Genomic DNA, 57,307 nt, shown 5'->3' on the forward strand with positions numbered 1-57,307 from the left:
TCGCACCCCAGCCGCCAGCGTCAAACAGATCGATAGCCGTTCGCACTGTCGGGTAGCTCAGCCCCGTCATCGTGACGATCTGCATGATCTTGGTGCCTTGTCTGTACAGCCTCACGACCTGTTTGCGTCGTTCGTGAAGTTGCTCCAGTGTCTGACTTCTTGCGCTTTCTTTTTCCATGACACTCTGATCGCGAAAATCAGACAAAGTTCAGACTTTAACGGGCCTTATCTATAGCTTTGGCCAGCCCACGGGCCTATACAGCAAGCGCGTGATTTTGAGTACCTGAAACCAGGTATTCGCTGTGTGGGTGTGCGGTTGTTGGCGGCGGCGTTGCCGCGTCAATACGCCTGCCTTGCAGACTTTTCGCACCCCGTGGGCGCGGCGTGCGCCGGCTCAGGCCGTCACCAGGCCTTCGCGTATGGCGTATTTGGTGAGCGCGGCCAGGTTGTGCAGGTCGAGCTTGCGCATGATGTTGCGCCGGTGGGTTTCGGCGGTGCTGGGTGCAATGTGCAGGGCCACCGCTATTTGCGCCGTGCTGTGGCCTTCTGCCAGCAGGCTCAACACCTCTTTTTCACGCGGGCCCAGGGGGTTCTTGTGCCCCTCGCTGGCGGGCGAGCCTTGCCGCGTCACGGCGTCGGCCAGCACGGTGGCTGCTTCCGCGCACAGGTAGGTTTTGCCTTCCGATGCCTGGTGAATGGCGCGCACCAGCTCGTCGCCTGCGGCCGACTTGGCCACATAGGCGGTGGCGCCGGCGTGCAGCATTTCCAGCACAAAGCGCTTGTACACAAAGGCCGACAAGGCCACCACCCGCAAACGCGGTAGCCGGGCATGCAGACGGCGGGTGGTGTCAATGCCGTTGAGGCCGGGCATGCTCACGTCCATCACCACCACGTCGGGCTGCAGGGTGTCCACCAGCGCTTCCACCTGAGCGCCGTCGCTGGCCTCGCCCACCACTTGCATGCCGGGCGAATGCGCCAGCATGGCCCGCAGCGCTTCACGAAACATGGTGTGGTCGTCCACCAGCAGCACCCGGATCGTCATGGTTGTTCCTTGGTGGGGGCTTCAATGGCCGCCAGGCCTTCTTCAAGCAGTGGCACCGACAGGGTGACCACCGTGCCATTGCCGGGGGTGCTCATCACGCTCATGCTGCCGCCCAGGTAGCCCAGGCGCTCGCGCACACTGAGCAGGCCAAAACCGCCACGGCCGTTGTGGGCGGCCAGTTTGTCCGGGTTGAAGCCGGCGCCGGCGTCGCTCACGCTGATGTTCAGCCGCTCGCCTGTGTCGTGCGCGGTGGTCACGTTCACGGTAATGGTGGCGGTTTGCACCTTGGCGTGTTTGGCCACGTTGATCAGCAGTTCACGCACCGCCCGGAACAACGTGGCGCTGACCGACGGGTCGAGCGGTTTGGCCGCGCCGTCGTCGTGTATGGCCACGCGCAGCTTGTAGATGTGCATGATCTCGTCGGCCAGCCAGTCCAGCGCGGGGATCAGGCCCATGTCGTACAGCATGGGCGGGCTGAGTTGAAAGGTCATGGTCCGCACCCGGCGGTTGGCTTCGTCCACCGCCGCGGTGCACTCGTCCAGCGCCTGGCGCTGTGGTGCGCTGAGCTTGAGCCCGTTCATGGCGGCGGCCTTGAGCTTGATCAGCGCGATGAGCTGGCCCAGGTGGTCGTGCAGGTCTTGCGCCAGGGTGCGGCGCTCGCGCTCTTCGGCCAGCGCCAGCGCGGCCGCCAGGGTGCGCATTTTTTGGGTGCGCTCACGCAGCTCGCGCTGGTGGGTTGCGGCCATGTCGCTGCGCAGGTTGCGCAGGGTTTCTTGTGCCAGCTGGCTTTCGGTGATGTCGGTGTAGGTGACGATGACGCCGCTGACCTGCTCGCCTTCCCCCCGGTAAGGCAGCACCCGGCGCAGAAACCAATGCCCCTGTTCGTTTTGAAATTCCAGGTGAACGGGCTTGAGCTTGGCCAGCACCTGCTTGGCCGCTTCCACCAGGCCACCGCCGCCGAGCTCGGGCGAAAAGTCGCGTATGGGGCGGCCCACGTCGCTGCCAATGAAGCGAAACAGGCCCTGCGAAGCGGGGGTGAACCACTTGATGCGGAACGCCGTGTCCAGGCACACCGTGGCAATGTCGCTGCTGGCCAGCAGGTTGCGCAGGTCGGTGTTGGACACCTCCAGCTCGCGCACCTTCACCTCCAGCTGCTGGTTCACCGTGGTGAGCTCTTCGTTGAGCGACTGCAGCTCTTCCTTGGAACTCTCCAGCTCTTCGTTGAGAGAGCGCAGTTCTTCGTTGACCGACACCACCTCTTCGTTGGACACGGTGAGGTCTTCGTTGGCCATTTCCAGGCGCTCAATGGTGTTTTGCAGGTCGTCCCGGGTGACGCGCAGTTCGTCTTCCAGCTGGCGCACCAGCGCCGCTTCGGCGCTGCCGTTGCCGGGCACCAGCGCGGGCTGGCGGGCGTGTTCAAACACCACCAGAAACAGGCGCCCCAGGTCGCCGCCGGGAGTGGGCGTCACGGTGAGCTGAACCGCGTGAAAGCTGTTGCCGTGTTTCATGCGCGCATCCAGCACCTGCACCGGGGCTTCGCCCTGCGCGGCCTCGCGCAGCGCGGCCCGCACGCGTGAGCGCAGGCCGTCGCGCACCAGGGTCAGCAGGTCTTGTGTGGGTGCACCGCGGGGGCGGACCAGAAATTCGTCGGTCGGGCCGCAGAAATACAGCACCTCAAAGTTGCCGTTGACCAGCACCGAAGCGGGCGAAAAACGGTCCAGGATGAGCTGCTGGGCAATGCCGGCGGCCTGGCTCAGGCGCGGAACGCCCCGCACCGGCGCGGGGGCCAAGCCGCTCTCGCGCGTTTCGCCGAGCACGGTGGGCAGCGCCGGTACGGGGCTGCGCACGCCACTTTCGCGCCGGTAAATGCGCCACTTGGCCGACAGGGGTTTGAACAAGTCTTCGCGCCCGCTCACCGACTCGGCCGTGCCCAGCAGCAGGTGGCCACCGGGGCGCAGCGCAAAGTGAAACAGCCCGATGATGCGTTGCTGCACCTCGGGCTCCAGGTAAATCATCACGTTGCGGCAGCTGATGAGTTCGACGCGGGCAAACGGGGGGTCGGCAAACAGGTTTTGCAGGCCAAACACCACCGCTTCGCGCAGCGGCTGGTTAACCTGGTAGCTCTGGTGCTCGGGCACTTCGGTGAAATAGCGGCGCAGCCGGGCCGGGGTGATGTGTGCCGCAATGCCGGCGGGGTAGCGCCCCCGGCGGCCCACTTCCAGGGCTTCGCTGCTGGTGTCGGTGGCAAATATTTGTACCGGGCAGGTTTTGCGGGCCAGGCGCAGGCGGTCCAGCACCAGCATGGCCAGGGTGTAGGCCTCTTCGCCGGTGGAGCAGCCAGGCACCCAGATGCGAATGGGTTCGTCGTTGTGTTTGCCGGCCACCAGCGGCGCAATCACGTCGGCTTCCAGCGTTTTCCAGGCTTCGGGGTCGCGGAAAAACTCGGTCACGCCAATGAGCAGGTCGCGAAACAGCGCGTCCACCTCGTCGGGGTCGCGCTTGAGCAGGGCGGCGTAATCGGCGTCGCGCAGCATGCCGTGCATGCTCATGCGGCGCTGAATGCGCCGGCGCAGCGTGCCGCTTTTGTAGCCCGCAAAGTCGTAACCGCGCTGGGCCTTGATGGCCTTGAGCATGTCTTGCAGCGCCTTGGGTTGCGCGCCTTCCATGGGCACTTCTTCGGTGCTGCGGGCATAGGGGTGGCTGGCGTAGCTGGCCAGCACCTTGGGCATGCGTTCGACCGCCAGCACGTAGTTGGTCACGCCCGAGGCCAGTGCGCTGCGGGGCATGCCGTCAAACTGGGCAGAGGCCGGGTCTTGCACCAGCACCAGGCCGCCGTGGGCCGCAATGTTTTTAAGGCCCAGGGTGCCGTCGCTGCCGGTGCCCGAGAGCACGATACCAATGGCCCTGGCCCCCCGGTCTGCGCCCAGCGAATTGAAAAAATGGTCAATCGGCAGGTGCAGGTGCTGCTGTTCGTCGCGTGGGGTCAGGCGCAGGTGCCCGTTGACCACGGCCACCTCTTTGTCGGACGGTGAGGTGTACACATGGTTGGCTTCAATGCGCGCGCCGTCGGTGGCTTCCACCACCGGCATGCTGGTGCATTTGCCAAACAGCTCGGCGGCCAGGCTGGTGTGCGAGGGGTCGAGGTGCTGAACGATGACGAAGCCGATGCCGCTGTCGTTGGGCATGGCCCGAAAGAGGTTGCGAATGGCGTCGTAGCCGCCGGCCGACGCGCCGATGCCCGCCACACAAGGCCCGGCCGCCGGGCCAGTGGGTGCGGGGGCTTCGGTGGCGGGCAGCGGGGGGGCCGCAGCGGCAGCGCTTTTGCGGGGGCGTTTCTGAACAGGCTTGGTGGGCAAGGGTCCCATCCTTTGGGTTTGGTCTGTGCCGGATGTGGGTGCAGGTGACCCAGACGCGCAACACAGGTTGATATTTCAACATTGTGGCGCCTGCCAGCCGCCGCGCCACTGCGCGTGCTCAATGGGCTGCCGGTTTTGCACCCCGGCGTGCGCCGGGGGCGGCTGCGGTAGAGCCGGCGCTCAGCCCCTCAGGACGGGTTTTTGCGCATCAGTGCGCCGTCGGCGGTCTGGGCGTCGTTGTCGTACACGCCTTCCCAGTGGTCGCCGTTGGCCCAGGTCATGCGGCCTTTGCCGTGTTTTTTGCCCTGTTGCCACTGGCCGGTGTAGTGGTCGCCGTTGGGCCAGCGAAAACTGCCTTCGCCTTGGGGCTGGCCCTTGGCCATGGCGCCTTCGTAGCGTTCGCCCGAGGCGAAGCGCAGGGTGCCGCGGCCCTCGGGGGTGCCTCCCACGAGATCGCCCTCAAACACGTTGCCGTTGGCAAAGCGCAGTTTGCCCACGCCATGGGGTTGTTCGTTGACCCAGGGGCCTTCGTAGTGCTGGCCGTTGGCCCAGTGGTAGCTGCCCTGGCCGTCGGGCTTGCCCTGGTTGAAGCGGCCTTCAAAGCGGTCGCCCGAGGCGTAGAGCATGCGGCCCTGGCCGTGCGGCAGGCCGCGCGCCACCTCGCCTTCAAAGCGGTTGCCGTTGGCAAAACCCAGCTGGCCCTTGCCCTGGGGTTCGTCGTCGACCCAGCTGCCGGCGTAGCGCTGGCCGCTGGCCCACACAAACTCGCCCTGGCCGTGGCGGCGGCTTTTGCGCAGGTCGCCGCGGTAGTGGTCGCCGTTGGCCCAGCGCACCTGGCCGTTGCCGCTCAGGCCTTCTCCGTCGCGGGTGAAGGGGCCGGTGAAGCGGGTGTCGCCGGCCTGGATGTCGAGTTCTTTGGCGGCTTCGGCGGGCGCGCTGCTGGGGGCGCTGGTGGCTGGCAAGGCGGGTGCTGCGGCCTGCGCGGCCGCGCTTGCAACGGCGGCCATGGCGGCTGAGGCTGCCGGGGCGGGCGCCGCACCCAGCGCGGGCGCCGTGGTTGCGGCCACGGGGGCGGCAGCGCCGGGCAATGCGGTGGCCACCCAGGGCGTGCCGCGGTCGCGGGCCTGGGTCTGGGCGTGGTTGCGCGCCACGTCCTGGGCCTGGCCTTTGCATTGGCCCTGGGCTTCGCGCCACAGGGTTTCCGCGATTTGCGACTGGGTTTGCCGCTCGGCCACGCTCAGGCTGGCGCTGGTGCGGCGCAGTTGCTGGCTCTGGTCGCGGGCGCGCTCAAAGGCGGGGGCGCAAAACTCGGCGTTGTGGGCGTCGGTGGCGGTTTGCTCGCGCCGCTGCAGGGCGGTTTGCTGGGCCTCGCCGGCGCAGCGCTCGGCCGCCACGTCCCACATGTTTTCGGCCTTGCGGTACAGCACCGAGGCGTCGATCCAGCGCCGTTCGCGCACCGCCTGCTGGGCCAGGTCTTGCAGGCTGGTTGCGTTTTTCTGGCCGTTGGTGCAAGCCGGGCTGGCGTCGAGCTGGGCGTTCAGGCTGGAGCGGCTGCGCTCGCTGTCGGCCAGGTTGCGGCGGGCGCGCTCCTGGGCGCGGCCTTCGCAGCGCTGGGCCGCCAGGGTCCACAGCGCAATGGCTTCGTCCACCCGTTGGGCCAGCTCGGCGGCGCCGGTTTTGTTGGACTGCGCGGTGGCCGCTTGCAGGTCGGCGGTCATGGCGCGGTCGCTCAGGGTGTTGCAGTTCTCGGGCGGTGCGGCGCTGGCCACGGGCGCGGGGGGCTGGGCCTGGCCCTCACCCAGGGGCGAGAGGGCGGGGGGCTGTTCGGTGGGGGCGCTGGCTGTGGCGGGCTCGGGCGCGGGGGCCAGGCTGGCGCTGACGGCGCTGGTTTGTGCGCCCGCGCTGGCGCAGGCCAGCCAGAGCAGGGCGCCCAGCGCGGTAAGCGTGGCGCTGTGCCGTGGGGTGGTGTGTGTGGGCTTGGGCATGGGGTGCGGGTGGGGCAAGGTGGGGCGGCTGTGTCAACGGCTGGAGGCGGCCACCGGCAGGCCGGTGTCGGGCATTTCCAGCATGGCTTCGATCAGGCCGCGCGCATACGGGTTGGTGCCACGGGGCTCCAGGTCTTCGTAGCTGAAGGCCTGCTGGGCCGAGGCCAGCGGCATGTCGGCCTGGTCGAAGTCCAGCGTGTCGGGCCGTATGCCTTTCAGGATGGCCACCACCGCTTCGCTGTGGCCGCCCTGGGTGGCCAGGGCCTGCACCGAGGCCATGCGCTCCGGGTCAAAGGCCAGCGCGTTGGTGAGCAGGTTGCGCTCCAGCAGCTTCTGGTGCAGCGTGAAGCCGGCCAGCGGGTTGGCGCCCAGCTGCTGCATGCGGGTGTAGGCCCAGGCGTCGGCGTGGTCAAACACGGTGGCCGCCACGCGCGAAATGCCGCCCAGCAAGCCCCGGTTGGCCGCCACCTGCTGCATGCTGGCCACCACCTGGGCTTGCGTGAGCGCTTGCACCGACTTGCCGATGGCTTCCTTCATTCGGTTGGTTGCAAAGGTTTTGGCTTGTTCGATCAGCTGCTTCTTGAGGACCTCACTGACCATAGAGGCCGCCGTCTGCCGCGCGGTGGACACCGCCGCTTCGGCCATTCCGGCCGTTGAGGCCAAGGAAGCTACGGTGTAGAGCGTGCTCAGCAGGGACGTGCCGTAGTCGTAGGCTTTCATGCGCATCCCGCCTTCTTCGGACACGTCCTGTGTCCATAGCACGGCCCACAGCGCTTCGTCTTCGGTCAGGTCGGCCTTGATGAGTTCGAGCGGGTGGTAGCTCATGAGCCAGTGGTAGTCCTGCAGCTCGGGGGTGTTGGGCGGGGCCAGCCGGGTGTAGCCGCGGCAGACCTGAAAGGGCTGGAGCTGCACGGTTTTGCCGGTGCTGGTGGTCACGGCAAACGGCCGTCCGCGCTCGCGCATGCGGCCCAGTTCGGCCAGCAGCTTCGGGGCTTCGTTGCTGGTGCTGCCGTCAATGTCCACCAGGCGCTCGCCGGGTTTCAGCGGCGCGTCGTGGGTGCTGGCCACCACCGTGAGGCGTTCGTCCACCCCCAGCGCCCGCACCCAGGCCACGCGCTCGGTCTCTGCCCAGCCCTGGCTGGTGGCCACCGAAATGGGCAGTTCCCACTGGCGGTCGCAGTCGGCGTCTTGCAGGCGCGCCGAGCGGGCGATAGCCGGGCGCAGGGTTTGTTCGCCCTGGCCGTAAAGGCTGATGTTGGCCAGCAAGGCAGGGTCCACCGGCCGGCCATCGTCGACCGTGAATTGGGGGGCTGCACAGCCGCCGAGCAACCCGGCGGCGGTGAGCAGGGACAGCGCCAGAGGGCGCAGGCGGGCGGTGGGGCTTGGGTGGCGCGTGGGTGACATGGCAGGGCGCGTGTGACAGGAGGTATCTCTTTGTAACGAATAAGCTTAACGCCAGGCTTTCAGCCCGTGGCGCCGTTCAGACATTCGGCGCGCTGGGCGCGCTCTGCGGCGGCGTGGGGCGTGGCGCGACCACAACTGAGACAATGCCCCCCGTGCTCAATATCCTGCTTGTCACCTTTCCCTTCTTCGCCCTTGTGCTGGCCGGTTTTCTGGCCGCGCGGCGGCGCATGTTGCCGCTGGAAGCCATTCCGGGCTTGAACGGTTTTGTGCTGTTTTTTGCGCTGCCGGCCATGCTGTACCGCTTTGGCTCCACCACGCCCATTGCGCAGCTGCTGGACGCTTCGGTGGCCGGCGTGTATTTGCTGTGCGCGCTGGTGATGGTGGGTTTTGCCATCGTCATGACCTTGAACAGCCGCATCCGCTGGAACGACGCGTCGCTGGGCGCGCTGGTGGCGGCGTTTCCCAACACCGGTTTCATGGGCGTGCCGCTGCTGGCCGCGCTGCTGGGGCCGCAAAGCGTGGGCCCGGTGATTGTGTTGATCGTGGTGGACATGGTCATCACGAGTTCGCTGTGTGTGGCGCTTTCCAGGCTGGACGAGGGCGAGGGCCATGGCGCTGCGGCCATGCTGGATGCCGGTAAAAAAGCCTTGCGCGGTGTGCTCACCAACCCCATGCCCTGGGCCATTTTGCTGGGCGCGGCGGCCTCGGCCGCCAGCTTCACGCTGCCGGGGCCAGTGGAAAAAACCGTCTGGCTGCTGGCCGACGCGGCTTCGCCGGTGGCGCTGTTCACCATTGGCGCGGTGCTGGCGCGCTCGCAAATGCAGTCCAACCACCCCATGCCTCTGGGCGACTATGTGCCCGTGGCGCTCATGAAACTGCTGCTGCACCCGCTGCTGGTGCTGGTGGTGGGGCTGGCCGCCATCCAGCTGGGGGTGCCGCTGGACCGTTTTGCGCTCACGGTGATGGTGCTGGTGTCGGCCCTGCCCAGCGCCAGCAACGTGTCGTTGCTGGCCGAGCGCCTGGGCGCCGACAACGGGCGCATTGCCCGCATCATCCTGGTGACCACCGCCGCCGCGTTCTTCACCTTCTCGGGCGCGGTGGCGCTGATGACCTGAGTGTCATAGGTGGTGACTATTGATTATCTAGTCAAAATCAGTTTGTCAAATGAATGGGTGGCGGCTACAGTGAGGACTCGATCACTTGCCGGAGCCCTGCCATGAACACCAACGACACCCTCGCCGCTTTTGTGGCTGACTGCGTGGAACGTTTGGCGGCACTGGCCCTCGCAAGCTGAGCGAGCCTGTTCAACCCACTGGAGACCCACCATGAGCAACCCCAACACCGAAGCCAAGTGCCCGTTTCACGCTGCCGCCGGCGCACGCGCCACGCAAGGCGCACAGTCCAACGCCGACTGGTGGCCCAACCAGTTGAACCTGGGCATCCTGCACCAGCACGCCCCGGCGTCCAACCCCATGGACCCGGACTTTGACTACGCCGAAGCCTTCAAGACGCTGGACTTTCCCGCGCTCAAAGCCGACTTGGTCGCGCTGATGACCGACAGCCAGGACTGGTGGCCCGCTGACTGGGGCCACTACGGTGGCCTGTTCATCCGCATGGCCTGGCACAGCGCCGGCACCTACCGCACGGCCGACGGCCGCGGCGGCGCCGGCACCGGCAACCAGCGCTTTGCGCCCATCAACAGCTGGCCCGACAACGGCAACCTGGACAAAGCACGCCGCCTGCTCTGGCCCATCAAGCAGAAATACGGCAACGCCATTTCGTGGGCCGACCTGTACATCCTGGCCGGCAACGTGGCCATGGAGTCCATGGGCTTCAAGACCTTCGGTTTTGCCGGCGGCCGGGCCGACATCTGGCAGCCTGAGGAAGACATTTACTGGGGCGCCGAAGCCGAATGGCTGGCCACCAGCGACAAGCCCAACAGCCGCTACAGCGGCGACCGCGACCTGGAAAACCCGCTGGCCGCCGTGCAGATGGGCCTGATTTACGTGAACCCCGAAGGCCCGGACGGCAACCCCGACCCGGTGCTTTCAGGCCGCGATGTGCGCGAAACCTTCGCCCGCATGGCCATGAACGACTACGAGACCGTGGCGCTGGTGGCCGGTGGCCACACTTTTGGCAAGGCCCACGGCGCGGGCGACCCCAAGCTGGTGGGCCCCGAGCCCGAGGCCGCACCCATGGAAGCCATGGGGTTTGGCTGGATCAACCAGCTGGGCACCGGCAAGGGCGCCGACACCACCACCAGCGGCATTGAGGGCGCCTGGAAACCCAACCCCACCACCTGGGACATGGGTTACTTCAAGGTGCTGTTCAAGTACGACTGGGAACTGGTGAAGAGCCCGGCGGGCGCACAGCAGTGGCTGGCCAAAGACGTGCTTGAGGAGGACATGATTCCCGACGCGCACCGTCCCGGCGTGAAGCACCGCCCGATGATGACCACGGCCGATCTGTCGCTCAAGTTCGACCCGGCCTACGAGAAAATCTCGCGCCACTTTGCGGCCAACCCCGACGAGTTTGCCGACGCCTATGCCCGCGCCTGGTTCAAGCTGACCCACCGCGACATGGGGCCAAAGAGCCTGTACCTGGGCCCTGAGGTGCCGGCCGAAGAGCTGATCTGGCAAGACCCGGTGCCTGCGGTGGCCCACCCCGTGATCGACGCGCAGGACATCGCCGCCCTCAAGGCGCAGGTGCTGGCCTCGGGCCTGTCGGTGAGTGAACTCGTGTCCACTGCCTGGGCCTCGGCCTCCAGCTTTCGCGGCAGCGACAAGCGCGGTGGTGCCAACGGTGCCCGCATCCGCCTGGCGCCGCAGAACAACTGGGAAGCCAACCAGCCGGCCCAGTTGGCCAAGGTGTTGACCGCGCTGGAATCCATTCAGCAGGCGTTCAACGCCGCGCAAACCGGTGGCAAACAGGTGTCCATGGCCGACCTGATCGTGCTGGCCGGCAGCGCCGCGGTGGAAGCCGCCGCCCAGGCCGCAGGCCAGAGCGTGGCCGTGCCGTTCACCCCGGGCCGCACCGATGCGAGCCAGGAGCAGACCGATGTGGAGTCGTTCAGCGTGATGGAACCGGTGGCCGATGGCTTCCGCAACTACCGCAAGAAGGCCTACAGCGTGGCGCCCGAAGAGATGCTGCTCGACAAAGCGCAGCTGCTCACCCTGAGCGCCCCTGAAATGACGGTGCTCGTGGGCGGTCTGCGCGTGCTGGGTGCCAACCATGGGGGCTCAGCGCACGGTGTGTTCACCCAGCGCCCTGGCCAGCTCACCAACGACTTCTTCGTCAACCTGGTGGACATGTCCACCGCCTGGAAGCCCAGCGGCGACAACGCCTATGAAGGCCGCGACCGCAAGACCGGCGCCGTGAAGTGGACCGCCACCCGCGTGGACCTGGCCTTTGGCTCCAACTCGCAACTGCGTGCGCTGGCCGAGGTGTACGCCCAGAACGACGGCCAAGCCAAGTTTGTGCGCGACTTTGCTGCCGCCTGGACCAAGGTGATGAACCTGGACCGCTTTGACCTGAAGTAAAGCGAACGCTCCGCGCTGCGCGCGGAGGTGGGGTCTCAGGCCCCCGCAGCTTCGGCTGCGGGGGCTTTTTTTTGGGGCGGTGCGAAGATCGGGGCCCCCAAATGGAACGACCACCCTTGGGTGGCCGTGGTGTGCCGCCTGTTATCTCGCAGGCGTTGGGCACCGGTGAATTTTGCAGGGCGCCTGTGACGGTGGCGTGACAGCCGCAGCTTCAAATCGCCAGCGGGTCCACGTCCACCGCAAAACGGATCAGCCCGCGCGCTTCGGGCAGGCTGCGGCAGTCCAGCAGCACCGGTTGCCAGGCCGACAAAAAGCGCTGCAGCGCGCCACGCGAAGCGGCTTCCACCAGCAGCTGCGCGCGTTCAACATTGGCCACGCGCTGAATGGTGAGCGGCACGGCCGGGTACAGGGTGATGGCGTCGCGGTAGGGCAGGCCCAGGCTCTGCAACGCGGCGCCGTTCAAAAACGCCTGCGCGGCGGCTTGCGTACGGGCGTCGGCCCGCAGTAGAGCCTGAAAGCCGTAGGGCGGCATGCCGGCCTGCTCGCGTTCGGTCAGCTGTTCGGCGGCAAAGGCCGGAAAGTCGTGTTTTTTCAGGGTGGCAAACAGCGGGTGCTGCGGGTACCAGGTCTGCACCCACATTTCGCTGGCGCCGCTGTGCGCGGCGTCGCGCCCGGCGCGCCCGGCGGCCTGCATGAGCAGGGCAAACAGGCGCTCGGGCGCGCGGTAGTCGCTGGCAAACAGGGCGCTGTCGGCGTTCACGCTGGCCACCAGGGTGATGCGCCGAAAGTCGTGCCCCTTGGCGATCATTTGCGTGCCCACCAACACATCCACCTCGCCGCTGTGCATGGTGGCCAGTTGCACCTCCAGGCTGCCTTTGAGCCGGGTCGAGTCGGCGTCCATGCGGGCCACGCGGGCCGGGCCGCCGTCGGGCCGCGTCACATCGGCCAGCAGGGCGCTCAGCTGTTCTTCAATTTGCTCCGTGCCGCGGCCCACGGGGGCAATGTCCAGGTTGCCGCAGTCGGGGCAGGCGCGGGGCACGCGTTCGGTAAAACCGCAGTGGTGGCAGCGCAGGGTGCGGTCGAGTTTGTGGAACACGCGGAAGGCGCTGCAATGCGCGCAGGCGCTTTTCCAGCCGCAGTCGTGGCAGGCCAGCACCGGGGCGTAGCCGCGCCGGTTGAGCAACACCATGCACTGCTCACCCCGGCCAATGCGCTCGGCCATGGCGGCCACCAGCGGTGGCGCCAGCACGGCGCCCTTGGGCTGGTGGTTCATGTCCACCAGGCGCAGGCGGGGCAACGCGCCACCGCCTATGCGCCCTGGCATCGCCAGGCGCACATAACGCCCCTGGTCGGCCGCGTGCCAGCTTTCCAGCGACGGCGTGGCCGAGCCCAGCACCACCTGGCAGCGCGGGTTCGCATCCTCTCCCCGACTTGCCCCCTCTCCCTCTGGGTGAGGGCGGGGGTGAGGGCCCGCGAGAAGCAGCGCCGCTTCAGCCGCCAGCGCCTCCGTCTCCACCTTCGCCCGGTACACCGCCAGGTCCCGCGCCGAATACCGCGCGCCTTCCTGGCTTTTGTAGCTGGGGTCGTGTTCCTCGTCCACCACGATCAGGCGCAGCCCGGGCAGGCTGGCAAACACGGCCATGCGCGTGCCCAGCACAATGCGCGCGGCGCCGGTGTGCGCGGCCAGCCAGCTGTTCAGGCGCTGCGGCGGCGTCATGCCGCTGTGCAGGCACACCACCGCGTCCGGGCCATACAGCGGCTCAAAGCGCTCCCGAAAGCGCGCCTCCAGCTGGGGCGTCAGGTTGATCTCGGGCACCATCACCAGCACCTGGGTGGGGCTGCTGCACTCGGGCGTGGCGGTGTCCAGCACCTGGCGGGTGGCGCGCAAATACACCTCGGTTTTGCCACTGCCGGTGGCGCCATACAGCAGCACCGGCGCCTGGGCGCTGTGCAGCGCGGCCAGCGCCTGGCGTTGTTCGTCGCTCAGGTCGTGGCCGTCGCTCGCGGTGTCCGCGGCGGTTGTGCTGGCTTCGGGTGCTGCTGCCGGGCTGGTTTTGGCGCGGCGCTTCAGCCGGCGCGCCAGCTGCTCGTTGCTCAGCTCGCGCAGTTGGGGCGGCAGTGCGGCCATGGCCACCTCGCCCAGGCTGCGCTGGTAATACTGGGCGGCAAATTTCACCAGCTGGCGCCAGCGCGGGTTCAGCGGCGGCACACCTTCCAGCACGCTCGCCACCGCCTTGGTCTGGGCTTCGGTCAGGCCCTCGGGTGGCTCGGTGGCGCATTCCCACACCACGCCCAGCACCTCGCGTTTGCCCAGCGGCACGCGCACCAGCGTGCCCGGCGCAAGCAACAGCTCACTTCGGTAGCTCAGGCTGGCACCCACGCCGCTGTGGGCTGGGGTGGCCACCACCACGTTGGGCCAAAAGGTCATGGTTAGCGGTTTTTCTTCAGTCGAACTGTCGGAAGGCGGTGTAAGTCGTTGATTTGTCAGTGCATCTGGACATATCCAGAGCTTCTGTGGATAACTTTGTTGATAGCTTGTGCTGGAGCCTCTGGAGGCCTTACAAATCAAGGGTTTACTTAAACTGCCTTTTTAAAGGGCAGAAAAACAAAGCCTATATAAATCAATGACTTGTGTCATCTTATACCCCCCGGTGGGTGCGCCTGTGGTTGGCGCTGGGCCAGCCAGCGGGATGACAAAAATTTGTGCATAACTGCGTGTTGTCAAGTCCGGGTTTGGCCTTTTTCTGTGCTATGCACCTGCGGGAATATGAATTATTTGGCATTAAAAACCCCGCAGCGTTGCATTTTCACCGTGGAACCAGCTTGGGGCGGGCTGTGGCCACCCAGAGGGGGTTTTTTTGCCGCGGCCGGTTCTCCCCAGGGCTGGTATCGCACCCCGCTTAGCGGCTTTTCCTCAGCCCAACTGTCGGAAAGCGGCGTAAGTCCTTGATTTGACAGTGCATCCGGACATATCCAGAGCTTCTGTGGATAACTTTGTTGATAGATTGTGTTTGGGCCTCTGGAAGCCTTACAAATCAAGGGTTTGCTTAAACTGCCTGCTTAAAGAGCATTTTCACAAACGCTATATGAATCAAGCACTTAGCGACGCTCATGCGCTGGGCCTTCGGTGCGGGGTGGTACCGCCGGGTATGCCGCGCCGCAGCAAAAATTTTGTGCATAACTGGGCTTTGTCAAGCCCGTTTTTCTCCGTGTTTTGTGTTATGGGCTGCTGGCGGGTGGGTTTTGAGCACCCCGGGCGCTGGGCGAGGCCCTGCCCAGAGAGGCGCACAGCCTGCCTGGCAGGGTCCCGGCCGGCCGGGCCGCTTCAGCTTGGCATGCGCAGGCGTTTGGAATGGCTGTGCACCGCGTTCACCAGGGCCGACACATGCTCGGGCGGCGTGAACTGGCTGATGCCATGGCCGAGGTTGAAGATGTGCGTGGCGCCAACGCCGGGGCCTTGGTGTGGCTTGCCAAAGCTTTCCAGCACGGCGGCCACTTCGGCGTCGATCTGTTCGGGCTGGGCAAACAACACGTTCGGGTCGATGTTGCCTTGCAGCGCCTTGCCGTGGGCGCCTTCGCCTACCTGCGCGCGGGCGCGGGCCAGGTTCACCGTCCAGTCCAGGCCCAGCGCGTTGCAGTCCAGGTCTTTCATGTCGTCCAGCCACAGGCCGCCGCCCTTGGTGAACACAATGCGCGGAATCACCACGCCGGCGTGCTCGCGCTTGAGCTGCGCCAGCACCCGCTTGGTGTAGGCCAGGCTGAACTGCTGGAACTTGCCGTCGGCCAGCACGCCGCCCCAGCTGTCAAACACCATCACGGCCTGCGCGCCGGCTTCAATCTGCGCGTTCAGGTAAGCGGCCACGGCGTCGGCGTTGATCGCCAGGATGCGGTGCATCAGGTCGGGCCGGCTGTACATCAGCGTTTTCACGGCGCGGTAATCGTCCGAGCCACCGCCTTCGACCATGTAGCAGGCCAGCGTCCAGGGGCTGCCCGAAAAACCAATCAGCGGCACCCGGCCATTCAGGGCTTTGCGGATGCTGGTCACCGCGTCAAACACATAGCGCAGTTTCTCCATGTCGGGCACGGCGAGCGCGTCCACGTCGGCTTCGGTGCGCACCGTTTTCTGAAACTTCGGGCCTTCACCCAGCGCAAAAGAAAGGCCCAGGCCCATCGCGTCGGGCACGGTGAGGATGTCGGAGAACAGGATGGCCGCGTCCAGCGCATAGCGCTCCAGCGGTTGCAGCGTCACCTCGGTGGCGTAGTCCACGTTGGTCGCCAGCCCCATGAAGCTGCCGGCCTGCGCCCGGGTGGCGCGGTATTCCGGCAGGTAGCGCCCGGCCTGGCGCATCAGCCACACGGGCGTGTAGTCGGTGGACTGGCGCAAACAAGCGCGCAAAAAGGTGTCGTTTTGCAGGGGGGCGAAGCTCATGGGGGTATCCGGTTGCGGTCGAGAGGAAGCGCAGATTATCCCGCGTGGGGCAGGGCCTGCGGTTTGGTGGACGCCGGCGCCGTGGCCGGCCAGCGTGAAAGACGCTCAGCCTCTCAGGACTTCGGCAGCCCAAACGGCTTGACCATGGGCCAGCCTTTTTGGGCCCAGTCGCTCATGCCGCCGTGCACGTAGCGCACGTTGTTCCACCCCGCTTCTTTCATGGCTTGCACCACTTTGCTGGACCGGTTTTGCGTGTTGCAGATGATGAGCACGGGCTGGGCCGGGTCTTTGGGAATTTCGCTGGCGCGCTGGTTGAGCTGCGACATGGGCAGCAGCCGCGCGCCGTTGGCCACGCCGGTGGCGTGTTCGTCGGGCTCGCGGATGTCGAACATGACGACCTGTTGGCTTTCAAACAGCTGGCGGCCTTCTTCCAGGCTGACGCGCAGGGGGTCGGGGGTGGCGTCAGCCGAGCAACCGGCAGCCAGGGCCAGGGAAGCCAAACCCAGCAGGGCGAGGGCGCGGCGGTTGATGTGCGAGGGGCGGGGTGTGTGGGTCATGCGGCGGCGTTTTTGTATTTGATGCTGCAGCCATAGGCCTGGCTGGTGGGGGTGGTGAGGGGTTTGCCAGCGAGCAGTTCGTGCAGGCCCTGGCGCACGTAGTTGGTGGCTTTTTCAATGTCGGCCACGCGGGCGGACGGGATGCTGTCAATACCGCCGGCGAACACCAGCAGGCCCTGGGGGTTGACGATATACATGTGCGGCGTGACGCGGGCGGCGTAGGCCTGGCCCACGGTGCCGTCTTCGTCCATCAGGGTGGCGGTCGGGCTGGCTTTTTGATCGGTCATCCAGCGCGCCAGCTGGGCCGGGCTCATGTGGTCGGCGCTGTCGTCGCGGGTCGAGTTGATGGCCAGCCACATCACGCCTTGGGCGGTAAATTCTTTTTGCAGCGCCTGCATGTTGCCGTTGTAGTGCTTGCGCACAAAGGGGCAGCCGGGGTTGTTCCATTCCAGCACCACGGGCTTGCCTTGGTATTGCGACAGTTTCACGGCTTTGCCGGCGGTGTCGCTGAGCGTGAAGTCGGGCGCGGGCTGGCCCACGGTGGCGGCCTGGGCCATGCGCGGCAGCAGGCTGGCGGGCAGGGCCAGCGCGCCCAGGGCGGTGGCGCTGAGGGTGGTGAACTGGCGGCGTTTCAGCATGGTGTGTCTCCGATGTGCAGCAAAACTCCTAGGACACGGCCGGGGCGGTTTGGTTTGCGCCGCCGGGGCCGCCAGAGCCTGCAGCCCGTGGCATCACAAGCCCGCCAGCGCCGTGCGCACATCGTTCACGCTCAACACTTCCGACAGCACCGTGGCGGGTTGGCCGTTTTGGTAGAGGGCGTACACCGGCACGCCGTTGCGGCCCAGGCTGGCCAGGGCGGCGGTCACGGCGGGGTCGCGCCGGGTCCAGTCGGCGCGCAGCAGGGCCACATTTTTCGCGGCCATGTCGGCCAGCACGCTGGCGTCGGCCAGGGTGGTGCGTTTGTTGTACTGGCAGGTCACGCACCAGGCGGCGGTGAAGTCCACAAACACCGGGCGGCCCTCGGCCAGCAGCTCGGCCTGGCGCTCGGCGCTCCACGGTTGCCAGCTCAGGCCTTGCACGGTGGTGGCCACGGCAGCACCCGGTGTGGCGTCGGCCATGCGGGTCACGTTGGGGCCCACGGCCCAGCCCAGCCACAGCAGGCCCGCGAGCGACAAGCCCGCCAGTGCGGTGCGGCTCTTGCCGCGCAAACCCAGCGACCACACCAGCAGCGCCAGCACCACCAGCAGCATGAGCAGGGCGGCCGCGCCGTCGATGCCGCTTTGTTGCCCCAGCACCCACAGCAACCACACCACGGTGGCAAACATGGGGAAGGCCATGAGCTGGCGGAAGGTGTTCATCCAGGCGCCGGGGCGGGGCAGGGCGCGGGCAATGGCGGGCCACCAGCTGGCGGCCAAGTAGGGCAGGGCCATGCCCAGCCCCAGCATGCCAAACACGGCCAGCGCCTGCACCGTGGGCAGGCCAATGGCCAGGCCCAGCGAGGCGCCCATGAACGGCGCGGTGCAGGGCGACGCGATGGCCGTGGCGAGTACGCCGGTCAGGAACGCATCGGCGGTGGGGTTTTGGGCCTGCAGGCTGGCCACGCGGCTGGGCAGCACGCTGCCAAATTCAAACAGGCCCGCCAGATTCAAACCGATGAGTGTGAACAGCACCGCCAGTGCCGCCACCACACCGGGGCTTTGCAGCTGGAAGCCCCAGCCCAGTTGCTCGCCAGCCGCCCGCAGGCCCAGCAGCAGGCCGCCCAGCGCCAGGAAGGAGAGCACCACACCGGCGGTGTAGGCCAGGCCGTTGGCGCGGTGGGCGGCGCGGTCGTCGGCATGCTTCGCAAAGGCCAGCACCTTGATGGCCAGCACCGGGAACACGCAGGGCATGAGGTTGAGGATGGCGCCGCCGATGAGCGCGCCCAGCAGCGCGGCCCACAGCGTGATGGACGGGCCGCTCGGCGCTGCCGGCGCGGTGGCGGCGCGGGCGGCGTTGGCGTCCAGCGCGGCTTGCAGGGCGTCGGGCACGGCCGCAGGCAGCGGGGCAGCGGCGGGCCAGGCGCCTTGCACCGGCACGTCCAGCCACACACCGGGGCTGCCCGCGCCTGAGCCGCTGGGGTTGGCCAGCGCCACCACCAGCGGCACCTGGGCCGGGCTGTCGGCGCGGTGCGGTGAGAGTGGCACGCGGGCGGTCCAGCGCTCGCCCGTCCAGGCCTGGGTCCAGGCGGCGCCGGGTTCAATGAGTCCACTGGTTTCGGGGAAAAACTCCAGCGTCTGGCCGCGCCAGGCGGCAGGCAGGCCGTCGAGCGACACGTTGAGCCAGCCGGCTTCGGGCACGAGCGTGCTGCCCGCTGCGGGCTGGGTGGTGGGGGCGGCGGCCCACGCGGCTTCAAAGGCCATGCCGTGCAGCGCCGTGGAGCCTTGCACCGGAATGCGCAGCGTGAAGTTGCCTTCTTCGGGAATGCATTCCTGGCGGCAGGCGAGCCAGGCGGCGTAGAGCGTCACGTCCACATGGGTGCCGGTGAAGCCGGGGTCGATGGTGAGCGGCACGGGCAGCAGCACGGTGCCGTCATAACCGTAGTTGGCCAGGGTGCCGAGCGGGAATTTGCGCGGGGTCGGCCAGGCAATGTCGCCGGCCATTACCCCGGCGGGCAGGGTCCATTGCAGTTCGGTGGGCAGGCCCGAGTCGCCCGAGTTTTTCCAGTAGGTGTGCCACTGGGGCTGGTGGGTGAGCTGCAGGCCCACCCACACGGTTTTGCCGGGTGCCGCGCCTTCGGGGGCGTGGGCCAGCAGCTCGGCGCGCACCTGCTCGGTTTGCACCACGGTAGCGCTGGCCGTGGCCGACAGCAGACCCTGGGCTTGCGCGCTGGGCGCCAGCAGCACCGCCACGGCCCAGGCCAGCAAGCAGGCGGCGAGCCAGCCGCTGAACCGCCCGAAAGGAGCGGGGAGGGCGGCGGCGGTTTTGAACGGGGTGGACAACATCACGGGCGGCTGGTTAGGAATGGGGCGTGGCGGTGTAGGAGCCGCCTGGGGGTGGCGAGTTCCTGTGACGCCGTTGAATATAAGGCAGCGCTTACATGCTCGCTGGCAGGGGCACCCATTGCACCCGGGTTGCGTCCGCTCAAGCGGGGCGGCGGCGCTGTGCGGCGCAAGGGTTCCCAAACCCGGCGGGTTTCGTTAAAACCGCCATTCGTCAGATGCAAGAGGAGCGGTACCCATGGGATCGATCTTGGAACATGCCTTGTTGCCCTGGGCCAATCGGGTCAAGACGCGGGTGAACCTGCCGGTGCGGCTGAGTTGGGGCGAGCGCGGTGCGTCTTCGCTGGCGCTGGGTGAGTTTGAACAGCCGCAGGTGGAAATAAGGGTGCGCGACCCGGCTGCGCTGCCGCTGCTGATCGAGCCCGGGCTGGACACGCTGGGGCAGGCGTATGTGGAGGGCCTGATTGACGTGGACGGCCCGCTGGCCGACATGCTGGCGGTGGCGCACCGGCTGGCCGAAACGGCCGAGTCCCACGGCATGCGCCACAAGCTGATGGGGCGCATCCGGCGCCGCTTTGGCCACACGCGCGAGAGCGACAGCGAGGCCATTCAGTACCACTACGACGTGTCCAACGCGTTTTATGCGCAGTGGCTGGGCGAGGGCATGGTGTATTCGTGCGGGTATTTCGAGCAGGGCGACGAGACGCTGGACGCCGCGCAGCTCAAGAAAATCGACCACATTTTGAACAAGATCCGCCTGCAGCCCGGCCAGCGGCTGCTGGACATTGGCTGCGGCTGGGGCGCGCTGGTGTTGCGCGCGGCGCAGCGTTTTGGCGCGCGGTGCGTGGGCGTGACGCTGTCACAAAACCAATACGACCTGGCGCGCGAGCGGGTGCGCGCGGCCGGGCTGCAAGACCGCGTCGACATTCGGCTGCAGGACTACCGCGACGTGAGCGATCCGCCGTTTGACCGCATCACCAGCGTCGGCATGTTTGAACACGTGGGGCTGGACCACCTGACGCCGTACTTTGAGCGCCTGCGCCAGCTGCTCAAGCCCGACGGCTGGGCCATGAACCACGGCATCGCCAGCACCGACGCGCTGGACGGCGAAACCCGCCACGGTGGTGGCCACTTCATTGACCGCTACGTGTTTCCGCGCGGCGAGCTGCCGCACATTGGCACGGTGTTGCGTTGCCTGCAAGAAGGCGGGCTGGAAGCGTTTGACGTGGAAAACCTGCGCCGCCACTACCAGCGCACCACGCAGCTGTGGGCCGAGGCGTTTGAGGCCCACACCGAGCGCATCAAGCCGCTGGTGGACGAGCGGCGCTGGCGCATCTGGCGCGTGTACCTGGCCGGCTGCGCCTGGGCGTTTGACAACGACGAGGTGTCGATCTACCAGGTGCTGTGCCGCCCGGCGGGCCAGCCGTCGCAAGGGCTGCCCTGGTCGCGGCGGTGGATGTACGCGCAGCGCTGAGCAACGGCGCGTTCACTCGTGGCGCAGCGCGTCGATCGGGTTCAGCCGTGCCGCGCGGCGCGCCGGGAAGTACCCAAACAGCACGCCAATGCCGGCTGAAAACACGAAGCTCAACAGGTTGACGCCGGGGTTGAACACATAGGGCACGTTCATCACCGCCGACAAGCCGATGGACGCGGCCGTGGCCAGCACGATGCCGATGAGCCCGCCGAGCGCGGCCAGCACCACCGCTTCAATCAGGAACTGCAGCAGCACCTCGCGCTCCAGCGCGCCGATGGCCAGGCGCAGGCCGATCTCGCGGGTGCGCTCGGTCACGCTCACCAGCATGATGTTCATGATGCCGATGCCGCCCACCAGCAGGCTCACCGCGGCCACGGCGCCCAGCAGCGTGGTCAGCACCTTGGTGGTGCCCGACAGCGTTTCGGCCAGCTGCTTGGTGTCGAGCACGTTGAAGTTGTCTTCGTCGGTGTCGGCCAGTTTGCGGCGCTCGCGCAGCAGCTGTGTGATGCCGGCTTTCACGCGGTTGGCGTCGCTGCCGTCGGCCATGGACACCAGCAGCGTGTTCACGCGGGTATTGCCGGTCAGGCGGCGCTGCAGCGTTTTCAGGGGCACCAGCACCATGTCGTCCTGGTCGTTGCCAAAGGCGCCCTGGCCCTTGGACGCGAGGATGCCGATGATTTCGCACGAAATCTGTTTCACCCGCAGCTGGTCGCCCAGCGCGGGGCGCTGGCCATACAGCTCGCGCCGCACGGTTTCACCCACGATGCACACGGCCGAGCCGGCGCGCAGTTCGTCGTCGCTGAAGTTGCGGCCCTCGCTGAGCTTCCAGTTGCCGGTGACCAGCCATTCGTTGGTGCTGCCGATGATGCTGCTGGTCCAGTTGCGGCCGTTGGCCACCACGGTGGAGCCGGTGCGCGCCTCGGGCGCCACGGCCAGAATGCCGCCGATCTGGCTGGCAATGGCGTCGGCGTCGGTGTCTTTGAAGGCCGGCACGCTGCCGCCACTGCCGCCCGGGCCCATGCGCTGGCCGGGGCGCACCTGCAGCAGGTTGGTGCCCAGGCCCGAAATCTGGTTTTGAATGGCCAGGGTGGCGCCGTTGCCCAGCGTCACCATGGTGATGACCGCGCTCACGCCAATCACGATGCCCAGGATGGTGAGGAACGAGCGCATGAGGTTGCGCCGAATGGAGCGCAGCGCCAGCAGCAAGGTGTTGAGCCACATGGTCAGTGCACCTCGGCGGTGGGTGGCGCGGCGCTGGCTGTGGCGTCGTGCAGGCCCGCGGGGTGCGGGTTGGGCGTGTCGCTGGCCACCACGCCGTCGACAAAACGCACGATGCGCTTGGCGTACGCGGCCATTTCGGCCTCGTGGGTGACCATCAGCACGGTGATGCCGTGGTCGGCGTTAAGGCGCCAGATCAGTTCCATGATTTCTTTGCTGCGCTGCGTGTCCAGGTTGCCGGTGGGCTCGTCGGCGAGCAGCACGGCGGGCTGCGTGACGATGGCGCGCGCAATGGCCACGCGCTGCTGCTGCCCGCCTGAGAGCTCGGCCGGCGTGTGGTGTTCCCAGCCTTTGAGGCCCACCGAGTCCAGGGCGCGCGCGGCGGCGGCGTGGCGTTCGGCCGCCGGCTCGCCACGGTAGATCAGCGGCAGTTCCACGTTTTCTTGTGCCGAGGTGCGCGCCAGCAGGTTGAAGCCCTGGAACACAAAGCCCAGGTAGCGCCGGCGCAGGCGGGCGCGCTGGTCGCGGCTGAGCGACTGCACCTGCACGCCCTGAAATTCGTAGGTGCCGGTGGTGGGCGTGTCCAAGCAGCCCAGCGTGTTCATGGCGGTGGACTTGCCCGAGCCACTGGGCCCCATGATGGCCACAAAGTCGCCCGCCTGAATGTCCAGGTCCACCCCCTTGAGCGCCTGAAACGCGGTGCTGCCCTCGCCGTACACCTTGGTGACGCCGCGCAGGCGGATCAGCGGGCGGTCGGCGGTTTGCGTGCCGGTGATGCGATCCGGCGCCGGGCCGCCCCAAGCCGGATCAGCCCCCTCGGGGGGCAGCGACCCGCGCAGCGGTGGAGCGTGGGGGGGCATCATGGCGCTGCACCTCCATTGCGCTGGTCGGTGATGATGGCCAGGCCCTCGCTCAAGCCTTCGCCCGTGACTTCGGTGTGGCGGCCATCGCTGATGCCGGTCTTCACTTCTTGCGCCACGGCCTGGCCGTCTTTGAGCACCCAGATCTGCCGCAGGCCCGGTGCGCCGCCGTTGGTTTCGGTGGCCCGGCGCGGGGTGGTGCTGCGGGGCATGCGCGGCATCATCTTGGACAGGATGCTGCTGCTGGGCGCCGCAGCGGCGCCGTTGCCCGCCGTGGTGGGCGAGAAGCGCAACGCGGTGTTGGGCACCAGCAGCACGCCGTTGCGCTCGGTGGCCACGATGGTGGCCGCCGCCGTCATGCCCGGGCGCAGGCTCAGGTCGGTGTTGTCCACGTCGAGCGTGGTCACGTAGGTCACCACGTTGTCGGTCTTGGTGGAGCCAAAGGCCACGCGGTTGATGGTGGCCGGGTAACGCCGTGCCGGGTAGGCGCTCACGGTGAAGCTGGCTTTCTGGCCGGTGGTCACCGAGCCCACGTCGGCCTCGTCCACGTTCACGTCCAGCCGCAGTTGCGACAGGTTTTCGGCCACCGAAAACAGCGTGACCGCCTGCAGCGAAGCCGCCACGGCGTTGCCCGGGTCGACCGAGCGTGAGAGCACCACGCCGTCAATGGGCGAGCGGATGGAGGCTTTGGACAGGTTGGTCTCGTCGGTGGCGAGTGTGGCGCGGGCGCTGGCCACGTTGGCACGGGCGCTGGCCTCGGCGGCCAAGGCGCGTTCCACGGCGGCGCGGGCGGTGTCCAGCTCGGCGGCTGACGGTACCTTGCCGCCTGAGAGGCGCGCCACTTCTTCAAAGCGCGCCAGGTTGGCCTGGGCTTCTTTCACCGTGGCCTGGGCCTGGGCCAGCTGCGCCTGCGACGCCGCCAGTGCCGCGCGCGAGCGCAGCACCTGGTCGTTGAGCTTGGCGGTGTCCAGCTCCACCAGCACCTGGCCGGTTTTCACGCGGTCGTTTACGTCCACCATCACGCGCTTGACGGTGCCCGAGAGTTCGCTGCCAATGTTCACCGCCCGCGTGGGCTGCAGCGTGCCGTTGGCCGACACGGTGAGCGTCAGGTTGCCCTTGCGCAGGGCTTCGGTCACGTACACCGGCGCGGCGCTGGTTTGCTTTTGCGCTTGCCAGTAGGTGTAGCCGCCGGCCACCACCAGCACGGCGGCCACGCCGAGCCAGACCGACGGGCGTTTCCACCAACGCGCGGGCTGGTCGTCGCCCAGCAAGGTGTTGAGGTTGGCCGACGCTTTGTTCGGGGCGGCGGGGGTGGGGGTGTTCGGGGTGGTCATGGGCAAAAAGCGGTGTGGGGTTCGGCGGGCTCAGCGGGTGGCGGTGGCGCGTTCGCTGGGTGGGGGCGCAGCGCTTTCAGGCGTCCAGCCGCCACCCAGGGCTTTGTACAGGCGCACCATGTCGGCGCTCAGGGTGGCCTGGGTGCTGGCCACGCTGTCCTGGGTGGACAGCAGCGTGCGTTGTGTGTCGAGCACGGCACGGAAGTCGATCAACCCGCTTTCATAGCGCTGGCGGGCCAGCAGCTCGGCGTTGGCCGCTGCCGCGCTGGCGGCCTGCAGCCGGGCCAGGCGCTCGCGGTTGCCTTGCAGCGACACCAGCGCGTCTTCCACGTCTTGCAACGCGGTGAGCACCGCGGCCTGGTACCCCACGCGCGCCTGCTCGAGCGCGGCTTCTTGCGAGCGCACCTGGGCGCGGGCCGCACCGCCGTCCAGCAGCGGCACCGACACGCTGGCAAGCAGCGAGTTGGCCACCGACGCGCCGTTGGTCAGCGCGCCCAGCGTGAGCGCGCTCAGGCCCAGCGAGCCACCCAGGCGAAAGCTCGGGTAGCGCGCCGCGTCGGCTGCGGCCACGCGGGCCAGTGCGGCGCTCACGCGGTGCTCGGCGGTGCGCACATCGGGGCGCTGGCGCAGCGTGTCGGCTGGCAGTGCCAAGGCCAGATCGGCTGGCGCCTGCGGCACCGGGGCGGCGGCGGACAGCCGGCTTTGCAGGGCGCCCGGGGCTTGGCCAGTCAACACCGCCAGGCTGTTCAGCGCCTGAGCAATGCCGGTTTGCAGCGCCGGAATTTGCGCTGCGGTTTGCTCGCTGGCGGCCACGGCCTGCTCCACGTCCAGCGACGACACCAGGCCCGCCTGCCCACGCCAGCGCGTGATCTGCAGCGTCTCGGTTTGTGCCGCCAGGTTGCTGCGCGCAATCGCCAGCCGCGTTTGCAGGCTGCGCAGCTCAATGGTGGTCACCGCCACCTCGGCCGCCAGCGACACCTGCACGTTGGCCAGGCTGGTGGCGGAAGCCTGCACGTCGGCCTCGCTCGCGCTCAGCGCGGCGCGGTTGCCGCCAAACACATCGGGTTCCCAGCTGGCATCAAACCCGGCCTGAAAGCTGTTGGTGGCGTCGTTGCCGCCCGACTTGCCCCGCCGCGCCGAGCCCGTGGCGCCCACCGAAGGCCCCATGCCCGCTTGCTGCACATCGCGCTGCGCCCGCGCTTGCTGCAAGGCGGCCTGCGCGCTGCGCACGCTGGTGTTGGCCTGCAGGGCCTCGGTCACCAGCGCGGTAAGCATGGGGTCGTTGAAGCGCTGCCACCAGGCCGCCAGGTCGGTGGCGGCTTGGCCAGCCGCCGCCGGTGGCGTTGCGCCCAGCCAGGCGGCGGGCGTGGGCGTTTCAGGCAACGGGGCGGCAAGCGGCGCCAGGCTGGCACAGCCCGACAGCAGCAAGCCAGCCAGCAGCGCCACGGCCAAGCCGGGCCGCTGGTTTGGTAAGGGGGGATTCAAGAGGGCGTTCATGTTGTTCATTCAGCATACGTTGTATGCAGCGCCTCCATTGTGCGCAGGCGCACACAACTGAGCGTGAGCGTGGGGTGAAGTTCCGGTAAAGCACCGGGTGCGTCAGGCTGCCAGGGCGGTCACCGTCGTCAGGGGGTGGCACGCGGGGGTGCTTCGGCATCGGGCAGAGGGTCACCTGCGTTTCCAGCCAGGTGCAGCGTCTGCGTGGGAACGGCGATTTCGGCGCCGCGCGCGGCCACGATGCGGCCGATGCGCAGCAGCACGTCTTGTTTGATGGCGTGAAACTCGACCCAGACGGTGGTTTTGGTGAAGCCGTAGACCATGATGTCGAGCGAGCTGGCGCCGAAGTTGTTGAAGTTGACGATCAGCGTCTGGCTGATGTCGATGCCTTCGTGGGCCATGAGCATGGCCTTGATGTCGGCCACCACGCCTTCGACCTGCGCGAAGTCGTCGTAGCGCAGGCCCACGGTTTCTTTCAGACGGCGGTGGCTCATGCGCGATGGGTTTTCCACCACGATGGTGGTGAACACGGCGTTGGGCACGTAGATGGGGTTTTTGTTGAACGCGCGGATGCGGGTGTGGCGCCAGCTGATGTATTCGACCGTGCCTTCAATGCTTTTGTCGGGTGAGCGAATCCAGTCGCCCACGCTGAACGGCCGGTCGAGGTAAATGGTGAGGCCGCCAAAAAATTGGCCAGCAGGTCGCGCGCGGCCAGACCCACCGCGATGCCGCCCACGCCGCCCAGCGCCAGCAGGCCGCCAATTTGAAAGCCCAGTGTGTGGGCGACGGTGATGACGGTGACCACAAACACCACCAGCCGCACCAGCTTGCTCAGCGCCGTGGCGGTGGTGACGTCGAAGTCGCCACCGTCTCGCGTGCCGCGCTGGATGCTGGTTTGCGTGACCTCGCCCACAAAGTGCCACAGCATCCAGGCCACGCTGACCACGATGCCGATGTTGCGCCATTGCAGGGCGTCGGCCAGCAGCTCGGGCTCGGGCCATTGGGTGTTGAGCACGCGCGCCATCCAGCCCAGGCTGACCAGCCACAAGATCAGCCGCAGCGGTTTGCTGGCGGCGTTGAGCAGCGCTTCGTCCCAGTGGTTGGTGGTGGTTTGGGCCCAGCGGGCGGCCTGCCTGAGCAGCAGGCGCACGCCCTGGTTGACCAGCAGTGTCAGCGAGCCAATGGCCAGCAGCGTGACGAGCCAGAGGTCCAGGCCCACGGCCTGTTGCAGCCGTTGTGCAAGTTCGTTCATGAAACCGCTGCGCTGCTGCGCTTACTGAAAGGCCACTTCGGCAAAGCTGCGCAGCTTACGGCTGTGCAGCTGGCCCACGCCGCCCTGGCGCAGCAGCTCCACCGCGCGGATGCCGATGCGCAGGTGCTGGTCGACCCGCTCGCGGTAAAAATGGTTGGCCATGCCGGGCAGCTTGATCTCGCCGTGCAGCGGCTTGTCGCTCACGCACAGCAGGGTGCCGTAGGGCACGCGAAAGCGAAAGCCGTTGGCGGCGATGGTGGCGCTTTCCATGTCCAGCGCCACGGCCCGGCTCTGGCTGAAGCGGCGCTGGGGTTTGTTGTCGGGCAGCAGTTCCCAGTTGCGGTTGTCGGTGCTGGCCACGGTGCCGGTGCGCATGATGCGTTTGAGCTCGTGCGGCGCCACGCCGGTCACGTCGGCCACGGCGGCTTCCAGCGCGAGCTGAATTTCGGCCAGCGCCGGAATGGGCACCCACAGCGGCAGCTCTTCGTCGAGCACATGGTCTTCGCGCACGTAGGCGTGGGCCAGCACGTAGTCGCCCAGCTGCTGGCTGTTGCGCAGACCGGCGCAGTGGCCGAGCATGAGCCAGGCGTGGGGGCGCAGCACGGCGATGTGGTCGGTGATGGTTTTGGCGTTCGCCGGGCCCACGCCAATGTTGACCATGGTGATGCCGCTGCGGTCGGCACGCATGAGGTGGTAGCCCGGCATTTGCGGCAGGCGCGGCGGCGGCGTGCCCAGCTCGTCGCCGGTTTCCGCTGGCAGACCGACGCGGCGCGTCACCACGTTGCCGGGTTCGACAAAGGCGATGTATTCGCTGGCCGGGTTGGCCATTTCGGCGTGCCCGAGGCGGATGAATTCGTCGATGTAGAACTGGTAGTTGGTGAACAGCACGAAGTTTTGAAACCACTCGGGCGCGGTGCCGGTGTAGTGGCGCAGGCGCTGCAACGAATAGTCGACCCGGGGCGCGGTGAACAGGGCCAGCGGCTGGGCCTCGCCGGGGCGCGGCTCGTGCGTGCCGTTGGCAATGCCGTCGTCCATGGCGGCCAGGTCGGGCAGGTCAAACACGTCGCGCATGAGGGCGCGGCGCTGTGCGCTCAGGCTGCCTTCCACATGGTCGTGCTCGGCAAACGAAAAGTGGATCGGGATGGGCTGGGTGCTGGTGCCCACTTCAAGCTCGCCGCCGTGGTTGGCCAGCAGCAGTTCAAATTGCTTGAGCAGGTAGCCGCCGTACAGGTCGGGGCGGGTGAGGGTGGTTTCAAACCGGCCGGGGCCGGCCACAAAGCCGTAGCTCAGGCGGCTCTGTGGCCCCGTGCCCTGGTGCGACACGCTGTGGGTGTGCAGCCGCACAAACGGGTAGCAGGCGCGCACGCGCACGCTGCTGAAGTCTTGGCCGTTGACAAAGTCGCGCATGGCCACGCGCAAAAACGCCACGTTGTCGCGGTAGATGCGCTGCACCTGCGCCAGCGCGGCGGCGGGTTCGCGAAAGAAAACCGGGGCGGTAAAGTCGGGTGTCTTGTGCATGGCGCTATTGTGGCGCCGCCACATGACAACCCGCCGATGAGCGCCCACAACGCCCCATAACCCGATGTTCAATGCCGAAACCGCTGCCATGGGCTTGCCCGCCGACCCGGCCGGTGCGGTGGCCGTGCTGGCCGTGGCGCTGGGCTGCGGTTTGCTGATCGGCGTTGAGCGGGAACGGCGCAAAGGCAGCGGTCCCCAGCGGGCGTTTGCCGGTTTGCGCACCTTTGCGCTGACCTGTGTGGCCGGCGCCCTGGCGGCGCTCACCCAGCTGACCGGGCTGGTGGTGACGGGTGCGGCGCTGGTGGCGGCGCTGGCGGCCATGGCCTACTGGCGCGACCGCTCTGACGACCCCGGTGCGACCACCGAAGTGGCGCTGCTGCTGACCTACCTGATCGGGGTGCTCTGCGCCTGGAGCCTGCCGCTGGCGGCGGCCACGGCGGTGGGCCTGACGGGTTTGCTGGCCGCCCGCCAGCGGCTGCACCACTTTGCCAGCCATTGGCTCAGCCCGGGCGAGGTGCGCGACGGCATCATTTTGGCGGCGCTGGTGCTGATGGCGCTGCCGCTGGTGCCCAACCGGCCGCTGTGGGGGCCGGTGCTCAACCCCTATGTGATCGTGCAGCTGGTGGTCCTGCTGCTGGGGGTGCAGGCCCTGGCCCACCTGAGCCGCCGCCTGCTGCAAGCGCGCCACGCGGTGGCGTTGTCGGCGCTGGCTTCGGGCTTTGTGTCCAGCACCGCCACCATCGCCACGCTGGGGCTGGCGGCGCGCGAAAGGCCCGCCGACGTGCGGCTGCTGGCCGGTGGTGGCCTGTTGTCGTGCGTGTCCACCCAGCTGCAGGTGCTGCTGGTGGCCGCTGCCGTGCAACCGGCCTGGCTGCCGGTTTTGTGGCTGCCTTCGCTGGCCGCCGCTGTGTTGGCGCTGGCCTGGGGCGGGTGGATGGTGCGCGGCGCGCCCCAGGCCGCCGATGTCCCGTCAGAACCCGACGAAGACCGCATGTTCAGCCTGTGGGCAGCGGCGGGCGTGGCCGCGTTGCTCAGCGGCATCCAGGCTGGCGTGTACGGGCTGACGCTGTGGCTGGGCTCGACGGGGCTGCTGCTGGGCTCCGCGCTGGCGGCGCTGGCCGACCTGCACGCCGCGGTGGCGGCGGTGTTCGCGTCGGGCGAGCCGCTGCCAGGGGGCGCCGGTGTGTGGGCCGTGGTGCTGGCGCTGCTGGCGCATGCCGTGGGCAAAAGCGTGTCTGCCGGGCTTGCTGGCGGTTGGCGCTACCTGGCTTGGCTTGCGCCCGGCCTTTGGGGGCACATGGCTCTGGGCGCAGCCGGCATTTATGGGCTGGCGCGCGTTTAGTTTCGGGCCGGTTCGCGCATGGTCACAAACTCTTCGGCCGCCGTGGGGTGGATGCCGATGGTGCTGTCAAACACCGCCTTGGTGGCGCCGGCTTTCATGGCCACGGCGAAGCCCTGCACAATTTCGCCCGCTTCGGCACCCACCATGTGCAGGCCCACCACGCGGTCGGTGGCGGTGTCCACCACCAGTTTCATGAGGGTGCGCTCGGTGCTGCCCGACAGGGTGTGGCGCAGCGCTTTGAACTCGCTGCGAAAAATGGTGACCTGGCCAAATTGCTCGCGCGCAGCGGCTTCGCTGAAGCCCACGGTGCCGATGTTGGGGTGGGTGAACACGGCGGTGGGGATGAAGTCGTAGCTCATGTCGCGTGGCGGTTTGCCCGCGGCGGGGCCAAACAGCTGGTCCACCACCACCATGGCTTCGCCCAGCGCCACCGGGGTGAGCTGCACGCGGTTGGTCACGTCACCCACGGCGTAAATGCTGGGCACGTTGGTCTGGTAGTGCGCGTTCACCAGCACTTCGTTTTGCCCGCCCTGGGCCACGCCCACGGTGTCCAGCCCCAGGCCTTGCACGTTGGGCACGCGCCCGGTGGCGTAGAGCACCGCGTCGGCCATCACCACGTTGCCGTCTTCCAGCTCCACGCGCAGCCCGTCGGCGGCTTTGCGGATGTCCACCACGCCGGCGTTGAGCCGCAGGTCCACGCCCGACTTGAGCATCTCAGCGGCCACAAAGTGGCGAACTTCGTCGTCAAAACCGCGCAGCACCTGTTCGCCGCGGTACAGCTGCGTCACCTGGGCGCCCAGGCCGTTGAAGATGGACGCAAATTCGCAGGCAATGTAGCCGCCGCCCACCACCAGCAGGCGCTGTGGGAACGGCTCCAGGTCAAAGATCTCGTTGGACGTGATGACGTGTTCGCGGCCCACAAAGTGCGGCACATGCGGCGTACCGCCGGTGGCAATGAGGATGTTTTTGGCGGTGAAATGCTGGTGGCCGGGGCTGCCGTCGGCATGCAGCGTGGCCAGGGTGATGGCGTGCTCACCGTCGATGCGGGCAAAGCCGTTGAACACGGTCACGCCCGAGCCGCGCAGCAGGTTGCCATACACGCCGTTGAGGCGGCTGATCTCTTTTGCGCGGTTGGCTTTGAGGGTGGCCCAGTTCAGGCGCGGGGCTTCGCCCTCCCACCCGTAGCCCGCCGATTCGTGAAAGCCTTCGGCGTAATGCGCGGCGTAGCTGTAGAGCTTTTTCGGGATGCAGCCCACGTTCACGCAGGTGCCGCCCAGGCCGTCGGTGCCGAGGGTTTCGGCCAGGGCCACGCGGGCGCCACGCTGTGCGGCCATGCGCGCAGCGCGCACACCGCCGCTGCCGCCACCAATCACAAACAGGTCAAAGTCAAAAGCGCTCATCTCAAATCCTTGGCAAAACAGGGCTCACGGCAACCGGTGAGGGGCCTCATGGTAAGCGGCCCACGGTGGCGCTGCATTGAGGCGCGTCATGGCCGCCGGCCCGCAGGGGCCTTGGGTGTGCGGGCCAGCGCGCGCTGGCGCTGCCTGCCCATAATGCGCCCATGAACCCGACCCCTGCACCCGCTCCCGCCGATGAAACAACCCCACAACCCGGCCTGAGCGTGGTGCTGGGTGGCACCGGCGGCATTGGTGCGGCCCTGGTGGCGCAGCTGCGCGCACAGGGTGGCACGGTGCTGGCGCTGGGCCGGCAAACCCAGCCCGCGCTGGACTACACCGCTGAGGCCACCGTGGCGGCCTGCGCGCAGCATGTATCGGCGCAGCTGAGCCAAGCCGGCCTGCCGCTGACCCGCCTGATCGTGGCCACCGGGTTTTTGCACGGCACCACCGCCAGCGGCCAGCACGCCGAGCCCGAGCGCTCCTGGCAACACCTGAACGCCGATGCCTTGGCACACAGCTTTGCGGTGAACGCCGTGGGCCCGGCGCTGGTGATGAAACACTTTTTGCCGTTGCTGCCGCGCCAGGGTCGCTGTGTGGCGGCGTTTTTGTCGGCGCGGGTGGGCAGCATCGGCGACAACGCGCTGGGTGGCTGGTATGGCTACCGCGCATCCAAAGCCGCGCTCAACCAGCTGGTGCACACGGCGGCCATTGAGCTGGCGCGGCGCAACCGCGACGCGCTGTGTGTGGCGCTGCACCCCGGCACGGTGGACACCGGGCTGTCACAGCCCTTTGCCAAAACCGGGCTGCAGGTGCGACCGCCTGACGTGGCGGCGGGCGAGCTGCTGGGCGTGATCGATGGCTTGCCCCCGGGCAGCTCAGGCGGGTTTTTTGACCACCGTGGTTTGACGGTGGCCTGGTGAGCTGAGCCGCTGAGCGCGAGGCCTATAGATCCGGCCCAGTGAAGTCTTAAAGTCCGTTCGGGTTGAGCTTGTCGAAACCTTCCTCAGACATGGCACGAGCCCTTCGACAGGCTCAGGGCGAACGGTTGATACTTCATAGGGCCGAATTAATAAGAGGGCAGGGCAGCGCTTTTAAGGGCTCTGCGTTTCGCCATTTCACGGCCCATACCCACCGTGTCCAGGCTGGCCAAGCGCTGCTTGGCGGCCGGGTAGGCAATCGACTCTTCCAGAACGATGTGGTCCAGGTAGAGGGCTTCAAAAACCTCCAGTGCGTGCCGAAGTTCCACGGTGTCAAACCACAGGTTGCCGTTGGTGGCGGCTTCCAGGCTGGGCGCGATCTGAATCCAGTTTTCTTCCAGCCAGCCGTGGTCTTGCACCAGGTGTTCAGCGGCTTGCACGATCTCGGCGTTCTGGCTGTTCAGCAGCGCCGGGAAAATGTGTTTTTCTTCGTCCAGGTGGTGCTGGCGCGCTTCGCCATTGAAGTAGTCCAGCACGCGGCGGGCCTGCTCCCGGTTGGCCTGGTTCAGGCCGCTGTTTTCAATCGCATCCACCAAGCCGTTCAGCTGTTGCAGCTGCTGCTGAATCTCGCGGTGGGTGCTGTCGAGAAACTCAAAAACAGCGAGCGACGGTTGGGTGCGGGCAGCAGCGTTCATGAAAAACCCCTGGGCAGTGAAAAGTGGGTTCATCATAAAAATGCTGCGCCGCAGCAGCTTGATCTGGCGCAAACAATGGGCCGGCTAACGTACCGAGCGAGCCTTCACCGGCGCGCGTGTCCCCACAACCCAAGATGCCGCGGAACGGGCTTCGCCCGGCCGCAGGCATCGCCCCCTGGGGGGTGACGCGCAGCGGCGCGGGGGGTCAATAAGTGAACACGCCGCGCCCGGTTTTGCGGCCCAGCCAGCCAGCGGCCACCATTTCCTTCAGCAGCGGCGCGGGGCGGTACTTGCTGTCGTTGTATTCGGCCATGTAGACGTTCATCACCGCCAGGCACACGTCCAGGCCAATCATGTCGGCCAGTGCCAGCGGGCCAATAGGCTGGTTGCAGCCCAGCTTCATGCCGGCATCAATGTCTTCCGGCGTGGCCAGGCCCTCGGCCAGCACAAAGAAAGCTTCGTTGATCATGGGCACCAGGATGCGGTTGACCACAAAACCGGGCGCGTTCTTCACCGTGATGGGCGTTTTGCCCAGGGCTTCGGCCAGCGCCTTCACCGCGTCGTGCGTGGCGTCGCTGGTCTGCAGGCCGCGGATGATTTCCACCAGCGCCATCATGGGCACCGGGTTGAAGAAGTGCATGCCGATGAAGCGGTCGGGGCGCTGCGTGGCAGCGGCCAGCTTGGTGATGCTGATCGAGCTGGTGTTGGTGGCCACGATCACGTCGGCGCCCAGCAAGCCGTCCAGCTGCTGCAAGATCTTGACCTTCAGTGCCTCGTTTTCGGTGGCGGCTTCAATGACCAGTTGCGCGCCCTTGAGGTCTTCGTAGTTGGTCGAGCCCTTGATGCGGGCCAGCGCCGCGTCTTTCTCGGCGGCGGTCATTTTTTCTTTCTTAATCAGCCGGTCCAGGCTGCTGGCCACCGTGGCCAGGGCTTTGTCCACCGCCGCCTGGGCAATGTCGACCAGCACCACCTGGATGCCGCTGGTGGCGCAGGCCTGCGCAATGCCGTTGCCCATGGTGCCCGAGCCAATAATGCCCACGGTCTGGATGCTGTTCATACGGTTCACTCCTGTGTGTTTCGAAAAAAAGAATTGTCCAGCGCGTCTGCGCGGGGCGCTGACGCGCTGGGTCACGCACGCGTCACGCCTAGACGGGCGCGTCTATCTGCTCGCGTGCCTGCGTGCTAACTTAGCCGCTGATTGTCGCGCCCCATCTTGCAAGGGTATGACAGCGGTTGGATTCGCCTGACCCAACGCCTCGCGCGGCACTTTCTGGAGACTTCATGTTGGACTACATCATTGTTGGAGGCGGCTCGGCCGGTAGCGTGCTGGCCGGGCGCTTGAGTGAAGACCCCGCCGTGCGCGTGGCGCTGCTCGAAGCCGGCCCGGCCGACCACAGTGTGCTCATTCACTGCCCGGCCGGCCTGGCTGTGATGGCCAAGTACCAGCTCAACGGCTGGGGCTACAACACCGTGCCGCAGCCCGGGCTGAACGGCCGGCGCGGCTACCAGCCGCGCGGCAAGGTGCTGGGTGGCTCCAGCTCCATCAACGCCATGGTGTACGCCCGTGGCCATGCGCAAGACTACGACCACTGGGCCGCCCAAGGCAACCCCGGCTGGTCTTATGCCGACGTGTTGCCCTATTTCAAGCGCTCAGAGCACAACGAGCGCGGCGCCGACGCGCTGCACGGCCAGGGCGGGCCACTGAACGTGATGGACCTGCGCAGCCCCAACCCGTTTCTGCCTGCGTTCATTGAAGCCGGCCAGCAAGCCGGCTACGCGCACAACACCGACTTCAACGGCCCCGAGCAAGAAGGCGTGGGCGCCTACCAGGTGACGCACAAAAACGGCGAGCGCTGGAGCGCCGCCAAGGGCTACCTCACGCCCCACCTGGGGCGGCCCAACCTGACGGTGATCACCTCCGCGCTCACCACCCGGGTGCTGGTGGAAACCGTGAACGGCCAACCCTGCGCCGTGGGGGTGGAATACCGGCCCAGCGGGGGGCGGGGCGCACCGCAAACGCTGCGCCTGAAACCGGGCGGCGAGGTGCTGCTGAGCGCGGGGGCTTTTGGTTCGCCGCAGTTGCTCATGCTCTCGGGCATCGGCCCGGCTGAGCACCTGCGCGAGATGGGCATTGATGTGGTGCACGACCTGCCCGGCGTGGGCGACAACCTGCACGACCACCCCGACGTGGTGATGGTGGTGAACGCCCCGAAGTTGACCGACCTGTTTGGCCTGTCGCTGCCCGGCATGCTGACCACGCTCAAGGGCATCACTGAGTGGCGCCGTGCGCGCAGTGGACCGCTCACCAGCAACTTTGCCGAGGCGGGTGGTTTCATCAAGAGCGCGCCCCTTGAGCCCATACCCGATCTGCAGCTGCACTTTGTGGTGGGCAAGCTGGTGGACCACGGCCGCAAAACCGTGTTTGGCCATGGCTATTCGTGCCACGTGTGCCTGTTGCGCCCCAAGAGCCGGGGCACGCTGCGCCTGGCCAGCGCCGACCCGCAAGTGGCGCCGCTGATCGACCCCGCCTTTTTGAAAGACCCGGACGACGTGGCCCGCCTAGTGCAAGGCTTCAAGCGCGTGCGCGAGCTGATGCACCAGCCCGCCCTGGCCCGCCACGGCGGCCAGGAATCAGCCGCCTCGCGCGCAGCGCAGAGCGACGCGCAGATCGAGCAGTTTGTGCGCAACCACGCCGACACGATCTACCACCCCGTGGGCACCTGCCGCATGGGCACCGACGCACTGGCCGTGGTGGACGCCCGCCTGCGCGTGCACGGCGTGAAAGCCCTGCGCGTGGTGGACGCGTCGGTCATGCCCCGCGTGGTCGGCGGCAACACCAACGCGCCGGTGGTCATGGTGGCGGAAAAGGCGGTGGATATGATCAAACAGGACCGCCCCCCGCGCCGCGCCTAAGGGCGCGTCACCCCCTGAGGGGGCAACACCTGCAGTCCGGCAAAGCCGGCCTTGCGGTGTTTTGGGTTACGCTTCCCTTCCCATCCTCTACCCATTTCTCCCCGACGCGCGTGCCTGAACCAAGGATGCCGTGGAACTGGCTCTGCCAGGCCACAGGCATCGCCCCTGGGGGGTGACGCGAAGCAGCGCGGGGGGAGCACAACATGATTCTCGAACACGCCGACATCCGCATCGATCCCGTCCGCTCAGCCGAATTTGAAGAAGCCATCTTGCGCGGTGCCAGCACGGTGATTGCCCATGCCAAAGGCTTCAGCGGCTACAAAGTCAATCGCAGCATCGAGAGCCCGGGGCGCTACATCCTGATGATTTACTGGGACACGCTGGAAGACCACACCGTGGGCTTTCGCCAGTCGCCGGCGTTTGCCGAATGGCGTGCCATCGTCGGCCCGTTCTTTGCGCATCCGCCGGTGGTGGAGCACCTGGAATTGGTGGGTAAGAGCGGACACTAGGCCCTTCTATTCGCGACTTTTTTGCATTGAATTGCAAAAAAGTCGCGACTAAATGTCAATTCTCTTCACTTTAGACGGAAAATTCCGTCATGAAGCGTTACCTTGATGACCGCGTGCAGGCCGACTTGGCCCGCAAAATGGTGTTCCTGACGGGTCCCCGGCAGGTGGGAAAAACCACGCTCAGCCGCCATTTGGTGGCGCAGCAGGGCGGCCAGTACCTGAATTACGACGTACCAGCCGACCGGGCCATGATCTTGCACCAGCGCTGGAGCCCGCAGGCGCCGCTGCTGGTGCTGGACGAGGTGCACAAGATGCCGGGCTGGAAAAGCTGGCTCAAAGGGGTTTACGACGGCAAGCCCGCCAGCCAACAGTTGCTGGTGACGGGCAGTGCCCGTTTGGACACGTTTCGCCAGAGCGGTGAATCGCTGGCGGGGCGTTTTTTCGGTCTGCGGCTGCACCCTTTGTCGGTACGCGAATGGTGCGAGCAAACCGGCGCCCAGCCCGATGCGGCCCTGACCCACTTGCTGGAGCGCGGCGGTTTTCCCGAGCCGTGCCTGGCGCCCGACAACGAGCAGGCCGAGCGCTGGCGCCGGCAATACTTCGATGGGCTGGTGCGCAACGACGTGCTGGAGTTCTCGCGCATTCAAGAGGTCGGCGCCATTCGCCTGTTTGCCCAGCTGCTGCGCTCACGCGTGGGTTCGCCCTTGTCGCTAGCCAGTATTGCGCGCGACTTGGCGGTGTCACCCGCCACGCTCAAAAAATACCTCGACATTCTGGAGGCGCTCTTCATCGTGTTTGTGGTGCGGCCCTACCACGACAACATCGCCCGCGCTGTGCTGCAGTCACCCAAGGTCTATTTTTATGACACCGGTCTGGTTGAGGGCGATGAAGGCCTGCGCTTTGAAAATCTGGTGGCCACGGCCTTGCTCAAGCAGGTGCAGTGGCAGCACGACGTACAGGGCAAAGAGGCGGGCCTGCACTACATACGCACCAAGGACGGTGCCGAGGTGGACTTTGCGTTGAGCGAAAAAGACCAGCTCACGCAGTTGGTGGAATGCAAGCTGTCGGACGAAAAACCACATCGTGCTTTGCTGCGCTTTGCGCAAGAGCAGGCGCCCGTGCAAGCCGTGCAGGTGGTGCGCAACGCCCGCCACAGCTACGCCCTGGGCAGCATCCAGATCGCCGCTGCACCCGACTACCTGATGGGCCTGGCTGCCTGAAGGCGTGGCGGGCGGTTGCCTACTTCTTGCGCATCAGCGTCGACTTGCCAAACAGGCTTTCGATCAGGTCCACCGCCAGCTCGGCGGTGCGGTTGCGCACATCCAGCGCCGGGTTGAGTTCCATCACGTCCATGCTGGCCATGCGCCCGGTGTCGGCGATCATTTCCATGCACAGCTGCGCCTCGCGGTAGGTAGGTCCGCCGGGCACGGTGGTGCCCACGCCGGGGGCGATCTCGGGGTCGAGAAAGTCGACGTCAAAACTCACATGCAGATGGGTGTTGTCGTCCATCCCCATCAGCGCTTGTTCCATCGTGTGGCGCATGCCCATTTCGTCGATGTAGCGCATGTCAAACACCTCCAGCCCGGCCTCGTGCACTAGGCGTTTTTCACCGGCGTCCACGCTGCGTATGCCGATCTGGCGCACCACGCTGGCTTCAATGGCTGGCGTGTGGCCGCCAATGCCGGTGAGCAGCGCCGGGCCCTGGCCGCACAGCAGCGCCACCGGCATGCCGTGGATGTTGCCACTGGGCGTGAGGGCGGCGGTGTTGAAGTCGGCGTGGGCGTCGAGCCAGAGCACGCGCAGGGTTTTGCCGGTTTCGCGGCAGTGCCGCGCCACCGCGCTGATGGACCCCAGGCCCAGGCAGTGGTCGCCGCCGAGCACGATGGGCATGCGGCCCCGTGCCAGTTCGGCGTGCACCGCATCGTGCAGGGTCTGGTTCCAGGCCGCTACCTCGGCCAAGTGGCGGTAACCTTCGGTGGGGGGCTGCCAGGGATTGGCTGGGCCGCTGAGGTTGCCGCAGTCGGTGACCTGCAGGCCGTGGCTTTCCAGCACCGCCTGGATGCCCGCCACGCGCAGCGCTTCGGGGCCCATGGACGCGCCGCGTGCGCCCGCGCCAATGTCGGTGGGGACGCCAATGAGACTGATGGGGTGTTGCATCGCGCTATTGTGATGCGTGATGCACCCGGCCAACCCAACCCCCCGGCGCGCGCGGTGACTTTCACACGCCGCACGCCCGCTGCACGGGTAACGCACAATCGCTCACGTTTTTCAACCGCAGCCTGCACCCTCCCATGGCCCTGTATCCGTCAGCACTTCCCGTTTGGTCAACCTGTGGCTTTGCGCTGCTGGAACGCACGCCCCGCGGCTGGCTCAGCCCGACCGACGCCTACTGGCGGCTGTGGCTCGCCCGACCCGAGCTGGCTTTGGTGGACGAGTCGTGCCCGGCCGAGCAGGCCTTGCACGCCGCGCTCACCGCATCGCCCACGCGGTCGGTGCCCGCCGCTGAGCTGGAGGCCTTTGACGACGACGACGCCCGCGCCAACCACCGCCTGTTTCTGGCCTTTCGCGACGCTGTGGTGGCCGCTGGCTCGCTGGAGGCGGCTTACGCGGGGTTCTTCAAGGCCGGCGCCATTTCGGTCCCGCCTCTGTTTCTGGACCTGATGGTTCAGGCCATTGTGTGCAACCTGTTGCAGGACGAGCCCGACGCCTGGCAGTGGCGCGCTGCCGAGATGCTGTTTCGCCGCCAGCGCGTGAGCGTGCAAGACGGCCGCGTGCTCAGCGGTGACAGCGAGGTGCTGGACATGACCCACGAGACCGCTGGGCTGGGCTCGGTGGGCCGGTTGCTGATGCAAAGCGGTGCGTCGCTGCCCACGGTGCAAATGGAAGTGCTGGGCGAAGACAGCGCCGGGCGCTACATGAACAGCCTGGCGGGCGCTGGACGGTTCAACTTCTTGCTGGATCTCACGCATGAGATTCAGCGCGAGCTGCCGCACGGGCTGACGCTGACCATGAACCGGGCCCAGTCGGGCTTGAAGGCTCTGGCGCAGGTGCTGGAAAAATGGGTGGGCCATTTTCTGGGTGTGGGCGTGCAGATCCAAGCCGAGTCGCGCATTGAAGACCCTGCCTGGCGCTGGCACCTGGGCCTGGACGCAGAAGCCACCCAATTGCTCAACGACCTGTACGCGGGCCACACCGTGGCGCCCGAGCGCCAGCAGCGGCTGATCAGCCTGTTTCGTTTGCGTTTTGACGACCCGCAGCACATGCGCGCTGACGTGCAGGGCAAGCCGGTGTACCTGGGTTTGGCCATGACGGCCGATGGTCTGCTGAAGCTGAAACCGCAAAACCTGTTGCTCAACCTGCCGTTGTCGCCGGCGGATTGAAGCGGCGCGTGGCGGCCTGCGGTGGGCCGCCACCGCGGCCTCAGCCGCGCGGCAGTTCGATGTGGAAGGTGGTGCCTTCGCCGGGCACGCTGTCGGCCCAGATGCGCCCGCCCATGCGCTCCACCGCCTTGTGCACCATGGCCAGCCCAATGCCGGTGCCGGGAATCTGGTCTTGGCGGTGCAGGCGCTGAAACATGCCGAAGATGCGGTCGTGGTGCTTCATGTCAAAACCCAGCCCCCGGTCTCTCACCCGCAACAGCACGGTGCTTGGCTGTTCGATGGCTTCAATGCGGATCTCGGGTGCCCGCGCAGCGGGCGTGAACTTGATCGCGTTGTCCATCAGGTTGCGTAGCGCCATGGACAGTCCCTTGGGGTCGGCCATGACCTGCAGGCCAGGGGGCACCCCCAGCAGCAGCTGACCCTGGCGAGCTTCCAGGGTGTGGCTGAAGGGTTTGCTTACCTCCATCACCAGTTTGCCCAGGTCCACCGACTCGATCCACTCGGTCATCTGTTCCAGGTGGGCGTAGGCCAGCAAATCGCTGATGAGCTGCGACATGTGCAGGGTGGCGAGCTGGATGCGCTGGAGGTATTCGCGGCCCTGTTCGTCGAGCTTGTCGCCGTGCTCTTCGAGCAGCAGGGCGCTGAAGCCTTCAATGCCACGCAGGGGCGTGCGCAGGTCGTGTGACGCCGAGTAGGTGAAGGTTTCCAGCTCGCGGTTGACCGACTGCAGGCGTTTCACGCTGGCCTCCAACTGAGCGGTGCGCTCTTCCACTTTGTGTTCCAGTTGCTCGGTGAGCTCGTGGATTTTGGTTTCGGCGCCCGCCCGCAGCTTGAGGTTGACCAGCATCTGGGCAAACAGCCGGAGCAGCGTGATCTCTTCCTCGTCGTACTGGTGGAGCTGGCGCACCGAATCCAGGCCCACATAGCCCAGGCAGGTGTCGCCGCTCATCAGGGGCAGCGTCATCAGGCTCTGGATGCCCTGGGGTTGCAGCACCGCCTTGAGCGGGCTCTCGGGCATGGCGGCCACATCGGGCACATGGATCATCTCGCCGCGCTGGTGCGTGGCCACCCAGTCTGGGTCCCAGTCCAGGGGCAGGTTTTGCAGGTTGGGCTTCTCGGGCGCAATGCCCTCGGCGCACCATTCGTGCGAATTCGAACTGGTGCGGGCCACAAAGTCGTAGTCAAACAAATAAGCCCGGTCCGCCGAGACGAAGGTGCCCATGTCATGCAATGCCTGGTCGATGGCTTCGTCCATCTGGTGCATGGGCAGGTTGATGAAGCGGCTGGCCAGGCGCACCAGGATCAGGATGAAGGCGCTCAGGCGTTCGCGTTCATGGGTTGTCACCTGTTGTGCGGTGGTGTCGCGCACCACAAACATGCAGTGCTCGGCCTCGGGCAGCCAGGCCAGGCGGGCATTGAAATGGTGCTCGCCACCGGGCAGCGTGAGCGTGTAGTCCATTTCTTGCAGCCCGTTGTGCCGGGCCCGCTGCATGGCGGCGCTGAATCGGGTTGCCAGCTCAGGGGGCATCACCTCGACAATGGTGCGGCCCAGAAAATCCTCGGGGCGGCGGTAGAGGCGGTCTTCTTTGCCGGCCTGGAAGAAGATGAAGCGCCCCTGCGCGTCGACGACGAACAGCATGTCTTGCAGCACGTCAAAAACCTGTTCCAGCGTGGCGCCGCGTTCGCGGGCGGTTTCCTCGGCCTGTCGCAAATCGGTCACGTCCAGGCAGGAGCCGATGTAGCCGATGAAGCGTTGGTCGGCGTCGTAGCGGGGCTTGCCTTGTTCCAGCAGCCTGCGGTACTCGCCGTTGGGTCGGCGTTCCCGGTACTCGGTGGTGTAAGGCTGGCGCGCATCAAACGCAAGCTCGTAGGTGCGCATGCAAGACGCCCGATCGTCCGGGTGAATGTTCCTCACCCAGCCGTCACCCAGTTCATCTGCCAGGGTGCTGTCTAACAGGTTTAGCCAATGCTGGTTGACCCAGTCGCAGCGTTTGTCGGTGTCGCTGGTCCAGAACAGGGCCGAGGAGGCGTTGGCGACCGTCGCCAGTCGGTTGAGCGTCTCGCGCTGTGCTTCTTCCAGCGCTTTTCGGTCGGTGATGTCGAACACCGTTCCGGCCATGTAGGTCACCTTGCCGTGCGCGTTGCGCAGCCCGCTGCCACTGGTTTCAAACCACCGGTAGTGGCCTTGGGCGTCGCGGGTGCGGAAATCCAGCCGGTAGTCGGCCTCGCCTTTCATGTACCGCTGCAGCGCCGTGCGGATGCGGGGTCTGTCGTCGGGATGAACCAGGTCGGAGAAGCCCTCGACGAAGCGGTCCCGGGGCGGGGGCGGATGGCCCAGCGCTGTAAAAAACTCATCGGTGGGCTGTAGGCCGCCGCGCCCGAAGTCCCATTCCCACACCTGGCCTTGCGCGGCGGCCAGCCGAAAACGCAGCTCGTTGCGCTGCAAGGCACCCAGCGAGCGGTCCAGCCGCCACGCGCCATAAGCCATGGCTGCGGCCACGAGCAGGGTCAGCGCTAGGGCCCAGGGCAGGGTGGCCGTCCATCCGGCTAACACGCTTTGCACCGACAGGGCATACACCACCACCAGACGCTGCGCGCCGTCGCCGAGCTGCTGGTAGCCGACGATGCGGTGAACACCGTCAACAAGGGCGGTGGCCTGGAACACGCCGGCGGGGCCGCGCCGCACCGCTTCGGTCACGTGTCCACGCACGGTAAGACCTTGCTCGCCAGTAACCATGGGGTGGCGCACCAGGATGGTGGTGGCGCCGTCGTCTTCCAGCCGAAACAGGCTCATGCTGCCGCCGGCCGGCAGGCCTTCTGAGGCAAAGCGCTTCAGGATGGCGTCGCGCGAAAGCTGCAGTTCGTAAACCTGCCCGCCGTCAGCTGGTGGCTGGCGCCAGGCTAGCGGCAGGTACCAACCGCCCGCTGCCTGTTGCGGCAGGCCTGGAACCCATTGGCTTGCGGGTAACGGGGTTGAGCCGGGTGTGGCAGGTCCTTTCCGTTCCAATTCAAAGGGCAGGCTCAAGGCCTGGACCAGCGGGTGGTGATCACCCATCAGGTCGGCCGTGGCCAGTGCAGGCGATGCGCTGGCCACTTGGATGCTCGCCTGCGCCAGACGCAGCGACTGGTTCAGTTCGGCCGCGAGGCGCTTGACTTCGCGCTGGGCCTGCGCCTTGGCTTTTTCAAGCACGTCATGGCGCTCCAGCGCGAGCAGCCCGAAAGACAGCAGCACCAGCAAACCAATGGCCACCACCGACAGCACGCGCAGTCCCATGCGCCCAGGTTCGGCGATGGTGTTTTTCGCGGTGGCGGGCGACGGGCTTTTGACAGCGGGTGCCTGGGTGTGGTGGTCGTGCGGCGGCATGCTTTCATGGGGCAGCGCGTTGGTCAAAGCGTTGCCTCTGTGCGCTCAGTCTAGCAGCGCACAGCAGCCTGGAGCCCTGCAGCGTTGCGCGGAAACGGCGCGCGCTGGTGGGCTGTGTACGCCATCCGTCCGCGGCAGTGCCTCACATGTTGCGCCGGTACTGTCCGCCCACCTCAAACAACGCGCTGGTGATCTGGCCCAGCGAGCACACACGCACCGCTTCCATCAGCACCTCGAACACGTTTTTGTTTTCGATCACCGCCTGCTGCAGGCGCTGCAGCATGGCCGGCGCCTGGGCTGCGTGGCGGGTGTGGAAGTCGGCCAGGCGCTGGAGTTGCGACTGCTTTTCTTCTTCGGTCGAACGGGCCAATTCCAGCTTGTCCATCACCGCGTCGCCGTGCGGGTTGCGGAAGGTGTTCACGCCCACGATCGGGTATTCGCCCGTGTGCTTGAGCATCTCGTAGTGCATCGACTCGTCCTGGATCTTGCCGCGCTGGTAGCCAGTTTCCATGGCGCCCAGCACGCCGCCGCGCTCGGCAATCTTCTCAAACTCGGCCAGCACCGCCTCTTCCACCAGCTCGGTCAGGTCGTCAATGATGAACGCGCCCTGGTTGGGGTTTTCGTTTTTGGCCAGGCCCCACTCGCGGTTGATGATGAGCTGGATCGCCATGGCGCGGCGCACCGACTCTTCGGTGGGCGTGGTGATGGCTTCGTCAAACGCGTTGGTGTGCAGGCTGTTGCAGTTGTCGTAAATGGCAATCAGCGCCTGCAGCGTGGTGCGGATGTCGTTGAACTGAATCTCTTGCGCGTGCAGGCTGCGCCCGCTGGTTTGCACGTGGTATTTCAGTTTCTGGCTGCGCTCGTTGGCACCATACCGGTCGCGCATGGCCACCGCCCAGATGCGCCGCGCCACGCGGCCCAGCACGGTGTATTCCGGGTCCATGCCGTTGCTGAAGAAGAACGACAGGTTGGGCGCGAAGTCGTCGATGTGCATGCCGCGCGCCAGGTACGCCTCCACAAACGTGAAGCCGTTGGACAGCGTGAACGCCAGCTGGCTGATGGGGTTAGCGCCGGCTTCGGCAATGTGGTAACCGCTGATGGATACCGAGTAAAAATTGCGCACATCGTGGTGCACGAAATACTCGGCAATGTCGCCCATCACCTTGAGCGAAAACTCGGTGCTGAAGATGCAGGTGTTCTGGCCCTGGTCTTCTTTCAAGATGTCGGCCTGCACCGTGCCGCGCACATTGGCCAGCACCCATTCGCGGATCTTTTGCGCCTCGGTGTCGGTCGGGTCGCGGCCGTTGTCGGCCTTGAACTTTTCCAGGTTCTGGTCAATGGCGGTGTTCATGAACATCGCCAAAATGCTGGGCGCCGGGCCGTTGATGGTCATTGACACGGACGTGGCCGGGTGGCACAGGTCAAAGCCGCCGTAAAGCACCTTCATGTCGTCCAGCGTGGCAATGCTCACGCCCGAGTTGCCCACTTTGCCGTAAATGTCCGGGCGCGGGTCCGGGTCGTTGCCGTACAGCGTGACCGAGTCAAACGCGGTGGACAGGCGCTTGGCCGGTGTGCCTGCGCTCAGCAGCTTGAAGCGGCGGTTGGTGCGAAACGGGTCGCCTTCACCGGCAAACATGCGGGTCGGGTCTTCGCCCTCACGCTTGAAAGCGAAGGTGCCGGCGGTATAGGGGAAGCTGCCGGGCACGTTGTCCAGCATCAGCCACTTCAAAATCTCGCCGTGGTCCTCAAAGGTGGGCAGCGCCACCTTGCGGATGGTGGTGCCGCTGAGCGATTTTGTGGTGAGCGCGGTGCGGATTTCCTTGTCGCGGATCTTCACCACGTACTCGTCGCCTGCGTAGGCTTTTTGCATGTCGGGCCACTGTGTGAGCAGCTTGCGGGCGGCCGGGTCCTGGTCCAGCTCGCGCTGCTGGGCCAGGTCAATCACCGCTTCAGCGGCTTTGGCGCGGGTGGGCTTTTCGACCCGCAGCATCTGCGCGCTGGCGTTGAGCTGCTGAATTTCGCGGGCCAGGCGGGCCTGTTCGCGGGCGCGCTTTTTGTAGCCGCGCACGGTGTCTGAAATTTCGGCCAGGTAGCGCGTGCGCGCGCCCGGCACGATGGGGGTCTGGTTGGTGCTGTGGCGCACGGCCACGCGCGGCAGGCGGCCCTCGGTCAGCGGCAGGCCCAGCTCACCCAGGCGGGTTTTGAGCGCCTGGTACAACGCGGTCACGCCGTCGTCGTTGAAGCGTGCAGCCATGGTGCCAAACACCGGCATTTGCTCGGTGGGCGTGGTCCAGGCTTCCTTGTTGCGCTGCACCTGCTTGGCCACATCGCGCAGCGCGTCGCTGGCGCCCTTGCGGTCAAACTTGTTGATGGCCACGAACTCGGCGAAGTCGAGCATGTCGATCTTTTCCAGCTGGCTGGCCGCGCCAAATTCCGGCGTCATCACGTACATGGGCACGTCCACGTGCGGCACGATGGCTGCGTCGCCCTGGCCAATGCCCGATGTTTCCACCACGATCACGTCAAAGCCCGACACCTTGCAGGCGGCAATCACGTCGGGCAGGGCGGCGCTGATCTCGCTGCCAAAGTCGCGCGTGGCCAGGCTGCGCATGAACACGCGCTGGCCTTTTTGCCAGGGTGCGATGGCATTCATGCGGATGCGGTCGCCCAGCAGCGCGCCACCGCTTTTGCGGCGGCTGGGGTCGATGGAAATGACGGCCACGCGCAGCGCGTCGTCCTGGTCCAGCCGCAGGCGGCGAATGAGTTCGTCGGTCAGGCTGGACTTGCCTGCACCGCCGGTGCCGGTGATGCCCAGCACAGGCACTTTTTTGCTGGCCGCTTCGGTGCGGATGCGCTGCACCAGGGCCGCGTCGGCTTTGTCGTTTTCCAGCGCGGTGACCAGCTGCGCCAGGGCGCGCCAGTGCATTTCGGTCTGGCCTTCAATGGCGCTGGTTTCGGTGGGGGCGAAAGCGCTGATGTCTTTGTCGCAGCGCATCACCATTTCACCGATCATGCCGGCCAGCCCCATTTTCTGGCCGTCTTCGGGGCTGTAAATGCGGGCCACGCCGTAGGCCTGCAGTTCGCGGATTTCGTCGGGCACGATCACGCCGCCACCGCCGCCAAACACCTGAATGTGCTCCCCACCCCGGCTCTTGAGCAGGTCCACCATGTACTTGAAATATTCCACATGGCCGCCTTGGTACGAGCTGATGGCGATGCCCTGGGCGTCTTCCTGCAGCGCCGCGGTCACCACCTCGTCCACCGAGCGGTTGTGGCCCAGGTGGATCACCTCGGCGCCCATGCCTTGCAGAATGCGCCGCATGATGTTGATGGCCGCGTCGTGGCCGTCGAACAGGCTGGCGGCGGTGACGAAGCGCACCTTGTTGGTGGGGCGGTAGTTGGCCAGGGCCTGGTATTCGGCAGACAGGTTGCTCATGGTGTCTCTCTCTTTTTTTGGGTGGGAATACGGTGGGGCTGCGGGATGCGTCAAGGCACGCGCAGGCCGGTGAGGGTGAGGTCTTCGGGCGGGTAGCGCAGGTTCAGCGCTTTCAGGGTGTCGCGCACCAGGGTGGCAATCATCAGGTTGCGGTGGACTTTGGAGTCGGCGGGTACCACCGTCCAGGGCGCCCAGGGCGTGCTGGTTTCGTTGAGCAACACCTCGTAGGCGCGCTGGTAATCGTCCCATTGCTTGCGGTCATCCAGGTCACCTCGGCTGAACTTCCAGTGTTTGTCCGGGTCGTCAATGCGGTCTTGCAGGCGCTGGCGCTGCTCGTCTTTGCTGATGTGCAGCATGCATTTGAGGATCACGGTGCCGGTCTCGGCCAGCATGCGCTCGAAGTCGTTGATGTGGGCCAGGCGCTGGCGGGTTTGTTCCGGGGTGATCCAGCCATTGACCACGGGCACCAGCACGTCTTCGTAGTGGCTGCGGTTGAACACCATGATTTCGCCCGCGCCCGGCACCTTTTGGTGCACGCGCCACAGGTAGTCGTGGGCGCGCTCGGTTTCGGTGGGCGCTTTCCAGCCCACGGTGTGCACGCCCAGCGGGCTGCAGCGCGAGAACACGCCGCGCACGGTGCCATCTTTGCCCGACGTGTCGGTGCCTTGCAGCACCAGCAGCAGCTTGTGGCGCCCGTCGGCATAAAAGAGGTTTTGCAGCCGGTCCAGCTGCTCAGCGATGGTTTGCACGGCGCCCTGGTCGGCCGCTTTGTTGCCGCTGGAAAACGGCTTGGTGGCGGGGTCAAACGACTTGAGGGGCGTGCCCTTGCTGCCATTGCCATTCTTCTCAGCCTGGGGTGCCACTTGCCAGCTGTGCCACAGGCTGCCTTGGGTTGCCCGGATGGCCGCCACAGGAAATGGCAGGGCGGGGCGGTTGGCTTCGCTGGTGTTGGACATGCGTGGCGCTGCGGGTGTGTGGGGAGGAGGCCGAAGGCTAAAGCCCCCGATAGGGGTGTTTTTCGTTGACGTTTACGTAAACGTTAATGGTAACCCGGTTTGGCGAAAAAAGGGGCAATGCGCGCGTGCCACGACGTGCCCACTGTGCACCATCGCGTTCGGAAAAACCACCGCATTAAAATACTTGACGGGGTATGTTTGAGGCAAAAAACTGTGCCAGCCAAAACCGGCCAGAACGTGCAAAACCCCGCAACCAGGAACCACCATGACCACCGTACACGATCCCGAACGCAAACGTGCCCTGGTGCTGCGCCTCAAGCGGGTTGAGGGTCAGTTGCGCGGTATTCAGAAGCTCATTGAAACCGACGCCGACTGCGAGAAAGTGGCGCAGCAGTTGGCCGCGGCCCGCAAAGCGCTGGACAAAACCTTTTTCACCATGGTGGGCTGTGTCATTGCGCAAGGCGACGTGCCGCCCGATGATGTGGCCGACATGCTCGCCCGTTTTTCCTGAGCCTTCACCGAGCTTTTACCGAGACTTTCACGGAGCCGCCATGAACCCCATTCAGCTTTTCGACCCCGCATCCAGCACCTACACCTATGTGCTGTTTGACCAGGCCACACGCGACGCGCTCATCATCGACCCGGTGGACGAGCAGCTTGAGCGCGACCTGGCCACCCTGCGCGAATACGGGCTCAAGCTGGTGTGGGCGGTGGAAACCCACGCCCACGCCGACCACATCACCAGCGCGGGCAAGCTCGCTGAGCTCGCTGGGGCCAAAACGGCAGCCCCCGTGGGGTGCGGTATTGGCACCGCGGGCGTGCAGTTGCAACACGGCGACACGCTGAGCTTTGGCACCCAGACCCTGCTGGCGCTGCACACGCCCGGCCACACCGCGGGCAGCATGAGCTTTGTCTGGCAAACGCCCGACGGGGGCCATGTGTTCACCGGCGACACCTTGCTGATCAACGGGTGCGGCCGCACCGATTTCCAGTCGGGCAGCGCCCACGACCTCTACCACAGCCTCACGGCGGTGCTGTTTGCCCTGCCCGACGCCACCACGGTCTGGCCGGGGCACGACTACCAGGGGCGCACGCACTCCACCATCGGCCAGGAAAAGACCAGCAACGCCCGCGTAGCCGGCAAAACCGAGGCCGAGTTTGTGGCCATCATGGATGCGCTGGGCTTGCCCAAGCCCCGCCGCATTGACGAAGCGGTGCCGGCCAACCTCACATCCGGTATCCGGCACGACGCCGACGGTGCCTTGCTGATGCAACCGCGCCCGGCGTCCGGCGCCCACGCGGGTTCGTATGCCGGCGATGTCTCGCCCCAGCTGGCGTGGCAATGGGTGCAGTCGGGCGAGGCCGCGCTGGTGGACGTGCGCACCGATGCCGAGCGCGAATGGGTCGGGTTTGTGCCCGGCGCGGTGCCTGCGGCCTGGAAGCAGTGGCCTGGCATGGTCATGAACCCGCAATTTGATGATGCGGTGCGCCAAGCCGGCGCTGGCGGGAAAAAGCTGGTGCTGCTGTGCCGCAGTGGCGTGCGTTCCATTGCCGCAGCCAAGCGGGCAACCGAGTTGGGCCTGGAGGCTTACAACATTCTGGAAGGTTTCGAGGGCGACCCCGACGCCAGCGCCCAGCGTGGTCACAAGGGTGGATGGCGCCACCAGGGCTTGCCCTGGCGCCAGAACTGAGTCGGCGTCGCCGTCTGTTGCTTTTTGGCGCCGCTTGTCGGCAGAACAGCACCAAACTTGAGAAGAAAGCGTAACAAGCCCTGTCAAGGTTGACAGGGCTTGTGCATTTTTTCACGCATTTCTTTTTTCAATGGGGTTTTCTTTTCCTTAAGGAGAACTCCATGGACCAGCTTGAACTGACCCGCGAAAAAACGCCCATCAACCCAGCGCTGTCGGCGCATTTGCAGGAACGCATTCAGCGCGAATTCACGACCCGATGGGATACCTTGTGGAGCGGTCGCTCACTTCTTCACGGTCGAGAGGCGGGACGTGAAGCTGTTCGTCTGAATGGAAACGACTACTTAAGCTTGACGGGGCACCCTGAGGTGGTTCGGGCACAAACCCAGGCGATCAAGGCCGACGCCGAATTTGTGATCCAGTCGGGTGTGTTTTTGCTGGACGCGCACCCGGCGAGAAGACTTGAACTCAAATTGGCGCGCTTCCTCGGCAAGGAGGATGGTCTTGTGTGTCAGTCTGGGTACGCGGCCAATCTGGGTCTCTTGCAGTCCATCGCCGACGAAAAAACCACCATTTACATGGACAGCCTGGCGCACACCTCACTGTGGGAGGGCGCACGCCGCGCGGGCGCTTGCGCGCACCCCTTTCGCCACAACGATCCGCAGCATCTGGATCGCCTCATAGAACGTCACGGACCAGGCTTGGTGGTCGTCGACTCGGTTTACAGCACCACCGGCGCAGTGTGCCCACTGGCAGACGTTGTAGCTGTGGCGGAAAGCAGAAATTGCATGATTCTTGTGGATGAGTCCCATTCTCTGGGTACGCATGGACCAGAGGGCGCAGGCCTCTGTGCCGCGCTGGGGTTAAGTGACCGTGTTCACTTCATCACCGCGAGCCTGGCGAAGGCCTTCGCAGGGCGGGCCGGATTCCTCACGGTGCCTGCTGCCATGCGCAACTATGTCCTGAGCACGAGCTACCCCAATATGTTCAGTTCCTGCCTGCTGCCCCACGAGATCGCGGCATTGGACGCCACGCTGAATGTCATTCGGAGAAGCGATGCCGAGAGGCAGCACTTACACGCCCATACGCGCACGCTTCGTGAAGCCCTGGTCAACTTGGGCTATCCCATTCACCAGGGCTCGGAGCAGATCATTGCACTGGAAGCGGGCACCGAGCCAGCCACGATGGTGTTGCGCGACTTGCTGGAGGAGCGAAATGTTTTTGGTGCGGTGTTTTGTGCACCGGCAACGAGCCGGAACCGCACCATGGTCCGCCTGACCTTGCACGCAGCCCTGACCGACGCCGAGCTGGATCACGTCACCTCGGTGGCGCGTGAGATCGCGCCGCTGGTGAAACCCTGGGACTGGCCGATTGCGCGGCGCGCTCGGGCCGCAGGGCTCAACTGTCCTGGATGATGCGGGTGTCCTGGGCAGCCAGAAAATGGCTGTAGGGGTAAATGGGCTGTGGCAGATCTGCCGCGTCCAGCACGAAGCTGGCGGCGTACAAGGCGCCGTCGCTCCCCATCGGCATGGTCGGTGCGGTGCGCACCGGTCCCATCAGTCCCAGTTGCTGGTGCAGTTCGATGGCGGCCAGTTGCTGGCCGTTTTCGATGGACCGCACCAGGTCAAAACCCAGCCCGGCCGAGCCTGCGAGTTCCGCGAGGTCGCTCAGGCCGGGGGTGGGCTCCAGTTGCAGCCAATGGCATTCGCCGTTGGCGGTGAGCCCCAGCAAGCCAAACGGGTCTCCGAGCACCACGTATTCAACCCAGTGTTGTGCGGTGTAGGCCTGCAGCGCCTGCGCCACCGAAGGCACCTGCAACAAGGACTGCTGGGCTGGTCGGAGAGCGGCACGCCACAGCGTGTTGAGCCGCGGGTGTGCGGCTACCGACAACTTGTGCAGCACGCCGAGCAGGTGGCGGGTGATGTCGGGGTCTTGCTTGGGTACAAACTGGTCAATCAGGCCGCTGTTGAACGCTTTGACCGCCACTTGTTCGTCGGCCTGGCCCGTCAGCAACACCCTTGAGCCAGGCCAGTCCAGCAAGGTCTCCAGCACGTGCAAGCCGTTGGTGCCGGGCATGGCGTAGTCGATCACACAGGCCTTGGCCAGCTGGTAGCGCGAGGGCGTGTTGGCCCAGTAGTCCAGTATTTGTGGCATCAGCGGCTGGCCCTGGCGCCAGCGATCCAGCATGTGCAGCTGCGCAGCAGCGTCGGCTTCCCAGCGGGCTGGCTCTTGGCGCATGCGCTCGGCAAAGCCCGAGGGGCGTGAAAACAACTCGACCTGCCAATTCGGCGGCACCACCATGCCCAGCATGTCCAGGTAGTCCGGGTCGTCGTCCAGAAACAAAATGCTGCCAGGGCGTTGAAAAAGAGAAATCGTCAGTGCCATCGGGAAATACGTTGGGTGCGTGGGTTGTCAGAGCGTGAAGGGTAAAAATGCGCTCAGCATTTCAGCGGCAGGTCGATCATGAACACGGCGCCCAAGCCCGGTTCGGAATGCACGCTGATCGTGCCCTGGGCCGCCTCGACCGCGTTTTTGCAGAATGTGAGCCCCAGGCCGCTGCCGGCGCCGCTTTGGGTGGAAAAAAAGGGTTCGAAGATGCGGTGTTGTTGCTCGTGTGCAATGCCCACGCCGTCGTCCGACACCGCGATGCGACCTTTGCCGTGGTGCAGGCCCACATCCAGCCGAAGATCGCCGGGGTTGGGCGCGTTGCTGGCGGAGGCCAATGCATGCAAGGCGTTTTTCAGCAGGTTGGTCAGCACCTGGGCAAACAACGGGCGGGAACCCACAAAACAGAAGTCTTGCTGAATGTGAACCCGCACACAGTCGCGTTCGCGGGTGGATCGGTAGGGGTAGCCGTTGATCACCTCTTGCACCAGTTCGGCCGCCATGATGGGTTCTTGTTCGCGCGGCAGGCGCAGCAGCTGGGCGTTGGAAATCTGGGTGTCGATCTGCCGGTTCATGCTGCGCACCAGGTTTTGCAGTCGGGTGGACAGCTCGTCAATTTTCTTGCGTTTCGCCTCTGGCATGTCGTGCTTGGCCAGCGTGCGCAGCACGTCGCCCATGAGGTTCACTGTGGCCAGGGGCGTGCGCAGTTCGTGTGCCATCACGCCCATGGTGCTCAGGGTGTTGATCAGGCGTGTTCGGCGCAGGTTGGCACTGGATGCTCCAAGCAATATGGCAGAAATCCAGGCGAATATGAGCACGACCAAGTGGTCCCAAGCCATTGCATTTTGTTGGGCCTCCGCCAAGGCCAGATTGGTCAGCCAGTAACTGAGGGCAATGCCTGTCGCCGCGCCTAGGGATGCCAGTCGCCAGTCGGTGAGGTGGTAGTAAATAACCAGCATGCTTGCCATGCTTGCAAACCAGACGGCGTTGCCATTGTTCATCCAGTACATCCAGGAAAAAAACAAGGGAAGTTGAATCCAGCTCGAAGCAACAAACACACCAATGGTGAGTCTCGATGTCAAGTCCCGATTGACGGAATTGAGGAGCAATGGCAAACCAAGACTGGCGATGGCACACCGCACGGCAATGTTTTCATAAGGCTGGGGAATTAAGACACCCCAAATCCAAGCAAATGCCAGATGGCCAAAAAACGTGAATGCACCTAGCCACTGAAGCCGCTCCCGCGATGGATGCAAAATAGGCTCCAGCGGTGCGTGAACGACTTCGTCCAGCAGCCACCGACCAAGGCGCGCTTTGGCGCTGTGGAACCACAACCGGTCCAAAGGCACTATGTTTTCCTTTCAATCATCCAACGACTCCCGCTCGTGCTGTGCACGGCGAGCAGCAGGGCATTGTCTGTTCAATTGCGTGCAACGGCCATGACGTTGCCTGTCAATTTTGACAGTGTGGGGGTCGATGCTGTGCTGGCCGACTGGGTGACCGCCCTCAGCGACCAGGGGGTGGAGTCGGTTCTGGTGCTGGGGCCCAACCCGCTGGGCAGTGTGGACGACCGCGAGGTGCTGGCCGTGCATCCGCCGCGTTTGCTGGGGCCGGCGCAGGCGCTGGCCGAGAGCCGCGATTTTGGCGCCAGCTGGCGCGACAGCGATGCCCCCTTGGTGGCGTGGCAAGACATATCCAAATCGGCCATGGACCCGGCCAGCCGCTGGCGCCGGCTTTGGCTGGCCCATGGTTACCAAACGCTGGTGCGGGTCGCGTTTACCTTGCCGGCGGGGCGCGCTTTTGAATGTTTCTTGTTCAGCCCGCGCATGTTTGCCGGCCGTGCCGAGGCCGCCACGCTGGCCTGGTCGGCGTTCAACATTTGGCCCATGCTGCGCCGGGCCATTGCCGAGCAGCGCGTGAGCCTGAGCCCGCGCGAGCAGGAAAGCCTCAACCTGGCGTTTGAAGGATTGACCGCCCGCGAAACCGCCCTGCGCATGGACTGCTCGGAGCGCACGGTGAATTACCACCTGGCCAACGCCATGGCCAAACTCCAGACCGACAACAAGCTCGCTGCCGTGCAGCGTGCTTGCTGGATCGGGCTGATCTGAAAGAGGCGTGCGGTGCCTATGCTGCACTGCCGCAAGAACGTCCGCCGCGCATGGTGATAATGCGCGCATGACTTTTCTGGCCCTCGACGTTGGCAACACCCGCCTGAAATGGGCTCTGTATGACGCACCTTGCGCTGGCGCACGGTTGCTGGCGCACGGGGCGCAGTTTCTGGAAAACATTGAAAAGCTGGCCGAAGGCGACTGGTGCGACCTGCCCGCGCCCCGCTGGGTTGTCGGTTGCGTGGTGGCGGGGGATGCCGTCAAGCGCCGTGTGCAGGAGCAACTGGAGCTCTGGGACGTTGCGCCACAGTGGGTGGTGTCCAGCAGTGCCGAAGCGGGGCTGGTCAATGGTTACGACCACCCGGCACGGCTGGGTTCGGACCGCTGGGTGGCCATGATCGGTGCGCGCCAGCGCGTGTTGGCCCAAGGGCCTTCGCGGCCGTGTGTGGTCGTGATGGTGGGCACGGCGGTGACTGTGGAGGCCATTGACGCCGAAGGCTGCTTTCTGGGCGGCATCATTTTGCCGGGCCACGGCATCATGCTGCGGGCGCTGGAGTCGGGCACGGCCGGGCTGCACGTGCCCACCGGTGAGGTGCGCGACTTTCCCACCAACACCAGCGACGCGCTCACCAGCGGGGGCACCTTTGCCATTGCCGGCGCGGTGCAGCGCATGGTGGAAAACCTGCGGCAGCATTGCGGCGCCGACCCGGTGGTGTACATGACTGGTGGCGCCGGCTGGAAGATGGCGCCCAGCATGTCCACCCAGGTGGAGCTGGTGGACAGCCTGATTTTTGACGGCCTGCTGGAAATCGCTGACCGGCGCTTGCTGGCCGTCTGACCCGCGTCAGCCTGGGTCGCCCGCCTCACCCCAGGGCAGCATCAGCGTCAGGGTGAGCAGCCGGGCAAATTCCGGGTGAAACTGGTCAATGATGCGTTGGGGCTCGGGGCACAGATGGCTGTCTGCCATCACGCCAAATTGCACGCCGCCGCCGTAGCTCAGGATCGACACCCCCAGACCCACGGTGCCCGTTTGCGGCACCCAAAACATGGTTTGTTCCAGCGTGGAACCGCACAGTTTCATCTTGCCCACCGGGCCGGGCACGTTGGTCATCACGGCCGTGGTTTTGCGGCCAAACAGGCTCAGCAGCGCGTCTTGCGCGGGCTTCACCAGCAGTCCCGCCACCGACAGCAAACCAAAAGTGAGCAGGGGTTGCAGGCTGCCCTTGAGGCTGTTCATGCGCGAGCGCACCGCAAATACGCGCTCGACCGGGTTGTCGGTGCCAATGGGCAGCACCAGCGGGACCAGCCCGAAGCGGTTGCCCAGCTTCCAGGCTTCTTCCATGGGGCGCAGGTTGATCGGCACCATGGCGCGAATTTCTTGCCCGGCGGGGTTGTCGCCCATGGCCCGCAGGTAATTGCCAATCGCGCCGGCCACACAGCTCAGCAGCACGTCGTTGACCGAGCAGTTCAGCGCCTTGCCGATGGCTTTCACCTCGTCCAGCGGTATCGGCTCGCACCAGGCCACCCGCTTGTGCTGGCCGGGCTGGCCCTTCAGCCGGGTTGGCGAGTCGTCGGGCATCAGCGCCAGCGCAGCCAGATCACTGGCCAGCTGCCCGCCCATGCGGGCCAGGTTCATGGCCTGGTCCAGCGTGTCGCTCAGGCCTTGCTGCGGTGCGGCCAGCAGCGAAAGCGATTTGGCCGCGCCACCCCCGGCCACTTCCAGCGCGCGGGCGGTCAGGTCGCCCAGCGGGCGAATCAGGGTGTCGGCCACCCACTCTTCGGCGCCGTCCAGCCCCGAGCGGCTGGGCTGGGTTTTCTTGCGTTGTGGGGGCAGGGCGCCGCCGTCCACCAAGCTCATCATGACGCTGATGAGCGCAATGCCATCAGCAATGCAGTGGTGGATACGCGCGATCAAAGCCGAGCCGCCACCGTATTGCTCGACCAGCTCAAACCGCCACAGCGGGTGGTTGTGGTCCAGTGGCTGCATGGCGAGTTCGGCCACGCGCGCTTGCAGGGCATCTTGCTCGGTCTGACCGCTTTGGCGGGTCAGCGTGTGGCGCACCACATGGCGGCTGAGTTGAAAGTCGGGGTCGTCCAGCCAATGTGCGCCAGCGGCGTCCTGGCGGGCCGCTTGTACAAAGCGCCGGTAAGGCAGCATGCGCTCTTGCACCCGCTCGCTCAGCGTCGCGAGGCTGATGCCGGGCCGCAGGATCCACACGCCCACAATCATCATCAGGTTGGACGGTGAGTCCATGCGCAGCCAGGCGGTGTCCACCTTGCTCATGCGCTCACCTTCCAGCCCCAGGGTGGAGGCCAGTGCTTTCACGGCACTGCGCGGCGCAGGCCCGCCGGGTTGGGCGCTCGGTGTGGTCCGGCGAACGGATGGGGCCTGGGCTTGGGTTGCTGGGGCAACGCGCTGAACCATGTCGTCTCCTGCTTCCGGCCCTGTGCAGCGTCACCGGGTGGTGAGCCGGGCGCGGCGTGTTGTGGGTGTTTGCGTCTATTTTGCCGCCAAGGCTGCCCGTAAGATACCGGGCTGGCCCTGATACGGTGAACGTTTTTCGTCCATCCGTCCGCCGAACCCCTTACCTATCTGGAGAAACTGCATGTCCGACCTTCAAACCCGTTTCGATGCCGCCGTCGCCAACTCCAAAAACCTGACCGAGCGCCCGGACAACGCCACGCTGCTGAAGCTTTACGCGCTCTACAAGCAAGCCACCGCAGGCGACAACGCCGAGAAGAAACCTGGCTTCAGCGACATGGTGGGCCGCGCAAAATGGGACGCCTGGAACGGCCTGAAAGGCACCGCCAACGAGACAGCCATGCAGCAATACGTGGACCTGATCGAATCGTTGAGCTGAGCGGCCAAGCGCTAGCCTCTGCGTTCACCAGCCCCGTTGAGGGGCTATTTTTTTTGCGCGCAGCGGGCTTTTTGGCCGCCAGCAGCTGGTCGAGATTTTTCACAATTTCGCCTTCAATATGCTCTTTGAACGCGCCCAGCAGAAAGCCCAGCTTGGCGTCCAGTTCAAAGTGGTCGGCTGACACCCGCAGCGTGCCGTTCACACCGCTGCGGGCAAACTGCACCTCGTCCACATCGTCACCCTCGGCGTAGGTGCAACTCATGTCGAAGTCGGCCTCGGCCTGCTCGGCCCATTTCCAGGCCACCTTGCGCGCGCCGCTCAGGCCAAGGTGGTGGTCGCGTCTAATGTGAATGTCTGCCATGTCGTGTTCCGTGGGGCTGAGGTTCAGGGGCGCGCAGACTGCGTGATGGTGACGGGGCTTAACCGCCCCAAGGCCGCATGCCGCGCCGCTTTGGGCTGCGCCGCCAAGGCGCGTACCGCATCATAGAACCGGTTGAAGTCCCGGCCCTCGCGTTCAAACAGCGCCATGAACGCCGGCACCAGTTCGTCGTAGGCCGCCTGGGCGCCAAAGCTGGCGTTGTTGGCCCGCGCCACCCAGGCGTCGTACCCGGCGAAGCCAGCCCAGCGGGTTTTGAGCGTTTCGTAATCGCGCCGAAACGTGGTCATGACCTCGGCCTTGAGGCGCAACTTGTGTTCGTCGTCCCAGCGGCTGTTGCTGTAAATGGCCTGCAGTTCCCCGCGCACCCCGCGCGTGAGGGCTCGAAACTGCTGTCGCCGCTCGTCAAACACCCGGTAGGTTTCCCGCGCACTTTCGCTGGCCTCTTGCGCCAGCCAGCGAGCGCCGCCCAGGCGCTCTACGGCGGTGGCAAACGATTCGTTGAACATGGTGTCGTCTTTGGCGTACACCACCTGG

General features: G+C 66.0%; 43 protein-coding genes and 3 pseudogenes (1 of these 46 cut by a window edge). 16 read left to right on the plus strand and 30 right to left on the minus strand.

Annotated features, from left to right (window positions below; all coding sequences use genetic code 11):
* The 5 genes from AC0GNR_RS10895 to AC0GNR_RS10915 form a co-directional block, all read right to left on the minus strand.
* Positions 1–178 (minus strand): helix-turn-helix domain-containing protein (locus AC0GNR_RS10895; RefSeq protein ID WP_472900050.1); only part of this gene is annotated, 178 nt, incomplete at its 3' end.
* Positions 179–394: 216 nt separating this feature from the next.
* A complete protein-coding gene (locus AC0GNR_RS10900) occupies positions 395–1,042 on the minus strand; it encodes a response regulator (RefSeq protein ID WP_472900983.1) in 648 nt (215 codons plus the stop codon).
* Positions 1,039–4,407 carry a chemotaxis protein CheB gene (locus tag AC0GNR_RS10905; RefSeq protein WP_472900984.1) on the minus strand — a complete coding sequence of 1,123 codons (3,369 nt, stop codon included), beginning with the start codon at positions 4,405–4,407 and terminating at the stop codon, positions 1,039–1,041. Before AC0GNR_RS10905 ends, AC0GNR_RS10900 begins: the two co-directional genes overlap by 4 nt.
* Positions 4,408–4,586: 179 nt before the next feature.
* A complete protein-coding gene (locus AC0GNR_RS10910) occupies positions 4,587–6,383 on the minus strand; it encodes an MORN repeat-containing protein (RefSeq protein ID WP_472900985.1) in 1,797 nt (598 codons plus the stop codon).
* 33 nt (positions 6,384–6,416) lie between these two features.
* Entirely contained in the window at positions 6,417–7,787 is a 1,371-nt protein-coding gene (locus AC0GNR_RS10915) for a hypothetical protein (protein WP_472900986.1), read from the minus strand.
* A 152-nt stretch (positions 7,788–7,939) separates the two neighbouring features.
* Between AC0GNR_RS10915 and AC0GNR_RS10920 the strand changes: the two genes are divergently transcribed.
* On the plus strand, positions 7,940–8,902 hold the full coding sequence (locus tag AC0GNR_RS10920) for an AEC family transporter (protein ID WP_472900987.1): 963 nt from the start codon (positions 7,940–7,942) through the stop codon (positions 8,900–8,902).
* Positions 8,903–9,112: 210 nt separating this feature from the next.
* Positions 9,113–11,326 carry a catalase/peroxidase HPI gene (gene katG / locus AC0GNR_RS10925; protein ID WP_472900988.1) on the plus strand — a complete coding sequence of 738 codons (2,214 nt, stop codon included), beginning with the start codon at positions 9,113–9,115 and terminating at the stop codon, positions 11,324–11,326.
* Between the two features lie 211 nt (positions 11,327–11,537).
* Here katG and priA read toward each other — a convergent pair whose 3' ends face one another.
* From priA to AC0GNR_RS10950, 5 genes are all read right to left on the minus strand, one after another.
* Entirely contained in the window at positions 11,538–13,754 is a 2,217-nt protein-coding gene (gene priA, locus AC0GNR_RS10930) for a replication restart helicase PriA (RefSeq protein ID WP_472900989.1), read from the minus strand.
* Positions 13,755–14,651: 897 nt separating this feature from the next.
* Positions 14,652–15,755: a uroporphyrinogen decarboxylase gene (hemE, locus tag AC0GNR_RS10935; protein WP_472900990.1), complete on the minus strand. Its 1,104-nt coding sequence runs from the start codon at positions 15,753–15,755 to the stop codon at positions 14,652–14,654.
* Positions 15,756–15,868: 113 nt separating this feature from the next.
* Positions 15,869–16,312, minus strand: coding sequence for a rhodanese-like domain-containing protein (locus AC0GNR_RS10940; protein ID WP_472900991.1), 444 nt, complete (start codon positions 16,310–16,312; stop codon positions 15,869–15,871).
* A complete protein-coding gene (locus tag AC0GNR_RS10945; protein WP_472900992.1) occupies positions 16,309–16,950 on the minus strand; it encodes a redoxin domain-containing protein in 642 nt (213 codons plus the stop codon). The genes AC0GNR_RS10940 and AC0GNR_RS10945 overlap by 4 nt, the downstream gene beginning before the upstream one ends.
* Positions 16,951–17,043: 93 nt before the next feature.
* Positions 17,044–19,293 (minus strand): protein-disulfide reductase DsbD family protein, encoded by a 2,250-nt coding sequence (locus AC0GNR_RS10950; protein ID WP_472900993.1) that lies wholly within the window; start codon positions 19,291–19,293, stop codon positions 17,044–17,046.
* Positions 19,294–19,528: 235 nt separating this feature from the next.
* Between AC0GNR_RS10950 and AC0GNR_RS10955 the strand changes: the two genes are divergently transcribed.
* Positions 19,529–20,764 carry a class I SAM-dependent methyltransferase gene (locus AC0GNR_RS10955; protein WP_472900994.1) on the plus strand — a complete coding sequence of 412 codons (1,236 nt, stop codon included), beginning with the start codon at positions 19,529–19,531 and terminating at the stop codon, positions 20,762–20,764.
* A 12-nt stretch (positions 20,765–20,776) separates the two neighbouring features.
* On the opposite strand, the gene AC0GNR_RS10960 is transcribed toward AC0GNR_RS10955, so the two are convergent.
* The 8 genes and pseudogenes from AC0GNR_RS10960 to AC0GNR_RS10995 form a co-directional block, all read right to left on the minus strand.
* Entirely contained in the window at positions 20,777–21,985 is a 1,209-nt protein-coding gene (locus AC0GNR_RS10960; protein WP_472900995.1) for an ABC transporter permease, read from the minus strand.
* Positions 21,986–21,987: 2 nt separating this feature from the next.
* Complete coding sequence (locus AC0GNR_RS10965) at positions 21,988–22,845, minus strand: ABC transporter ATP-binding protein (RefSeq protein ID WP_472900996.1); 858 nt, start codon at positions 22,843–22,845, stop codon at positions 21,988–21,990.
* On the minus strand, positions 22,842–24,176 hold the full coding sequence (locus AC0GNR_RS10970) for an efflux RND transporter periplasmic adaptor subunit (RefSeq protein WP_472900997.1): 1,335 nt from the start codon (positions 24,174–24,176) through the stop codon (positions 22,842–22,844). Before AC0GNR_RS10970 ends, AC0GNR_RS10965 begins: the two co-directional genes overlap by 4 nt.
* A gap of 30 nt (positions 24,177–24,206) precedes the next feature.
* Positions 24,207–25,673 (minus strand): efflux transporter outer membrane subunit, encoded by a 1,467-nt coding sequence (locus AC0GNR_RS10975; RefSeq protein WP_472900998.1) that lies wholly within the window; start codon positions 25,671–25,673, stop codon positions 24,207–24,209.
* Positions 25,674–25,801: 128 nt separating this feature from the next.
* On the minus strand, positions 25,802–26,203 hold the full coding sequence (locus tag AC0GNR_RS10980; RefSeq protein WP_472901061.1) for a hypothetical protein: 402 nt from the start codon (positions 26,201–26,203) through the stop codon (positions 25,802–25,804).
* A gap of 24 nt (positions 26,204–26,227) precedes the next feature.
* Positions 26,228–26,320, minus strand: a pseudogene (locus AC0GNR_RS10985) (mechanosensitive ion channel domain-containing protein); the annotation flags it as partial.
* Between the two features lie 71 nt (positions 26,321–26,391).
* A pseudogene (locus AC0GNR_RS10990) lies at positions 26,392–26,925 on the minus strand (hypothetical protein); the annotation flags it as partial.
* Between the two features lie 21 nt (positions 26,926–26,946).
* On the minus strand, positions 26,947–28,443 hold the full coding sequence (locus AC0GNR_RS10995; protein WP_472900999.1) for an AMP nucleosidase: 1,497 nt from the start codon (positions 28,441–28,443) through the stop codon (positions 26,947–26,949).
* Between the two features lie 64 nt (positions 28,444–28,507).
* On the opposite strand from AC0GNR_RS10995, the gene AC0GNR_RS11000 reads away from it, so the two are divergent.
* Positions 28,508–29,785 carry an MgtC/SapB family protein gene (locus tag AC0GNR_RS11000; protein ID WP_472901000.1) on the plus strand — a complete coding sequence of 426 codons (1,278 nt, stop codon included), beginning with the start codon at positions 28,508–28,510 and terminating at the stop codon, positions 29,783–29,785.
* Here the strand turns inward: AC0GNR_RS11000 and gorA are convergent.
* Positions 29,782–31,185: a glutathione-disulfide reductase gene (gene gorA, locus AC0GNR_RS11005; protein ID WP_472901001.1), complete on the minus strand. Its 1,404-nt coding sequence runs from the start codon at positions 31,183–31,185 to the stop codon at positions 29,782–29,784. The two genes, AC0GNR_RS11000 and gorA, sit on opposite strands and share 4 nt — an antisense overlap.
* Before the next feature lie 161 nt (positions 31,186–31,346).
* Here gorA and AC0GNR_RS11010 point away from each other — a divergent pair, with 161 nt between their 5' ends.
* Complete coding sequence (locus tag AC0GNR_RS11010) at positions 31,347–32,102, plus strand: SDR family oxidoreductase (protein WP_472901002.1); 756 nt, start codon at positions 31,347–31,349, stop codon at positions 32,100–32,102.
* Positions 32,103–32,248: 146 nt separating this feature from the next.
* Here the strand turns inward: AC0GNR_RS11010 and AC0GNR_RS11015 are convergent, their stop codons facing one another.
* Together AC0GNR_RS11015 and AC0GNR_RS11020 are read right to left on the minus strand one after the other, a co-directional pair.
* Positions 32,249–32,794 carry a hemerythrin domain-containing protein gene (locus tag AC0GNR_RS11015; protein WP_472901003.1) on the minus strand — a complete coding sequence of 182 codons (546 nt, stop codon included), beginning with the start codon at positions 32,792–32,794 and terminating at the stop codon, positions 32,249–32,251.
* Between the two features lie 205 nt (positions 32,795–32,999).
* Positions 33,000–33,851: a 3-hydroxybutyryl-CoA dehydrogenase gene (locus AC0GNR_RS11020; RefSeq protein ID WP_472901004.1), complete on the minus strand. Its 852-nt coding sequence runs from the start codon at positions 33,849–33,851 to the stop codon at positions 33,000–33,002.
* Between the two features lie 224 nt (positions 33,852–34,075).
* Between AC0GNR_RS11020 and AC0GNR_RS11025 the strand changes: the two genes are divergently transcribed.
* The 3 genes from AC0GNR_RS11025 (at position 34,076) to AC0GNR_RS11035 (ending at position 37,436) form a co-directional block, all read left to right on the plus strand.
* On the plus strand, positions 34,076–35,707 hold the full coding sequence (locus tag AC0GNR_RS11025) for a GMC family oxidoreductase (protein WP_472901005.1): 1,632 nt from the start codon (positions 34,076–34,078) through the stop codon (positions 35,705–35,707).
* Between the two features lie 203 nt (positions 35,708–35,910).
* A complete protein-coding gene (locus tag AC0GNR_RS11030) occupies positions 35,911–36,216 on the plus strand; it encodes an antibiotic biosynthesis monooxygenase family protein (RefSeq protein WP_472901006.1) in 306 nt (101 codons plus the stop codon).
* Positions 36,217–36,305: 89 nt separating this feature from the next.
* Entirely contained in the window at positions 36,306–37,436 is a 1,131-nt protein-coding gene (locus AC0GNR_RS11035; RefSeq protein ID WP_472901007.1) for an ATP-binding protein, read from the plus strand.
* A 19-nt stretch (positions 37,437–37,455) separates the two neighbouring features.
* On the opposite strand, the gene rocF is transcribed toward AC0GNR_RS11035, so the two are convergent.
* Positions 37,456–38,373, minus strand: a complete 918-nt coding sequence (gene rocF / locus AC0GNR_RS11040; protein ID WP_472901008.1) for an arginase — start codon at positions 38,371–38,373, stop codon at positions 37,456–37,458.
* Positions 38,374–38,507: 134 nt separating this feature from the next.
* On the opposite strand from rocF, the gene AC0GNR_RS11045 reads away from it, so the two are divergent.
* Positions 38,508–39,596, plus strand: coding sequence for a DUF6352 family protein (locus tag AC0GNR_RS11045; protein ID WP_472901009.1), 1,089 nt, complete (start codon positions 38,508–38,510; stop codon positions 39,594–39,596).
* Between the two features lie 40 nt (positions 39,597–39,636).
* Here the strand turns inward: AC0GNR_RS11045 and AC0GNR_RS11050 are convergent, their stop codons facing one another.
* The 3 genes from AC0GNR_RS11050 to AC0GNR_RS11060 form a co-directional block, all read right to left on the minus strand.
* Positions 39,637–42,960: a PAS domain-containing protein gene (locus tag AC0GNR_RS11050; RefSeq protein WP_472901010.1), complete on the minus strand. Its 3,324-nt coding sequence runs from the start codon at positions 42,958–42,960 to the stop codon at positions 39,637–39,639.
* A 142-nt stretch (positions 42,961–43,102) separates the two neighbouring features.
* Positions 43,103–46,396 carry a fused isobutyryl-CoA mutase/GTPase IcmF gene (gene icmF / locus AC0GNR_RS11055; RefSeq protein ID WP_472901011.1) on the minus strand — a complete coding sequence of 1,098 codons (3,294 nt, stop codon included), beginning with the start codon at positions 46,394–46,396 and terminating at the stop codon, positions 43,103–43,105.
* 50 nt (positions 46,397–46,446) lie between these two features.
* Positions 46,447–47,352: a PPK2 family polyphosphate kinase gene (locus AC0GNR_RS11060; RefSeq protein ID WP_472901012.1), complete on the minus strand. Its 906-nt coding sequence runs from the start codon at positions 47,350–47,352 to the stop codon at positions 46,447–46,449.
* Positions 47,353–47,617: 265 nt separating this feature from the next.
* Between AC0GNR_RS11060 and AC0GNR_RS11065 the strand changes: the two genes are divergently transcribed.
* From AC0GNR_RS11065 to cqsA, 4 genes and pseudogenes are all read left to right on the plus strand, one after another.
* On the plus strand, positions 47,618–47,863 hold the full coding sequence (locus AC0GNR_RS11065) for a metal-sensitive transcriptional regulator (protein WP_304823040.1): 246 nt from the start codon (positions 47,618–47,620) through the stop codon (positions 47,861–47,863).
* Between the two features lie 40 nt (positions 47,864–47,903).
* Positions 47,904–48,416 (plus strand): annotated as a pseudogene (locus AC0GNR_RS11070) (MBL fold metallo-hydrolase); the annotation flags it as partial.
* 204 nt (positions 48,417–48,620) lie between these two features.
* Complete coding sequence (locus AC0GNR_RS11075; RefSeq protein WP_472901062.1) at positions 48,621–49,043, plus strand: rhodanese-like domain-containing protein; 423 nt, start codon at positions 48,621–48,623, stop codon at positions 49,041–49,043.
* A 161-nt stretch (positions 49,044–49,204) separates the two neighbouring features.
* On the plus strand, positions 49,205–50,455 hold the full coding sequence (cqsA, locus tag AC0GNR_RS11080) for an alpha-hydroxyketone-type quorum-sensing autoinducer synthase (protein WP_472901013.1): 1,251 nt from the start codon (positions 49,205–49,207) through the stop codon (positions 50,453–50,455).
* On the opposite strand, the gene AC0GNR_RS11085 is transcribed toward cqsA, so the two are convergent.
* Together AC0GNR_RS11085 and AC0GNR_RS11090 are read right to left on the minus strand one after the other, a co-directional pair.
* Positions 50,439–51,425, minus strand: coding sequence for a response regulator (locus AC0GNR_RS11085; protein WP_472901014.1), 987 nt, complete (start codon positions 51,423–51,425; stop codon positions 50,439–50,441). The genes cqsA and AC0GNR_RS11085 overlap by 17 nt on opposite strands.
* Before the next feature lie 53 nt (positions 51,426–51,478).
* Positions 51,479–52,507, minus strand: a complete 1,029-nt coding sequence (locus AC0GNR_RS11090; protein ID WP_472901015.1) for a sensor histidine kinase — start codon at positions 52,505–52,507, stop codon at positions 51,479–51,481.
* Positions 52,508–52,864: 357 nt separating this feature from the next.
* Here AC0GNR_RS11090 and AC0GNR_RS11095 point away from each other — a divergent pair, with 357 nt between their 5' ends.
* Complete coding sequence (locus AC0GNR_RS11095; protein WP_472901016.1) at positions 52,865–53,533, plus strand: helix-turn-helix transcriptional regulator; 669 nt, start codon at positions 52,865–52,867, stop codon at positions 53,531–53,533.
* Between the two features lie 67 nt (positions 53,534–53,600).
* The gene (locus AC0GNR_RS11100) at positions 53,601–54,371 is read left to right on the plus strand and encodes a type III pantothenate kinase (RefSeq protein ID WP_472901017.1); all 771 of its coding nucleotides are present in this window, start codon (positions 53,601–53,603) and stop codon (positions 54,369–54,371) included.
* 6 nt (positions 54,372–54,377) lie between these two features.
* On the opposite strand, the gene AC0GNR_RS11105 is transcribed toward AC0GNR_RS11100, so the two are convergent.
* Entirely contained in the window at positions 54,378–55,958 is a 1,581-nt protein-coding gene (locus tag AC0GNR_RS11105; protein WP_472901018.1) for a wax ester/triacylglycerol synthase family O-acyltransferase, read from the minus strand.
* A gap of 181 nt (positions 55,959–56,139) precedes the next feature.
* On the opposite strand from AC0GNR_RS11105, the gene AC0GNR_RS11110 reads away from it, so the two are divergent.
* Positions 56,140–56,394, plus strand: a complete 255-nt coding sequence (locus tag AC0GNR_RS11110) for an acyl-CoA-binding protein (RefSeq protein WP_472901019.1) — start codon at positions 56,140–56,142, stop codon at positions 56,392–56,394.
* Here the strand turns inward: AC0GNR_RS11110 and AC0GNR_RS11115 are convergent.
* Together AC0GNR_RS11115 and AC0GNR_RS11120 are read right to left on the minus strand one after the other, a co-directional pair.
* A complete protein-coding gene (locus AC0GNR_RS11115; RefSeq protein WP_472901020.1) occupies positions 56,285–56,755 on the minus strand; it encodes a polyhydroxyalkanoic acid system family protein in 471 nt (156 codons plus the stop codon). The genes AC0GNR_RS11110 and AC0GNR_RS11115 overlap by 110 nt on opposite strands.
* A gap of 23 nt (positions 56,756–56,778) precedes the next feature.
* On the minus strand, positions 56,779–57,307 hold the 3' portion of the coding sequence (locus AC0GNR_RS11120; RefSeq protein WP_472901021.1) for an aminopeptidase. The gene runs 566 nt beyond the window's last position; only the last 529 of its 1,095 coding nucleotides appear in the window; its start codon lies beyond the right edge, outside the window; the stop codon is at positions 56,779–56,781.

The organism is Hydrogenophaga sp. LT287 (assembly GCF_055702805.1).

Coding starts and splice junctions, on each gene's coding strand:
- AC0GNR_RS10900 (WP_472900983.1), bottom strand. CDS start 1,042: ATGACGATCCGGGTGCTGCTGGTGGACGACCACACCATGTTTCGTGAA.
- AC0GNR_RS10905 (WP_472900984.1), bottom strand. CDS start 4,407: ATGGGACCCTTGCCCACCAAGCCTGTTCAGAAACGCCCCCGCAAAAGC.
- AC0GNR_RS10910 (WP_472900985.1), bottom strand. CDS start 6,383: ATGCCCAAGCCCACACACACCACCCCACGGCACAGCGCCACGCTTACC.
- AC0GNR_RS10915 (WP_472900986.1), bottom strand. CDS start 7,787: ATGTCACCCACGCGCCACCCAAGCCCCACCGCCCGCCTGCGCCCTCTG.
- katG (WP_472900988.1), top strand. CDS start 9,113: ATGAGCAACCCCAACACCGAAGCCAAGTGCCCGTTTCACGCTGCCGCC.
- priA (WP_472900989.1), bottom strand. CDS start 13,754: ATGACCTTTTGGCCCAACGTGGTGGTGGCCACCCCAGCCCACAGCGGC.
- hemE (WP_472900990.1), bottom strand. CDS start 15,755: ATGAGCTTCGCCCCCCTGCAAAACGACACCTTTTTGCGCGCTTGTTTG.
- AC0GNR_RS10940 (WP_472900991.1), bottom strand. CDS start 16,312: ATGACCCACACACCCCGCCCCTCGCACATCAACCGCCGCGCCCTCGCC.
- AC0GNR_RS10945 (WP_472900992.1), bottom strand. CDS start 16,950: ATGCTGAAACGCCGCCAGTTCACCACCCTCAGCGCCACCGCCCTGGGC.
- AC0GNR_RS10950 (WP_472900993.1), bottom strand. CDS start 19,293: ATGTTGTCCACCCCGTTCAAAACCGCCGCCGCCCTCCCCGCTCCTTTC.
- AC0GNR_RS10955 (WP_472900994.1), top strand. CDS start 19,529: ATGGGATCGATCTTGGAACATGCCTTGTTGCCCTGGGCCAATCGGGTC.
- AC0GNR_RS10960 (WP_472900995.1), bottom strand. CDS start 21,985: ATGTGGCTCAACACCTTGCTGCTGGCGCTGCGCTCCATTCGGCGCAAC.
- AC0GNR_RS10965 (WP_472900996.1), bottom strand. CDS start 22,845: ATGATGCCCCCCCACGCTCCACCGCTGCGCGGGTCGCTGCCCCCCGAG.
- AC0GNR_RS10970 (WP_472900997.1), bottom strand. CDS start 24,176: ATGACCACCCCGAACACCCCCACCCCCGCCGCCCCGAACAAAGCGTCG.
- AC0GNR_RS10975 (WP_472900998.1), bottom strand. CDS start 25,673: ATGAACGCCCTCTTGAATCCCCCCTTACCAAACCAGCGGCCCGGCTTG.
- AC0GNR_RS10995 (WP_472900999.1), bottom strand. CDS start 28,443: ATGCACAAGACACCCGACTTTACCGCCCCGGTTTTCTTTCGCGAACCC.
- AC0GNR_RS11000 (WP_472901000.1), top strand. CDS start 28,508: ATGTTCAATGCCGAAACCGCTGCCATGGGCTTGCCCGCCGACCCGGCC.
- gorA (WP_472901001.1), bottom strand. CDS start 31,185: ATGAGCGCTTTTGACTTTGACCTGTTTGTGATTGGTGGCGGCAGCGGC.
- AC0GNR_RS11010 (WP_472901002.1), top strand. CDS start 31,347: ATGAACCCGACCCCTGCACCCGCTCCCGCCGATGAAACAACCCCACAA.
- AC0GNR_RS11015 (WP_472901003.1), bottom strand. CDS start 32,794: ATGAACGCTGCTGCCCGCACCCAACCGTCGCTCGCTGTTTTTGAGTTT.
- AC0GNR_RS11020 (WP_472901004.1), bottom strand. CDS start 33,851: ATGAACAGCATCCAGACCGTGGGCATTATTGGCTCGGGCACCATGGGC.
- AC0GNR_RS11025 (WP_472901005.1), top strand. CDS start 34,076: ATGTTGGACTACATCATTGTTGGAGGCGGCTCGGCCGGTAGCGTGCTG.
- AC0GNR_RS11030 (WP_472901006.1), top strand. CDS start 35,911: ATGATTCTCGAACACGCCGACATCCGCATCGATCCCGTCCGCTCAGCC.
- AC0GNR_RS11035 (WP_472901007.1), top strand. CDS start 36,306: ATGAAGCGTTACCTTGATGACCGCGTGCAGGCCGACTTGGCCCGCAAA.
- rocF (WP_472901008.1), bottom strand. CDS start 38,373: ATGCAACACCCCATCAGTCTCATTGGCGTCCCCACCGACATTGGCGCG.
- AC0GNR_RS11045 (WP_472901009.1), top strand. CDS start 38,508: ATGGCCCTGTATCCGTCAGCACTTCCCGTTTGGTCAACCTGTGGCTTT.
- AC0GNR_RS11050 (WP_472901010.1), bottom strand. CDS start 42,960: ATGCCGCCGCACGACCACCACACCCAGGCACCCGCTGTCAAAAGCCCG.
- icmF (WP_472901011.1), bottom strand. CDS start 46,396: ATGAGCAACCTGTCTGCCGAATACCAGGCCCTGGCCAACTACCGCCCC.
- AC0GNR_RS11060 (WP_472901012.1), bottom strand. CDS start 47,352: ATGTCCAACACCAGCGAAGCCAACCGCCCCGCCCTGCCATTTCCTGTG.
- AC0GNR_RS11065 (WP_304823040.1), top strand. CDS start 47,618: ATGACCACCGTACACGATCCCGAACGCAAACGTGCCCTGGTGCTGCGC.
- AC0GNR_RS11075 (WP_472901062.1), top strand. CDS start 48,621: ATGCAACCGCGCCCGGCGTCCGGCGCCCACGCGGGTTCGTATGCCGGC.
- cqsA (WP_472901013.1), top strand. CDS start 49,205: ATGGACCAGCTTGAACTGACCCGCGAAAAAACGCCCATCAACCCAGCG.
- AC0GNR_RS11085 (WP_472901014.1), bottom strand. CDS start 51,425: ATGGCACTGACGATTTCTCTTTTTCAACGCCCTGGCAGCATTTTGTTT.
- AC0GNR_RS11095 (WP_472901016.1), top strand. CDS start 52,865: ATGACGTTGCCTGTCAATTTTGACAGTGTGGGGGTCGATGCTGTGCTG.
- AC0GNR_RS11100 (WP_472901017.1), top strand. CDS start 53,601: ATGACTTTTCTGGCCCTCGACGTTGGCAACACCCGCCTGAAATGGGCT.
- AC0GNR_RS11105 (WP_472901018.1), bottom strand. CDS start 55,958: ATGGTTCAGCGCGTTGCCCCAGCAACCCAAGCCCAGGCCCCATCCGTT.
- AC0GNR_RS11110 (WP_472901019.1), top strand. CDS start 56,140: ATGTCCGACCTTCAAACCCGTTTCGATGCCGCCGTCGCCAACTCCAAA.
- AC0GNR_RS11115 (WP_472901020.1), bottom strand. CDS start 56,755: ATGGCAGACATTCACATTAGACGCGACCACCACCTTGGCCTGAGCGGC.